At 63.3% G+C, this 55,834-nt stretch carries 55 protein-coding genes and 1 pseudogene (1 of these 56 cut by a window edge); 25 read left to right on the forward strand and 31 right to left on the reverse strand.

Annotation, left to right across the window (positions count from 1 at the left end):
• The first annotated feature begins 353 nt into the window (after nucleotides 1-353).
• Nucleotides 354-1,223: a glutathione-dependent disulfide-bond oxidoreductase gene (yghU, locus tag NKI46_RS02730; RefSeq protein WP_023740034.1), complete on the forward strand. Its 870-nt coding sequence runs from the start codon at nucleotides 354-356 to the stop codon at nucleotides 1,221-1,223.
• A gap of 152 nt (nucleotides 1,224-1,375) precedes the next feature.
• Here yghU and NKI46_RS02735 read toward each other — a convergent pair whose 3' ends face one another.
• The gene (locus NKI46_RS02735; protein WP_023740035.1) at nucleotides 1,376-2,572 is read right to left on the reverse strand and encodes an aminotransferase-like domain-containing protein; all 1,197 of its coding nucleotides are present in this window, start codon (nucleotides 2,570-2,572) and stop codon (nucleotides 1,376-1,378) included.
• A gap of 268 nt (nucleotides 2,573-2,840) precedes the next feature.
• On the opposite strand from NKI46_RS02735, the gene NKI46_RS02740 reads away from it, so the two are divergent.
• Nucleotides 2,841-3,581 carry a sulfotransferase family protein gene (locus NKI46_RS02740; RefSeq protein ID WP_023740036.1) on the forward strand — a complete coding sequence of 247 codons (741 nt, stop codon included), beginning with the start codon at nucleotides 2,841-2,843 and terminating at the stop codon, nucleotides 3,579-3,581.
• A gap of 22 nt (nucleotides 3,582-3,603) precedes the next feature.
• Here NKI46_RS02740 and NKI46_RS02745 read toward each other — a convergent pair whose 3' ends face one another.
• The 4 genes from NKI46_RS02745 to NKI46_RS02760 form a co-directional block, all read right to left on the reverse strand.
• On the reverse strand, nucleotides 3,604-3,792 hold the full coding sequence (locus NKI46_RS02745; protein ID WP_023671412.1) for a hypothetical protein: 189 nt from the start codon (nucleotides 3,790-3,792) through the stop codon (nucleotides 3,604-3,606).
• Nucleotides 3,793-4,078: 286 nt separating this feature from the next.
• Nucleotides 4,079-4,783: a Crp/Fnr family transcriptional regulator gene (locus NKI46_RS02750; protein ID WP_352744658.1), complete on the reverse strand. Its 705-nt coding sequence runs from the start codon at nucleotides 4,781-4,783 to the stop codon at nucleotides 4,079-4,081.
• Between the two features lie 173 nt (nucleotides 4,784-4,956).
• Nucleotides 4,957-5,130: a hypothetical protein gene (locus NKI46_RS02755; RefSeq protein ID WP_023671410.1), complete on the reverse strand. Its 174-nt coding sequence runs from the start codon at nucleotides 5,128-5,130 to the stop codon at nucleotides 4,957-4,959.
• A 140-nt stretch (nucleotides 5,131-5,270) separates the two neighbouring features.
• On the reverse strand, nucleotides 5,271-5,426 hold the full coding sequence (locus NKI46_RS02760; protein WP_023671409.1) for a DUF1127 domain-containing protein: 156 nt from the start codon (nucleotides 5,424-5,426) through the stop codon (nucleotides 5,271-5,273).
• A gap of 82 nt (nucleotides 5,427-5,508) precedes the next feature.
• Here NKI46_RS02760 and NKI46_RS02765 point away from each other — a divergent pair, with 82 nt between their 5' ends.
• The 5 genes from NKI46_RS02765 to NKI46_RS02785 all read left to right on the forward strand — a co-directional run bounded on the left by NKI46_RS02765 (nucleotide 5,509) and on the right by NKI46_RS02785 (nucleotide 9,886).
• Complete coding sequence (locus NKI46_RS02765) at nucleotides 5,509-5,808, forward strand: hypothetical protein (RefSeq protein WP_352744661.1); 300 nt, start codon at nucleotides 5,509-5,511, stop codon at nucleotides 5,806-5,808.
• Nucleotides 5,809-6,026: 218 nt separating this feature from the next.
• A complete protein-coding gene (locus NKI46_RS02770) occupies nucleotides 6,027-6,863 on the forward strand; it encodes an SLC5/6 family protein (protein ID WP_352744663.1) in 837 nt (278 codons plus the stop codon).
• A gap of 425 nt (nucleotides 6,864-7,288) precedes the next feature.
• The gene (locus NKI46_RS02775) at nucleotides 7,289-8,554 is read left to right on the forward strand and encodes a phosphoribosyltransferase-like protein (RefSeq protein WP_352744666.1); all 1,266 of its coding nucleotides are present in this window, start codon (nucleotides 7,289-7,291) and stop codon (nucleotides 8,552-8,554) included.
• 185 nt (nucleotides 8,555-8,739) lie between these two features.
• On the forward strand, nucleotides 8,740-9,246 hold the full coding sequence (locus tag NKI46_RS02780) for an RNA-dependent RNA polymerase family protein (protein ID WP_352744668.1): 507 nt from the start codon (nucleotides 8,740-8,742) through the stop codon (nucleotides 9,244-9,246).
• Nucleotides 9,227-9,886 (forward strand): reverse transcriptase domain-containing protein, encoded by a 660-nt coding sequence (locus NKI46_RS02785; protein WP_352745124.1) that lies wholly within the window; start codon nucleotides 9,227-9,229, stop codon nucleotides 9,884-9,886. Before NKI46_RS02780 ends, NKI46_RS02785 begins: the two co-directional genes overlap by 20 nt.
• A gap of 107 nt (nucleotides 9,887-9,993) precedes the next feature.
• On the opposite strand, the gene NKI46_RS02790 is transcribed toward NKI46_RS02785, so the two are convergent.
• The 19 genes and pseudogenes from NKI46_RS02790 to NKI46_RS02880 all read right to left on the reverse strand — a co-directional run bounded on the left by NKI46_RS02790 (nucleotide 9,994) and on the right by NKI46_RS02880 (nucleotide 31,514).
• Nucleotides 9,994-10,542 (reverse strand): RES family NAD+ phosphorylase, encoded by a 549-nt coding sequence (locus NKI46_RS02790; RefSeq protein ID WP_352744671.1) that lies wholly within the window; start codon nucleotides 10,540-10,542, stop codon nucleotides 9,994-9,996.
• 56 nt (nucleotides 10,543-10,598) lie between these two features.
• Entirely contained in the window at nucleotides 10,599-10,940 is a 342-nt protein-coding gene (locus NKI46_RS02795) for a hypothetical protein (protein ID WP_352745127.1), read from the reverse strand.
• A gap of 5 nt (nucleotides 10,941-10,945) precedes the next feature.
• Complete coding sequence (locus NKI46_RS02800) at nucleotides 10,946-12,295, reverse strand: hypothetical protein (RefSeq protein ID WP_352744674.1); 1,350 nt, start codon at nucleotides 12,293-12,295, stop codon at nucleotides 10,946-10,948.
• 286 nt (nucleotides 12,296-12,581) lie between these two features.
• Nucleotides 12,582-13,565 carry a substrate-binding domain-containing protein gene (locus tag NKI46_RS02805; protein ID WP_352744677.1) on the reverse strand — a complete coding sequence of 328 codons (984 nt, stop codon included), beginning with the start codon at nucleotides 13,563-13,565 and terminating at the stop codon, nucleotides 12,582-12,584.
• A 120-nt stretch (nucleotides 13,566-13,685) separates the two neighbouring features.
• Nucleotides 13,686-14,738 (reverse strand): ABC transporter permease, encoded by a 1,053-nt coding sequence (locus NKI46_RS02810; RefSeq protein WP_023705098.1) that lies wholly within the window; start codon nucleotides 14,736-14,738, stop codon nucleotides 13,686-13,688.
• A complete protein-coding gene (locus NKI46_RS02815; RefSeq protein ID WP_352744680.1) occupies nucleotides 14,738-16,255 on the reverse strand; it encodes a sugar ABC transporter ATP-binding protein in 1,518 nt (505 codons plus the stop codon). The genes NKI46_RS02810 and NKI46_RS02815 overlap by 1 nt, the downstream gene beginning before the upstream one ends.
• Nucleotides 16,252-17,265 carry a LacI family DNA-binding transcriptional regulator gene (locus NKI46_RS02820; RefSeq protein ID WP_352461102.1) on the reverse strand — a complete coding sequence of 338 codons (1,014 nt, stop codon included), beginning with the start codon at nucleotides 17,263-17,265 and terminating at the stop codon, nucleotides 16,252-16,254. The genes NKI46_RS02815 and NKI46_RS02820 overlap by 4 nt, the downstream gene beginning before the upstream one ends.
• Nucleotides 17,266-17,528: 263 nt before the next feature.
• On the reverse strand, nucleotides 17,529-17,993 hold the full coding sequence (locus tag NKI46_RS02825) for a GFA family protein (RefSeq protein WP_352461103.1): 465 nt from the start codon (nucleotides 17,991-17,993) through the stop codon (nucleotides 17,529-17,531).
• Between the two features lie 31 nt (nucleotides 17,994-18,024).
• Nucleotides 18,025-18,561: an isochorismatase family protein gene (locus NKI46_RS02830; RefSeq protein ID WP_352562285.1), complete on the reverse strand. Its 537-nt coding sequence runs from the start codon at nucleotides 18,559-18,561 to the stop codon at nucleotides 18,025-18,027.
• A gap of 79 nt (nucleotides 18,562-18,640) precedes the next feature.
• Nucleotides 18,641-20,647, reverse strand: a complete 2,007-nt coding sequence (locus NKI46_RS02835) for an amidase (protein WP_352461105.1) — start codon at nucleotides 20,645-20,647, stop codon at nucleotides 18,641-18,643.
• A gap of 99 nt (nucleotides 20,648-20,746) precedes the next feature.
• Nucleotides 20,747-21,703 carry an SEL1-like repeat protein gene (locus tag NKI46_RS02840; protein ID WP_352745130.1) on the reverse strand — a complete coding sequence of 319 codons (957 nt, stop codon included), beginning with the start codon at nucleotides 21,701-21,703 and terminating at the stop codon, nucleotides 20,747-20,749.
• Nucleotides 21,692-22,567, reverse strand: a pseudogene (locus tag NKI46_RS02845) (SEL1-like repeat protein); the annotation flags it as partial. The pseudogene NKI46_RS02845 and the gene NKI46_RS02840, both read right to left, overlap by 12 nt.
• A 290-nt stretch (nucleotides 22,568-22,857) precedes the next feature.
• The gene (locus NKI46_RS02850) at nucleotides 22,858-24,465 is read right to left on the reverse strand and encodes a WD40 repeat domain-containing protein (protein ID WP_352744685.1); all 1,608 of its coding nucleotides are present in this window, start codon (nucleotides 24,463-24,465) and stop codon (nucleotides 22,858-22,860) included.
• 106 nt (nucleotides 24,466-24,571) lie between these two features.
• On the reverse strand, nucleotides 24,572-25,342 hold the full coding sequence (locus NKI46_RS02855) for an exodeoxyribonuclease III (RefSeq protein ID WP_352744687.1): 771 nt from the start codon (nucleotides 25,340-25,342) through the stop codon (nucleotides 24,572-24,574).
• Between the two features lie 7 nt (nucleotides 25,343-25,349).
• On the reverse strand, nucleotides 25,350-25,994 hold the full coding sequence (locus tag NKI46_RS02860) for an alpha/beta hydrolase family protein (RefSeq protein ID WP_352744690.1): 645 nt from the start codon (nucleotides 25,992-25,994) through the stop codon (nucleotides 25,350-25,352).
• A gap of 207 nt (nucleotides 25,995-26,201) precedes the next feature.
• Entirely contained in the window at nucleotides 26,202-27,329 is a 1,128-nt protein-coding gene (locus NKI46_RS02865) for a tetratricopeptide repeat protein (RefSeq protein WP_352744693.1), read from the reverse strand.
• Nucleotides 27,326-28,231 (reverse strand): non-homologous end joining protein Ku, encoded by a 906-nt coding sequence (gene ku / locus NKI46_RS02870; RefSeq protein ID WP_023685883.1) that lies wholly within the window; start codon nucleotides 28,229-28,231, stop codon nucleotides 27,326-27,328. The genes NKI46_RS02865 and ku overlap by 4 nt, the downstream gene beginning before the upstream one ends.
• A 448-nt stretch (nucleotides 28,232-28,679) precedes the next feature.
• Nucleotides 28,680-31,172, reverse strand: a complete 2,493-nt coding sequence (gene ligD, locus NKI46_RS02875) for a DNA ligase D (protein ID WP_352744696.1) — start codon at nucleotides 31,170-31,172, stop codon at nucleotides 28,680-28,682.
• Nucleotides 31,173-31,289: 117 nt separating this feature from the next.
• Entirely contained in the window at nucleotides 31,290-31,514 is a 225-nt protein-coding gene (locus tag NKI46_RS02880) for a hypothetical protein (protein ID WP_023673483.1), read from the reverse strand.
• A gap of 45 nt (nucleotides 31,515-31,559) precedes the next feature.
• Here NKI46_RS02880 and NKI46_RS02885 point away from each other — a divergent pair, with 45 nt between their 5' ends.
• The 6 genes from NKI46_RS02885 to NKI46_RS02910 all read left to right on the forward strand — a co-directional run bounded on the left by NKI46_RS02885 (nucleotide 31,560) and on the right by NKI46_RS02910 (nucleotide 37,600).
• The gene (locus NKI46_RS02885) at nucleotides 31,560-31,916 is read left to right on the forward strand and encodes a hypothetical protein (RefSeq protein WP_156033644.1); all 357 of its coding nucleotides are present in this window, start codon (nucleotides 31,560-31,562) and stop codon (nucleotides 31,914-31,916) included.
• A complete protein-coding gene (locus NKI46_RS02890; protein WP_352744699.1) occupies nucleotides 31,913-32,920 on the forward strand; it encodes an aldo/keto reductase in 1,008 nt (335 codons plus the stop codon). Before NKI46_RS02885 ends, NKI46_RS02890 begins: the two co-directional genes overlap by 4 nt.
• Before the next feature lie 407 nt (nucleotides 32,921-33,327).
• The gene (locus NKI46_RS02895; RefSeq protein WP_023673481.1) at nucleotides 33,328-34,275 is read left to right on the forward strand and encodes a substrate-binding domain-containing protein; all 948 of its coding nucleotides are present in this window, start codon (nucleotides 33,328-33,330) and stop codon (nucleotides 34,273-34,275) included.
• A 171-nt stretch (nucleotides 34,276-34,446) separates the two neighbouring features.
• Nucleotides 34,447-36,078, forward strand: coding sequence for a sugar ABC transporter ATP-binding protein (locus tag NKI46_RS02900; protein ID WP_502896788.1), 1,632 nt, complete (start codon nucleotides 34,447-34,449; stop codon nucleotides 36,076-36,078).
• Complete coding sequence (locus NKI46_RS02905; RefSeq protein ID WP_023685887.1) at nucleotides 36,075-37,091, forward strand: ABC transporter permease; 1,017 nt, start codon at nucleotides 36,075-36,077, stop codon at nucleotides 37,089-37,091. Before NKI46_RS02900 ends, NKI46_RS02905 begins: the two co-directional genes overlap by 4 nt.
• A gap of 11 nt (nucleotides 37,092-37,102) precedes the next feature.
• Nucleotides 37,103-37,600 (forward strand): GNAT family N-acetyltransferase, encoded by a 498-nt coding sequence (locus tag NKI46_RS02910; protein WP_023685888.1) that lies wholly within the window; start codon nucleotides 37,103-37,105, stop codon nucleotides 37,598-37,600.
• Between the two features lie 67 nt (nucleotides 37,601-37,667).
• On the opposite strand, the gene NKI46_RS02915 is transcribed toward NKI46_RS02910, so the two are convergent.
• Nucleotides 37,668-37,901 carry a hypothetical protein gene (locus NKI46_RS02915; RefSeq protein ID WP_352744704.1) on the reverse strand — a complete coding sequence of 78 codons (234 nt, stop codon included), beginning with the start codon at nucleotides 37,899-37,901 and terminating at the stop codon, nucleotides 37,668-37,670.
• Nucleotides 37,902-38,050: 149 nt separating this feature from the next.
• Nucleotides 38,051-38,680, reverse strand: coding sequence for a glutathione S-transferase family protein (locus NKI46_RS02920; protein ID WP_023685890.1), 630 nt, complete (start codon nucleotides 38,678-38,680; stop codon nucleotides 38,051-38,053).
• Nucleotides 38,681-38,890: 210 nt separating this feature from the next.
• Between NKI46_RS02920 and NKI46_RS02925 the strand changes: the two genes are divergently transcribed.
• From NKI46_RS02925 to NKI46_RS02955, 7 genes are all read left to right on the forward strand, one after another.
• Complete coding sequence (locus NKI46_RS02925) at nucleotides 38,891-39,871, forward strand: tagatose kinase (RefSeq protein ID WP_023685891.1); 981 nt, start codon at nucleotides 38,891-38,893, stop codon at nucleotides 39,869-39,871.
• Entirely contained in the window at nucleotides 39,871-41,145 is a 1,275-nt protein-coding gene (locus NKI46_RS02930; RefSeq protein ID WP_352745133.1) for a D-tagatose-bisphosphate aldolase, class II, non-catalytic subunit, read from the forward strand. Before NKI46_RS02925 ends, NKI46_RS02930 begins: the two co-directional genes overlap by 1 nt.
• Nucleotides 41,146-41,196: 51 nt before the next feature.
• On the forward strand, nucleotides 41,197-41,787 hold the full coding sequence (locus NKI46_RS02935; RefSeq protein WP_023673473.1) for a DUF922 domain-containing Zn-dependent protease: 591 nt from the start codon (nucleotides 41,197-41,199) through the stop codon (nucleotides 41,785-41,787).
• A 194-nt stretch (nucleotides 41,788-41,981) separates the two neighbouring features.
• On the forward strand, nucleotides 41,982-43,067 hold the full coding sequence (locus NKI46_RS02940) for an ABC transporter ATP-binding protein (RefSeq protein ID WP_352744707.1): 1,086 nt from the start codon (nucleotides 41,982-41,984) through the stop codon (nucleotides 43,065-43,067).
• A gap of 39 nt (nucleotides 43,068-43,106) precedes the next feature.
• Nucleotides 43,107-44,432, forward strand: a complete 1,326-nt coding sequence (locus tag NKI46_RS02945; protein WP_023693796.1) for an ABC transporter substrate-binding protein — start codon at nucleotides 43,107-43,109, stop codon at nucleotides 44,430-44,432.
• A 141-nt stretch (nucleotides 44,433-44,573) separates the two neighbouring features.
• Entirely contained in the window at nucleotides 44,574-45,473 is a 900-nt protein-coding gene (locus NKI46_RS02950; protein WP_502896791.1) for a carbohydrate ABC transporter permease, read from the forward strand.
• Between the two features lies 1 nt (nucleotide 45,474).
• Nucleotides 45,475-46,377, forward strand: coding sequence for a carbohydrate ABC transporter permease (locus NKI46_RS02955; protein ID WP_023673469.1), 903 nt, complete (start codon nucleotides 45,475-45,477; stop codon nucleotides 46,375-46,377).
• A gap of 30 nt (nucleotides 46,378-46,407) precedes the next feature.
• On the opposite strand, the gene NKI46_RS02960 is transcribed toward NKI46_RS02955, so the two are convergent.
• Nucleotides 46,408-47,112, reverse strand: a complete 705-nt coding sequence (locus tag NKI46_RS02960; RefSeq protein ID WP_023705118.1) for an SDR family oxidoreductase — start codon at nucleotides 47,110-47,112, stop codon at nucleotides 46,408-46,410.
• A 131-nt stretch (nucleotides 47,113-47,243) separates the two neighbouring features.
• Here NKI46_RS02960 and gcvA point away from each other — a divergent pair, with 131 nt between their 5' ends.
• Nucleotides 47,244-48,143: a transcriptional regulator GcvA gene (gcvA, locus tag NKI46_RS02965; protein ID WP_023705119.1), complete on the forward strand. Its 900-nt coding sequence runs from the start codon at nucleotides 47,244-47,246 to the stop codon at nucleotides 48,141-48,143.
• 20 nt (nucleotides 48,144-48,163) lie between these two features.
• Here gcvA and NKI46_RS02970 read toward each other — a convergent pair whose 3' ends face one another.
• Entirely contained in the window at nucleotides 48,164-49,267 is a 1,104-nt protein-coding gene (locus tag NKI46_RS02970) for a flavin-containing monooxygenase (protein ID WP_023705120.1), read from the reverse strand.
• 122 nt (nucleotides 49,268-49,389) lie between these two features.
• Here NKI46_RS02970 and NKI46_RS02975 point away from each other — a divergent pair, with 122 nt between their 5' ends.
• Entirely contained in the window at nucleotides 49,390-49,662 is a 273-nt protein-coding gene (locus NKI46_RS02975; RefSeq protein ID WP_348528050.1) for an FAD-dependent oxidoreductase, read from the forward strand.
• Nucleotides 49,663-49,723: 61 nt separating this feature from the next.
• On the opposite strand, the gene NKI46_RS02980 is transcribed toward NKI46_RS02975, so the two are convergent.
• Nucleotides 49,724-50,140 (reverse strand): winged helix-turn-helix transcriptional regulator, encoded by a 417-nt coding sequence (locus NKI46_RS02980; RefSeq protein ID WP_023705122.1) that lies wholly within the window; start codon nucleotides 50,138-50,140, stop codon nucleotides 49,724-49,726.
• Nucleotides 50,141-50,276: 136 nt separating this feature from the next.
• Here NKI46_RS02980 and NKI46_RS02985 point away from each other — a divergent pair, with 136 nt between their 5' ends.
• Nucleotides 50,277-50,864: a dihydrofolate reductase family protein gene (locus NKI46_RS02985; protein WP_023724498.1), complete on the forward strand. Its 588-nt coding sequence runs from the start codon at nucleotides 50,277-50,279 to the stop codon at nucleotides 50,862-50,864.
• 95 nt (nucleotides 50,865-50,959) lie between these two features.
• On the opposite strand, the gene NKI46_RS02990 is transcribed toward NKI46_RS02985, so the two are convergent.
• Nucleotides 50,960-51,388, reverse strand: coding sequence for a VOC family protein (locus NKI46_RS02990; RefSeq protein ID WP_156931523.1), 429 nt, complete (start codon nucleotides 51,386-51,388; stop codon nucleotides 50,960-50,962).
• Between the two features lie 246 nt (nucleotides 51,389-51,634).
• Here NKI46_RS02990 and NKI46_RS02995 point away from each other — a divergent pair, with 246 nt between their 5' ends.
• A complete protein-coding gene (locus NKI46_RS02995) occupies nucleotides 51,635-52,843 on the forward strand; it encodes an MFS transporter (protein ID WP_023705125.1) in 1,209 nt (402 codons plus the stop codon).
• Nucleotides 52,844-52,873: 30 nt separating this feature from the next.
• Here the strand turns inward: NKI46_RS02995 and NKI46_RS03000 are convergent, their stop codons facing one another.
• Complete coding sequence (locus NKI46_RS03000; RefSeq protein ID WP_352744715.1) at nucleotides 52,874-55,168, reverse strand: cation:proton antiporter domain-containing protein; 2,295 nt, start codon at nucleotides 55,166-55,168, stop codon at nucleotides 52,874-52,876.
• Between the two features lie 238 nt (nucleotides 55,169-55,406).
• Here NKI46_RS03000 and NKI46_RS03005 point away from each other — a divergent pair, with 238 nt between their 5' ends.
• Nucleotides 55,407-55,834, forward strand: partial view of a DUF2270 domain-containing protein gene (locus tag NKI46_RS03005; RefSeq protein WP_023673885.1) — the 5' portion only. Its footprint extends 304 nt past the window's final position; 428 of the gene's 732 nt are visible here — the first part of the coding sequence; it begins with the start codon at nucleotides 55,407-55,409; its stop codon lies off the right edge, out of view.

The raw sequence follows: 55,834 nt of genomic DNA on the forward strand, positions 1-55,834 counted from the left end.
GCTTGGCGCTGCGGCGGACGCATAGGGGGAGAGAAGTGTCACCTATGTATCCGGTTCAAAGTGTTACCCATCTATCGGCTGGACAGATGGCCGCAACATCGGCGCTCTTGGCAACGCTGGCAATTGGGGAAATCAGTAGGCGACAGCGTCCTTCTCGCCGTCACTATATGGGGAGAAGTGCCCGGCAGGGCGATGAGGGGCGGCGCCGACATCGATAATAGTTCAACACAAGTTGAACCTTTCTGAATTGCACCTATGTGTTCCCGTATCTAGGTTCCGCCGACTTTTCCGCCATCAGTCTCGCGCCGTCGCGCAAGTCGTTTTCGCCCCGCCAAACCCAAGGAATTTCCCGCATGACCGAATACATCCCGCCGAAAGTCTGGAGCTGGAAGAAAGCCAATGGCGGCACGTTCGCCAGCATCAACCGGCCTATTGCCGGTCCGACGCATGACAAGGTGCTGCCGGTCGGCAAGCATCCGCTGCAGCTCTATTCGCTGGCGACGCCGAATGGGGTCAAAGTGACTGTCATGCTGGAGGAGCTTCTGGCGCTCGGCCACAAGGGCGCCGAATACGACGCCTGGCTGATCCGCATCAACGATGGCGACCAGTTCGGCTCGGGCTTTGTCGAGGTCAATCCCAACTCCAAGATCCCGGCGCTGCTCGACCGCAGCGGCAAGACGCCTGTCCGCGTCTTCGAGTCCGGCTCGATCCTGCTTTATCTCGCGGAAAAGTTCGGCGAATTCCTGCCGACCGAACAGCCGGCGCGCGCGGAAACCTTGTCCTGGCTGTTCTGGCAGATGGGCTCGGCGCCCTATCTCGGCGGCGGCTTCGGCCATTTCTACGCTTATGCGCCGGAAAAGTTCGAATACGCCATCGACCGCTTCGCCATGGAGACCAAGCGCCAGCTCGACGTGCTCGACCGGCGGCTGGCCGAGACCGAATATCTTGGCGGCGCCTTCTATTCGATCGCCGACATGGCGGTATGGCCCTGGTATGGCGGCCTTGCGCTCGGCCGCATGTACAATGATTCCGCCGAATTCCTGTCGGTGCAGGACTACGAGCACGTACAACGCTGGGCCAAGGCGATCGACGCCCGCCCGACCGTGCAACGCGGCCGCATGGTCAACCGCGCCTTCGGCGACCCCGCCATGCAACTGCACGAGCGCCACGACGCCAGCGATTTCGAGACGAAGACGCAGGATAAATTGGTGGTGGCGGAGTGAGCTAATCTCCCCCCTTGAGGGGGAGATGGCCGGCAGGCCAGAGGGGGTCGGCTCGACTGGGCGCGACCTCCTGCGACTGATGAAGGTTAGCGCTCCACGCGCGGCGACCCCCTCTGTCGCCTTCGGCGACATCTCCCCCTCGAGGGGGGAGATTAGCCCATCAATTTCGCCAGCCTCGGCACGCCTTCACCCACGGCGCGTTCATCTGCGAGCGTAAAGCTCATCCGCATCGTGTTGCGGCCCGAACCGTCGGCGTAGAATGCGTTGCCCGGCACGAACGCCACGCGGGCTTCCTTGACCGAGCGGGCGAGCAGCGCGGTGGCGTCCGAACCCTCAGGCAATGTCAGCCAGACGAACATGCCGCCTTCCGGTCGGCTCCAGCTGACGCCATCCGGCATTTCCGCTTCGAGTGCTGCAAGCAAGCCGTCGCGGCGCTGGCGATAGGCGCCGATCAGCTTTTCCACCTGGCCGTCGTACACGGCCTCGGAGACGCGGTGCATGACCAGCTGGTTGATCGACGGGCTGTGCAGGTCTGACGCCTGCTTCATCAGCACCAGTCGCTCGACGACGCGGCGCGGCGCGCAGACCCAGCCGACGCGCATGCCCGGCGACAGGATTTTGGAGAACGAGCCGCAATAGAGCGTGCGGGCGTTTTCGATGCCGCCTGAGCGTTCGCAGTCGAGCGCCAGGATCGGCGGCTGGCCCTCGCCGTCATAGCGCAGCGCGCGATAGGCGGCGTCCTCGATGACGGCAATGTCGAGCTCGCCGGCGAGGTCAAGCACCGCCTCGCGCTGCTGGCGATTCAGCGTCTCGCCGGTCGGGTTGGCGAAATCCGGCACGAGATAGGCGAATTTCACTTTGCCGCCTGCAGCGGCAGCCGCCGCCTGGTAGGCGGCGGGCGTCATGTTGCCGCCATCCGGCGTCAGCCGGTCGTAGCGCGGCTCATAGGCGTTGAAGGCCTGGAGCGCGCCGAGATAGGTCGGCCACGTCACGAGCGCTGTGTCGCCGGGCGACAGGAACAGCTTGCCCAGATAATCCAGCGCCTGCTGCGAGCCGGAGGTGATGAAGATGTTGTGCTCGTCGCAGGCGATGCCAAGCTTGCCCATCTGGCCGGCCAGCCATTTTCTGAGCGGCAGATAGCCTTCGGAGACCTGATACTGAAGTGCTGCGCTCGCCTCCGCGCCGCCCAGCACCGAGGCATAGGCATCGGCGATCGCCTGCGCCGGAAACAAGGCCGGATCGGGGATGCCGCCGGCAAAGGAGATGATGTCGGGCTGGTCGAGCAGTTTGAGCAGCTCGCGGATTTCCGACGCCTTCATGCGCGAGGCGCGCGACGCCAACAGGTCCATCAAACTCACGAGCCCACCTCCCGGGATACGGCATCTGGTCCAGCATGACCGTTCCGGCCATGCGAATTAGGTCAATCTGGCTGACCTATTATCAGGCTCCCCCACCCGCGGGAATAGCCAGACCGTGATTCCGCGTGGCCCAGACGAAAAAGCAAACACATTTCTGCCCTGGACAGGAAAAATTGTTGCGCGCCGAGGCGCGCGGATGCAACCTCATTCCGAGCGGACCGGCATAAAAAGAAAAGCGGTCTCAACAAGGGGGGTTAAAATGACGCTTGAGCTCATCGGGGCCGGATTCGGCCGCACCGGCACATGGTCGACCTTTGCCGCGCTGAACAGGCTGGGCCTTCCCAGCTATCACATGCAGGAAGTCATCCTCAACAAGGCCAACAAAGGCCATCTCGACTTCTGGCGCAAGGTGGCCAACAGCCCGCCCGGCAGCCAGCACGACTGGACCAGAGTGTTTGCCAACTACAAGGCGACGGTCGACAATCCGGGATGCTGCGTGTGGCGCGAATTGATGGCCGCCTATCCCGACGCCAAGGTGCTGCTCACCCTGCATCCGCGCGGCGCCGAGGCCTGGTACGACAGCACCATCGACACGATCCACTTCACCGAGACATTGTGGCAGTTCAAGGTGCTGGAATGGCTGACGCCGTTCGGCCGCAAATTCGGCGACATGTCGCACAGGCTGATCTGGGGCCGCACGCTTGCCGGCGTGATGGACGACCGCGCCAAGGCGGTGGCGCGCTACAACGCCTATACCGAGGAGGTGATAGCGGCCGTGCCGCCGGAGAAGCTTCTGGTGTTCAAGGTCAGCGATGGCTGGGCGCCGCTGTGCGGCTTCCTCGGCGTGGCGCTGCCCAACGAGCCTTTCCCCAACCTCAACGACCGCGAAAGCGTCAAGAAGATCATCCGTGACATCATCAAGGGCAGCTACATCATGCTGGGGCTGTCGGTGGCGGCGGTGCTTGCGGTGGTCGCTGTGCTGTGGTGGTGGCTGGGGTAGCCGCCGGACCGTCAGAATATTGCTACTTGCGCGTGATCCAGCCGAGCAGATCCGGCTCGACGTCTTCGTGGTCGGTCAGGTCGCGAACCAGGGAGGCGGCGAGCGCGCGCCAGCGCTTTTCCGGGACATTGTCTTCCATCACCGATTTGATGAAGGCGGCGCGCAGGATGGCGCAATCGAAGGCGGATACATCGAAAAGCAGTTCTGCCATTTCGGTTTTCCCAGTTAACATCGGGGTGCGCGAGCCTGTCGAAGCCTCAGGCGCCAGCGCCCCATATACATGGTCGACGACAGCAGATTCATACTCTTGCCGAACCAAGGTTCAACACAATTCGAATGTACGCTTTTTACCAAGCGATTGCGGTTCGTTGCCCGCTTTTGCGTCGATGCTAGATTTGCCCGGCGGCCTCTCCCCAGATGGCCGCAAATGGCCGGCGCGGCTCTGGCAACATGCTTTCACCGGCATTCGCGTCGGCCATTTCCAGCCCGTGCCAGGCTCAGCCCAGCAGGCGTTCGTATTCGGTCTCGGCCTGGCCGTAGAAACCATCGGCGACGGCGATCAGGCCATCCCGGTCGCGAATGACGATCTCGCCGCGCCGCGACCGGATCAGGCCGCGCCCTTCCAGGATCTGCAGGCCGATGGTGACGCCCGGACGCCTGACGCCGAGCATGACGGACAGGAACTCATGCGTGATCTGGATCTGATGGCCGACCACCCTGTCGTCACACATCAGGAGCCATCGGGCCAGCCGATCCTCGAGCTTGGCGCGGGCATTGCTCAGCGCCGTGGATTTGGTCTGGCCGTGCAGATAATGGGCATAGCGCAGCAGGAAGGCGCGAAGCGTCGGGCTTTTCTGCAACGCTGCCTTGAACGGCTCGGAACCGATGCACACCGCCTCGCCCGGCATCTGCATGTAGCAGTCATGGGGCGCCCAGTCGGCGCCCATCACCAAGGCGGAGCCCGACATGCCTTCGTGGCCGATGATGCCGACCTCGGTGTCCAGGCCCGGCCGGTTCCTCGCCACCACCGAGGCCAGGCCGCTTTCCAGGAAGCAGACCGAGGCGACCGGCTCGCCCGCCATTTCGAGCGGGGCTTTGAGATCGAGCACACGATGGTGCAAATGCGGCGCAAGCAGTGCGAAGTCGGCCGGGTTCATGCGGCGCAAAAGGCCGCTTTTCTCCTTGCTGACCGACTGGTCCATCGCTCTCTCCCGTCAAGGGCAAGAGCACATGTCATCTCCCAGCCGTCGGCGCCCTGCCCAAATGCAAACGGTCATTGGACGATAGCTGACTCGGATTCAGCCATTGTACTTCGTACAAAACCGACAAATCAGGGGCGACGCCCCATCAATCAATCCAGCAGCTTTTTCCTGGATCAGCGCTTCGGGCGGTCAGCCGCAACCATGCGCGCTTCGCGCACGATGGACGAGCGATCGTTGCCGATCAGCGATGCGATCTCTTGTATCTGCTGCTCGGAGGCCCCGGTTTCCCGCGCCAAGGCCGCGAGCGTCTCGGCGCTCAGACCGGACTGTCTCGGTTGCTCCGCCATGGCTCCAATGCCTCCTCTCGGGGCAGGAGTGCGATGGTCGCTCCCAAGCGTCAGCGCCCATTGATGTGGCTGACGATGCTATACTGTACGCTTCCGAACAATCGATGGCGAGCGATATATTAGCGACGCTGGATGCGGCCCTAGAACGGCAGCCTTATCTCATCGATCGACCTCGACTCCGTCCAGCCAATGTCCTTCTGGATCTCCGTCGGCAGCGCATTCAGTGCGCGCACGGTCTTCCTGTGCTTGCTGGCGCGCGCCAGGGCAGCACGAATTCTGCTGAGACTTTCAAACATCGGTTACCTCCATGCAGCAGCAAAGCGCTGCCTCAGGCCCGCTCTTGCACGGCCTCTGTAACCGATCGATTGCGCGGCAACGGTGAAGCGCTTCACAAACCGATGCCCGCCAGAAACATTTGTATACAAATCAATTCAGGGAACGGGAGAGTCGCTAAGGAGGCCGCGCCAGACTGCCCGCGTCCAAAAGGCCGATATCCGCGTCGAGCTTGCGGGACGCTGGACCAAGGGCATCTGCAATTTCGAGAAAATGGGCGGCATGCACCATTTCGGCGGCACGGCGAGCGAGCAGACCGACTTCCGTCACAGCGTGGCGGTGAAGCTCGACCATGCGAAGTTTTGCGATCTGATCGTGGCTGCGCTGGAGCGGCTCAAGGGGTGACTCCCTCTTCCCGGGCAATCGCGTAGGATGCGCCGCCTTATGCGATTGCCCTGCCCTCCGGCGTCCGCCCGCCTCGGCTATGGACGAATCCCATCATGCGCAATAAGGATGGGGTCTGCCGTGGCGCTTTCGCGCCGAGGCAGGCGACGTTCGATCAATGACGCTGCGCCGGGCGCCTTTGACGCCCCGCAAAAGTGTCGATACCGGGGGATCTGGTCATGACCGACAACAAGCCGACCGTAGACGTTACCAAGGACTGGCAGGCAACGCAGGGCCAGAAGTCCGGGGCCATGCGGCTGCGCCTGTTCGCCGTGCTGTCGTGGGTCATCGCCATTGGCGGCGAGATCGCCGGGATCGTACTGCTCTACAAGCACAAGTTCGACCAGGGAAACCTGCCGCTGCTGATCGGCATCCTGGTCGGGATCGCGATCTTCGCCATCGCCGGCAGCCTGCTCTGGAAGGCGGCCAACAGGAAGGACCCGGCCCGCGAATCCGACACGTTCCGGTTCTTCGTCCAGAACCAGCTCGGCGCGATCATCACGCTGATTGCCTTCCTGCCGCTGGTTATCCTGATCCTCAACGACAAGAACATGGACCCGAAGAGCAAGAAGGTCGCCGGCGGCATCGGCGCCGTGCTGGCCGTGCTGGCGACGCTGATCGGGGTCAGCTACCAGCCGCCATCGGTCGAGCAGTACACGCAGGACATGAACACCTGCGCGGAACAGATCAAGGCGGGGCAGCCGACCACGGCCTGTTCGCCCGAAGTCGCCGCCCAGGCGCAGGCGATCGCCACCGACTCCACCACGGTGGCCGCGGCGACGAAGGACGCGGCACACCCCAATGGCCAGGATATCGTCTACTGGATCGCGCCGGAAAACGGCGCCGCCAAGTCCGACACCGAGCATGTCTTCCACCTCTGCGCAGCCGTCAGCCCGCTGAAGGACAAGACCGTCAACAGCGGCTCGGTAACGGAAGCCTACGCCCAGAACGCCATCCGCATCACCAAGCAGATCGACATGGAACAGAAGCAGTGCGGGTTTGCGACGACGCCGTGAGGGGGGTTGCGGTGGGGGCGCGCAACCGGCGCAGTCGGTAACCTCGGTTCTTTTTGGCGGCCTCGACGAAGGTGCCAGTGCCATAGCCAATTTCCAGCACGGAGCGCAGTATCTCGCCGGCTGCTCCCAGCACCCCAGCCAAGCCGCTGATAGCCGAGCTTGATGGTCCGGTCGCTCAAGTCCTCGCAATAGGAAATGGTATTGCTTGTCGTAGGTGATCGGCGTGGCGTCAATCTGGTGGATCACGCCAAATCGGTCCACTGGTAGTTGTCTAGCATCAGCGTGCGCGCCCCAGGATTGCGGACCTTTACAGGGCGGAGCTAAACGCAAGGTAAGCGGCTGGCGGGTTCGGCATGTCACGTAGCGCGGCGCCCAGCCTTCGCGTATGCAGAATCCCATGCAGCCTGTTCACGATGGGAACTTAAATGGCTCTAACGGATATTCCCCTTTCGCAAAGTCTAACCGGAAAGGCGTGGCTTGCGCAATTTTCTGCACCCGCAGATGCAGCTGCGGCCGCAAAGCTGTTAGACGCGATGTTGTTGTTGAACGATGCCGAAATCGCTGATGCGATCAGGAATGGGATAGACAGCATCGCCAACAAGCGTTTCGGTCGGCGGCGCGCCGTTGCGCTCTATGCAGAGCGAGAGTTCGATGCAGCGACAGTATATGAAGTTGAGGAGGTTGCTGACATAGCCGGACGCATTCGCAAACGGGCGGTGAGGTACACAGGCCCAGTCAAGCCGACCAGAGGCAAGGTGCGTGTCGGAAGCGAAGGTGCCGTCGCCTATCTAATTTCTCAATTGGTGGAAAAATGGCCGGGAGTCCTCAAGAACCATCCAGGACCGAACGGTATCCGTGCGAAGACTTCTCCGGTCGGCTCGATTGTCGTTGTAACCGACCTAATAGGCACCGGGACCCGACTGGATCGGATGCTTGACAAGTTTTGGGAAGTTCCAAGTGTCAGATCTTGGGTGTCTCGGAAATGGATCAAATTCGAGGTTGTGGCTGCCGCTGGAACCGCAAGCGGAATCGCTAAAGTTGGCGCACATCGTCTGTGCCCGGATGTCATAGTTGAGCATATCGTGCCGACGATTGACACTTGGAAAGATCGATCATTGGGGGACCAATGGCGCCAACTAGTCTCCCAATATGGCCCAGAAAAAGGCCGTGGTGGAGTAGATCGAGGTGGCTTTGAGGACAATGCAGCACTCGTCGCACTGAGTTCTCGCATTCCCAACAATACACCTGCGATTATACATCAGTCTGATGGCGCCAAATGGCGAGCTCTTTATCATGGCTCCGCCCCTGCAGATCTTAGGCCCCAGTTCCGAATGCTCAGCGCAGAGGAAATGGTGCAGTCAGCGGCGGCGTCTATTGGCATAGAGCTAGCTGACGATCTTAGTTTAGACAACAAGAAAATGGTCATTTTTTTAAGTTCTACCTCTGCTCTTTTGCGCCGGAGAGATGTGTTTGCGATAGCTGAAAGCGTAGCAATGCCTGTTAACCAGGTAAGGCTTACTCTACAAAGAGCCATCCAGGACGGACTATTGACTAGCGCTGGCCGGTTGACCGATGCAGGACAAGAAGTTTTGAAGGCCAACGGTCGCAGAGATCGGACCAAAGCAACAATTGCTACCAATACCGACCCGTATTATCCTCAGAAATTGAGAATCCCCCGGGTGCGATTCTAGCACATGCCAATCCTCGTGGTTGGCCAGGATGACGGGACATAGCCCGCATCATGGGCGACTGGGTTTCCAGTTGCCGCTGAATGAGCTTCCGAATGCAGAACGGTGCGTCGCTCCTCGCCCAAGAGGGTACGTTCGAGGGGCTCACCGCGGACCGACGCAACGCCCTCTGGGCCGGACTAAAGTAGATGAAGCACCCGTGGGATTCTCAACAGTTCCTAGACGGAGCAAGAGCATTGCTTCGCTCAGAGGATACAATCAACGCGGCCGTAGCAACGGCTCGGAATATCAAGAGGATCAACTCGAATTTGCCGGTGGTGTTTACGCTCCATCATCTGAGCCACCTTTGCGATGTGTCATCCGAGTTCTTGCAAAATGTCGTCTTCAGGAAGGTCGATCCCTATCGCGTTTTTCGGGTGCGTAAGAGGGGCAAACCCAACGAAATCGCCAAGCCAGCGCGTCGCTATCGAACGATATGCGTTCCTCACCCCCTGCTGATGCGCACCCAACGATGGATCGCACAAAACATTCTGAATGCAATTTCACCGCACGAAGCCAGCTACGCCTTCACCCTGGATCGCGATTTGGTCAAGGCCGCTGAACGGCATGTTGGCGCCAAATGGCTGGTGAAAATGGACGTTCGGAACTTCTTTGAGTCTATCAGTGAAAAAGCAAGTGTACTTCGTTTTCCGTAGTCTAGGTTATCCATCTTTGCTATGCTTCCAGCTAGCAAGGATATGTAGTCGGTTACCTCAGGAGCCACGCCAACTTCCTCTGGAAGATGCGGGAACGCTGCCTTACAAACGATGGAAACAGGGACACCTACCACAGGGAGCACCGACTAGCCCTATGTTGGCCAACTTGGCGGTGCACACACTTGATACCCGGCTAACGAACATCGCTAAGCAACAAGGGTGGACGTACACGAGATACGCCGACGACATGGCTTTCTCTCGTGATGACAAGGCCCAGCGCTCCGCCGCCTTGCACCTACTCAAATTGGTAGATCAGTCTCTGGTTCGGTTTGGGTTGGCAGTACGCCACCCGAAGACCACAATCTCACCGCCTGGCGCGCGAAAGGTGCTGCTTGGAGTATTGGTAGATCGACAATGGCCTAGGCTGACTCAAGCGTTTCGAAACAACCTGGAAACTCATCTTTACGCGTTAACAGCTCCAAAGATTGGGCCGACGGCCCACATGCGAAAGCGAGGTTTTGTTTCAAAGATTGGCATGCAACGTCATGTTGCCGGCCTTCTAGCTTTCGCCCATCAAGTGGATAAAAAATACGCCGCCATTCAATATAACCGGTTTAATAGTATAGACTGGAACCTCTAGAATTACCAGGACCACAGGACATTAATTTTCATTACAGCTGCAGCGCAGTCACGTTGCCAGATCTATTATCCTGCCGCAGTATAGCTGCCGAGGCTGAAAGTCGACTGTCACGATGATACACCGTGCGACAAGTGAGTCATGTTCGTCTTCCGCCACTCGTGCCAAGCGATAATGCCGTGGTCGTGTACGACGTCGATAGTGTCTGGCTCGATCCGGTCTCCGAAGATCACGAGATTTGTGCATGGCCAGCGGGCATTCGGGACCATTAGCCCGTCGCAGTCCAAAAAGTGAGTGACTTCCGCAATCTCCTGGGTGCGCGGATATTCGGCAATCCGTTCTGCATACGAGAGTTGTCCGTACTTAACCACATCAAGACCAAGGCCCTTCAGCTCTGGCAGGGTTGGCAGGCGCATCGTCGCCTTCAGCGCTACACGCAGTTCGTACAGCTTAAACGGCGCCTTGGATGGAAAAACCGGTTGGCCGCGCAGCAAATGATAATACATCTCAGCGATTGCGCCATCGCGATCCAGCGAAGTGTACAGAACGTCGAAAGTTCCATCGTCCCAACGCCCCCCCGAGCTACTGCATTGCGTTACATCACGGCTTTCACGAACGACACGCCAGACGGTCGCTTCAAACGGCGCGTGGGGAAACACCTCGAGAGCATCGATTAACCGGCTGTCCCGAGGTGTCGCTCTTATCGCCATTGATTTTAGAGATATGCCCCTGCGTCCAGCCGCTCGAGAACGCGCAGCAGTTCAATCGTCCTCTGTTGATTGATCAGATCTATAGCCCGATTTCCATCCAGTTGCGGATGCCGGGCGTAGAGCCAGCTGCGAATCTCATCAGGTGAATAGTACTCCTGTAGCCTTGCGACGACGTAGTGCAAATCGGAAAGTATCAACTCATTTCGCGAATGGGGCTTGATTGTCCCCGCTTTCCACCGCGAAACCGTTGCTTTTGAGACATCCGCAATGTTGGCAATATCTACACCCTTGAGGCCTCCAATGTCCTCAAGTTCCCCTAAAAAACGAACCACTGCTCCTTGCTGCATCGTAGTCACTGTGAGCCTGCCTTGCCTTTACCCTGGTTTGCATGGCGCATCGCGATGGGACGGGCGCGGGGCGCTCCCCGTCCGCGACTCTCATGCAGGTCTTCGAGGCTTTGCAGCATCTTTCCCATCTGCTTACTATGATCCACAAGCCGCTTGGTGAACTGTGCCACGTCGATCTTGCGTGCAGCGGCGTCATCGATATCAAATCTCAGGTTCTTCACCTGCCACGCCTGCCGCGCGACCTCGCTCGTGCGGCCATTTAGAAAATGCTGTTCACGGTTCTGGTCCGGCACCGCGGCGAGTTCGGCGATCATCTTAAAGTTCTGGTAGGCGGCGTGCTGACGAGGATCGTTGATCGTGTCTTTTAGTCCGTGTGCGCAGCAAGCACGATCGCAGCAGGTGACCAGCCTACGTCCGCCCTTTGCGTTGGCCATGAGTTCCAGTTCGTTGATGGTCACAGAGCGATCTATGCCCGCGACAAAGATGCGGGTCGCGCGGCCAAACGAACCATTGTCGTTCTTCGCCGCCGGCTTGTGCCAACTATGGGCATCGAAACGTTCCTTCTCGCCGACACCGTGACTGATGCCCGACACCACGCCGAAAGCAAGGGAAGCCTGCCCTACGAGCCCACCGAGATAATCTGCAATAATCGGCTTGCCAAGATTGTGTAGTCCCGCCATCGCCACCAGAAAGCGCTTGGTGGTCAAGGGACCTGCATCATTACCGAAGCCAGACGCACGCACCCATAGATTGTCGTAGGGCAGGTCCCCAAGTCCGGCAAGGAATTCGCTGCGCAGCGCATCATCGTTAAGGGAAGTATGCGGCGCGATCAATGGGTAGTCGATGGCGATGTGCGCCCCGCCCTCGCGATCGAGCGCGCCACGCAGCGCCCGGCATGATGCCTGGTCGACCTTGAACCAGCCAGTGTAAGTGGGATCGCCGACAAAGTGTGTGGGTGCCAGGACTGCATCGACACCATGCTCACCGGCGAAGCGTGCGATCATTCCAAAAATGTCGTGGGCGGCGACCGGGTCGAAATGGTTCGGGGTCAGCGGCTTCCCGCCGCCAAGTTCCGCCCATGGCGCATGCCGGGCATAGCCTTCGAATCGCTCCACACCGGACAACTCGGCGACCTTCGTATCCAGAACTACCTCCGCCCCCTTTGCTTTCAGAGAGGCTACCAACTCCTTCTGATGCTTTAGGCGCGATGCGTCGACCACGACGCGCGTGGCGGGCAGCCTTCCAGCCGCGTGCAGGTTCGCCAGCTTCTGATAGCCGGATTCGCCGAGCCGAATGTAGTGCGCTACCGGCTGCGTAGGCGAAGCAACATAGGGGAACTGGATAACGTTCTGCACGGCAGGCCATCCTTTGCATTTTCGTTCCACAATATGTATGATATGAAACGACAACGCAACTATCAAGGGGATTCACCTCCTGTGAGGGTGATTTTCTGGAATTCAGGTGACAAATAGTACCCTATATGTTCGCAGCCGCGCTAAAGAGCGCAACAGGTGCTTCGGGCGCGCAAGCTCGGCCCTGGCCAATGCCGGCTCTGGCCACCGCGCGAGGCATGCGCCGGAAACAAACAAGGCCCCTCCCGGGGCCTTGCGCATCACCTCAGTGCCGGGCTCTAATTGCCCCTCACTTCCCCATCAGCTGCTTGGCATTGTCGGCCGTGATCGCGGTGGTCTCCACCGTCACCGTCTTGTCCACCTCGGTCGCGCAGTCGAGCAGGATCTTCTTCGACATCTCGATCGCTTCCTTGGCGCCCGTCGGGTAGGTGAAGGTTGCGACCCAGTCGCCCTTGGCGACGGCCTCGATGCCGCCGGCCGGGCCCGGCAGGCCATCGGTGCCGATGATCTTGACGTCCTTGCCCGCACCCTTGGCGGCGAGCAGCGCGCCGGCGGCCATCATGTCGTTGGAGGCGTAGAGCACCTTGATGTCGGGGTGCGCCTGCAGCATGGCGGCGAAGGCGACCTGCGCTTTGTCCGGCACCCAGTCGGCGGCCTGCTCGGCGACGATCTGGACCTTCGGGTTGCCCTTCACGCCTTCCTTGAAGCCGTTGAGGCGCTCCACGGCCGGCGTCGAGCTCGGCAGGCCTTGCAGCACCGCCGCCTCGCCGCCATCGGGCAGCAGCGTCTTGGCGGTGTACTTTCCGGCTTCCTCGGCGATCTTGAAATTGTCGCCGCCGATGAAGGCGGTGTAGTCCTTGCCGGGGTCGCCGACCGTCTTGCGGTCAAGCTCGATGACCGGGATGCCGGCATCCATGGCGCGCTTCACCGCCGGCGTCAGCGGTGCGGCCTCGAAGGGCGAGATCAAAAGGATATCGACCTTCTGGGTGATGAAATTGTCGACCTGCGAGGTCTGCGTGTTGACGTTGCCGGCGCCGTCGGCGATCTGCAGCGTGAAGCCGGGCACTTCCTTGGCCGCCGCCTCAAGCTCGTCATTGACGTGCTGGCGGTAGGGCTCGGCATTGTTGGCCTGCGAAAAGCCGATGACGAACTGGCCGTCCTTGGCGCAGGCTTTCACCAGCGGCTCGGCGGCGTAAGCGGAGCCTGCAATGCACAGGCCAGCGCCTGCCAGCAGGACGGCCTTGAGGGTCGATCCTCTTAGTGTCGTTTTCATAACTCACTCTCCTCCTCGTCTGGCCGGGGGGCCAGACCTTGGTTTGACGTTCACGTGTTGCCGTCTCCTCCTTGTTTGTTTGTGCATGTCGTCATCGCAAAACCTTTTGCGCGACATGCACTAACGACCCAACCCCTCGCGGCGGCGAACGAGGGATTGAAGCACTGCCGCCAAAACGATGATCGCGGCGGTCGCGAGCAGCTGCATGGCGGGCGTGATGTTGTTGAGCTGCAGGATGTTGGCGAGCGCGCCCAGCATGATGGTGCCGGCAACGGTGCCGACCATCGAGCCGGCGCCGCCGAACAGGCTGGTGCCGCCGATGACCACGGCGGCGATGGCCGTCAGCTCATAGCCCATGCCGTCATTGGCGCTGCCGAAATTGAACTGGCCGGCATGCACAATGCCGGCAAGGGCGGCGGCAAAGCCGGTGATGGCATAGACCGAGATTTTCACCATCGACACCGGCACGCCGGATATGCGCGCGGCGCGCTCATTGCCGCCGACGGCAAAGACATAGCGGCCGAAGCGCGTGGTGTTGAGGACGATGGTGGCGATCGCGGCAAAGACGACGAACACAAGCGTCGCCACGGGCACGGTGTTGTTGAACAGCCGCTCGCCCAGCACGGCGAACACCGGCGGCGCCAGGCCCGGCCCTTCGCCATAGGAAATGTTGATGTACTGGTTGCCGGAGACGACCAGCGCCAGCCCGCGCGCGGCCTGCAGGCCGGCCAGCGTGACGATGAAGGGTTCCAGCCTGAAACGCGTCGAGATGGTGCCCTGTATGGCGCCGAAGACGATGCCCAAAGCGAGCACGGCGAGGATGGTGGGGATCAGGCCGAAGCCGCCGGAGATCATCATCGATGCGGTGACGACGCTGGACAGGCCAAGCACCGCGCCGACGGAGAGGTCGATGCCGGCGGTGATGATGACGAAGGTCATGCCGATGGCGATGATGCCGGTCTCCGACACCGCGCGCACGATGTTGGCGATGTTGTCCGGGTTGAGGAACAGGATCTCGCCGTGGCGGCGCGGCGAGAAGATGATGCCGCCGATCGCCACCAGCACCAGGCCGATCAGGCTCTGAAAGCGCACGATGAGCGCCAGCGGGTCGCGATGCTTTTGAGGCGCCGCCATCACCGGGCTAGCTGCCACTGGATTGTTGTCCTGAGACATCAGGCCTCCCTGCCGTTAGCCGCGGCCAGCACCGTGTGCTCGTCGACGCCGCCCAAAAATTCCGCCACATTGCGCCCCTGGCGCAGCACCACGATGCGGTCGCACAGACCGATCAGCTCCGGCATCTCGCTGGACGCCACCAGAATGCCCAGCCCCTGCGCGGCGAGTGCCCTGAGCCGCTGGTAGATCTCGCCCTTGGCGCCGACATCGACGCCGCGTGTCGGCTCGTCAAGCAGCAACAGGCGCGGGTTGCCGAGGATCTCCTTGGCCAGCACCACCTTCTGCTGGTTGCCGCCCGACAGCGCGCCGACGGCGATATCGGGGTTCTTCGGGCGGATATCGAACTGACCGAACGATTCCTTCACCGCCTCGGCCTGGCGGCGCGGCGAGACCAGCCAGTTCGGCGAGATCCTGGATATGACCGACATCACCAGGTTGAGGCCGACGGCCATGCGCAGCATCAGGCCCGACCCCCTGCGGTCGTCGGTGACGAAGGCGATGCCGGCGTGGCGGGCAGCGCTGATCGAATCCAGTTTTACCGGCTTGCCCGATATGGCGACCTCGCCCTCCCAGCGGCCCGACAGGCCGGTGCCGTAGAGCGCGGACAAGAGTTCGGTGCGCCCTGCCCCCATGATGCCGGCAAGACCGACGATCTCGCCTTCATGGACATCGAGCGAAACGCCTTGCGGCGCCTGCCAGCCGGCGCTGTCGCGGGCGAGTTTGAAGCTGGCGTTCCTCAGGCTGAGCAGCGGCTTGCCCGCGGCCTTGGCGCGTTGCGGATAGAGCTCGTCCAGGGGACGTCCGACCAGCAGCCTGACCAGCTCCGCCTGCGGCGCGTGCGGCTCGGTGATGCCGGCGACGCGGCCGTCGCGCATCACCGTCACCCGGTCGGCAATCCCTGGCACTTCCTCCAGCCGATGCGAGATATAGACGATGCCGACGCCGGTGGCTGCGAGTTTTCTCATGATGTCGAACAGCCGCTCGACTTCGCCGACGGTGAGTGCGGCCGTCGGCTCGTCCATGATCAGCACGCGGGAGGCGTAAGACAGCGCCTTGACGATCGCCACCACCTGGCGCTGGCCGATCGACAGATCCGCCACCATGGCGGCCGGATCGATGGCGATCTCGATGGCTTCCAGCCGCTTCTTGGCCTCGCGGCGCATTGCCGGCACGTCGAGGAAGCCGCCCGGACGCATCAATTCGCGGCCGAGGAACAGATTGGCGGCGACATCGAGCGACGGCACCAGGTCGAGCTCCTGGAAGATGGTGGCGATGCCGGCCGCTTGCGCCTCACGCGGGTTGTTGAAACGCACGGGTTTGCCGTCGATCTCGATGATGCCTTCGTCCGGCGTGTAGACGCCCGACAACAGGTTCATCAGCGTCGACTTGCCGGCGCCGTTCTCGCCGAGCAGCGCGTGGATCTCGCCCGCCTTCAGGTCGAAGTCGACGCCGCGCAGCGCCTGCACGCCGCCGAAGCGTTTGACGGCGCCCGTCATCACCAGCAGCGGCGCGGTCATGTTAGCCTCGTGTGGGTCGGCCTCCCGCAGGAGGCGCGCGCCCGCAGCGTCGCCTGCAGCCGCACCGAACGTGGCTCTGAACCGGTCGCCGCGATGCGGGCGCTGAGCAGGGCTGCCGCCTGCCTGCCTATCTCGGTGCAGGGCTGCGCGACCAGCGTCAGGCGCGGCTCGAAGCAATCGGCCCATTCGAAATCGTCGAAGCCGGCCAGCGACAGATCGCCCGGAATGGTGAGGCCTTTTTCGCGGATGGCGCGGACGGCTCCGATCGTCGTCATGTTGTTGCCGGTGACCAATGCGGTTGGTGGAGACGGCAGGGACAGGATGGCGTGGGTGGATGCGGTCGCCGCCGCCGTGTCGACATTCTCGGCCGAGAGATAGCGCGGCACGCTTTCAAGTCCATTGGCGGCGAGCGAAGCCTGGAACGCCTCGATGCGCTCGCGCGTCGTCGTCAGGCCCGGCTGTCCGGCGATATAGCCGATGCGCTTGTGGCCGAAGGAGGCGACATGGTCGATCAGCGCGCGCATCGACCTTTCGTTCTCGACGCCAATCTGGTCGAAGCGCTGGTCGGCGAAACGGTCGATCAGAACGCATGGCATCTTCTTGTCGGCGAGATAGTCGATGGCCCGCTGCGGCGAGCCCGAGGGCGCCAGGATGACGCCGTCGACGCGGCGCTGATGAAAAGCGCGCACCACCTGCAGTTCGCGGTCGGGATCTTCCTGGGTGTCCGACAGGAAGACCATCAGCCCGAGCCGCGCGCATTCGGCCTCGACCGCGCAGATGATGTCGGTGAAATAAGGGTTGGAGATCGCCGAGATCGCCAGGCCGACGCTGTTGGTGGTCGAGGCCTTCAGCGAGCGCGCCAGCTCGTTGGGCTGGTAGCCCATGGCGGCAATGGCGTCGTTGATCAGCCTCGCCTTTTCCAGCGAAACGAAGCGCGTGTTGTTGACGACATGCGAGACGGTCGACACCGACACGCCGGCGCGCCGCGCCACTTCAGCCATTGTCGGCAAGGCATATCAGCGCCTGCAAGCGCTCCTCCCTTATGCGTTTCCCGTCCGCTCTGATGGCGGATTTTGAGGGAGCTTAGGGCCATCGAAACGTTTGCGCAATCGATTCGATCCAAATTTTTAGCGGGGCTTATCTCCCCCGAGGGGGAGATGTCGCCGAAGGCGACAGAGGGGGTCGCCGCGCGTGAAGCCCCAACCTTCCATCTGCAGCAAGGACGTCGAGCCCAGTCGCACCGACCTCCTCTGGCCTGCCGGCCATCTCCCCCTCAAGGGGGGAGATTCGCAGTTTCCGCAAACTCGGCCACCAGCCCCTCATACGCCTCGAAGGCCGGCAGCGCCTCGTAACTATGCACCGCCGGTGTCGTCGCCCAATGCAGTTTCTCACTGGTCCATGTCTCGATGAACGGCGTGAACCAGCCGGGTTCATCAAGCATGGTCGGACGCAGATTGACGAACCAGTCGAGCCCTTCGGGGCGCGTGAACATCCAGCTCATGCAATGTGGGCAGAAGTAATGACGCGAGGCGCCGTGCAGCCCGCCGATCACCGGCACGCCTTGCATGATTTCGAAGCCGTCGGAGGGGATGGCGGCGCTCAGCGAATAGGCGCTGGCCGACATGCGCTGGCAGCCGGTGCAATGACAAGCCATGGTCAAAAGCGGTTTTGCGAAAATCTTGAGCCGCACACGTCCGCAGCGGCATCCGCCTTCGGCCGGCAATTTCAGGGTTGGCACGGCAGTCTCCCACTCTTCGAAGCGCGGTGCTTCAGTCGCCGGTCAGCGCCTTCGTGGTCACCAGCGTGACGCCGGCATCGGTGAAGTCCGCATTGTACCGGGCGATGATCTCGGTCGCGGTTTCGCCTTCAGTGTCCAGCGTGGAATGGGCATCGGAAACGACGGTAACGCCGAGGCCCTCGGCCAGGGCGCCCTTGACGGTGCCGGCGATGCAGAAATCGGTCTGCGCTCCGGCGAGCACGACTTCGCCGGCCCCCTGCCCGGCCACCCAGGCGCCAAGCTCGGCATTCGAGAAGGCGTTGCGGACGGTCTTGGAGAATGTCGGCTCGTCCTTGGCCTGGCCGAGTTCCGGCCATACCGGCCAACCCGGCTCGCCGGGCGCCAGCGGATCGCCGGCCGGCCCGTCATGCCTGACGAAAGCAACCTTGCGCCCCTCGCGCCGCGCCCAGTCGATCAGCGAGCAGGTACGCTCGGCTATGCCAGGCGCATCGTGGATCGGCGGCTCGACGCGGCCGTCGAACATGTTGGTCTGGAGGTCGATGACGATGAGGGGAGCGAGGTTTGGCATGGCGAGAAGATAACGCGGGCGATGGGAGGGTCAAGACGGCGAAGCTGCTGATCTCCCCCTTGGGGAGATTACATGTACCTCACCCGATTCCACCCGCGACCACGTAAGCACCAGCCGTGCGTCCATCCTCCAGCCGGATGACGGCCGTAACGATCGAGCCGTAAGCGCCTCGCCACACACTGTGCATTCTTTCATGCTCGCCGGCCGGCACCAGGATGCGACCGTGAAAGCTTGTGCCGCTTCGCTCCATGACAACGGCTTCGCCATTGACGTGAACCTTGAGATCAGCGGTCTCCGCATCGAGTTCAACCGTCACGGCGATCTCGGCCTGGTCTCCTTGCCCCATCGTCTCCGCAACAAGCCTGAGTGCCGGCGGCGGCGCATCGCTGGACTTCGATCCACCATGTTGCGCAAACACATCGCCCGGCAATTCCGGCGTGCGCGGCGGGGCCGTGCGGCGTTGGGTGGCGCGCTCGTAATCGCCGGCGAGCCGCAGCAACTCCGCATCATCATAGGCCTTGCCCGCAAAGGTCAGCCCGACCGGCATGCCGATATCGGCCATCGTTCCCATAGGCACGGTGACGGTCGGGATGCCAAGATGACGCCACACCAGATTGCCATTGGCAACCCAGGTGCCGTTGCGCCAGGCGATTGCTGCAGAGGTCTCGTTGACGTCGGCATCGGCCGGGCCGACATCGGCGACCGCCGGCAGCACGACAGCGTCGAGCCTGTGCTCGTCCAGCCAGTCCTCGAAGTCGATGCGCCGCGTCGCCTCCAATCCCTTCAGACCTTCCGCCAGCCTTGGAATATCCAGCAATGGCGTCACGCCCTGTTTGGCGCGTGTGACATAGTCCGCCAGATCGAAACCGTCGTCGCCATAGCGGTCCGGCAGCGCGCCCGGCGGCCGCGGGAAGATTTTTGGCCCGTCGACCGTGGCCAGGTCGGGGATGGCCGGGTCGGCATTTGCGCGCAGGAAATCGTCCCAGCCCCAGATGCAGAGATCCCAGATTTCGCGCTCGGCGAATGCTTCCGGCACCAGCCCGCGTTCGACCATGGTTTTTGTGCCCGGACGGTCGCGCTCATAGTTCGAGACGACGGGGAAATCGACCTCGACCACCTCCGCGCCAAGCTTTTCCAAGTCACGCGCTGCCTGCCGCCAGAGGTCGAGCACCGAGGCGCGGGTCTCGATGGGTTTGAGCGCGCCGCCGTCGCGGCCGATATACATTTTCGGCACGCCGAGGCGTTTGCCTTTCAACGAGCACTCCAAGGCGAGTGTAGTGTAGCTTGGCGGCCTGAGATCAGCGCTTTTCGCGATCGACACCCAGGGCTGCGCGCGCCAGAAATCGCCGCGCGTCTCGGTATCGTCGGCGACGATCACGTCGAGCAGCTCCAGCATGTCGGCGATGCCGCGCGTGTGCGGCACCACCACATCCATGGTCGGCACCAGCGGCCAGTTGCCCCTGACCGAAATGACGCCGCGCGACGGCGTGTAGGCGACAAGTGCATTGTTGGACGCCGGCGCGCGGCCGGAAGACCATGTCTCCTCGCCCAGCCCGAAAGCGGCAAAGCTCGCAGCGGTCGCGGTGCCGGAACCGTTGGACGAGCCGGAAGCGAAGGCGGCGGTCAGGTAATCTGCATTGTAGGGGCTCTCGGCGCGGCCATAGACGCCACGCTGCATGCCGCCATTGGCCATAGGCGGCATATTGGTCAGCCCGATCAGCACAGCACCACCGGCCCTCAGCCTGGCAATGGTGAAAGCGTCCTCGTTGGCGACGAGATGCTCGAAGGCGGGCGAGCCGGCGGCCACCGTCAGGCCCTTCACCTTATAGCTGTCCTTGGCGGTGTAGGGGATGCCGTCGAGCGGCCCGAGGGTGGCGCCATTGCGCCGCCGCAGGTCGGACGCCGCCGCCTCCTCGAACATTGCCGGGTTAAGCACCGGCACGGCATTGAGCGCAATGCCATGGCGGTCGTAGTGCGCGATGCGCCTGAAATACGCGCCGACCAGCTCGACGCTGGTGACGGTGCCGGCCTCCAGCGCGCGGCGCAGGTCGGCGATCGAGGCTTCGACGGGCTGGAGGTTGGGCATGGGGTTCTCGAGATGCAGCGGCAAATGAGTCTTCGCATCGTGCGATGCGAGTGTCACGCCGCAAACGAAAGGCGTGACGGCGACGCTTATGCACTCGGCTCACAGCATTTTGCTGTCGAGCTGGCCGTTTTCCTTCATCAGGTCGAGATAGGTCTTGGCTCCGGAACTGCCGTGGCCTGCCGCCTTGAAGAACCATTTGGCGGCTTCCTTGTAGTTTGGTTTCCCATCGACGCCGCGGTAGTAGAGCGAGCCCAGACTGAACTCGGCATCGACGCTGCCGGCCTTTGCGGCTTCCAGCCACCAGGACTCGGCAGCCTTGTCGTCTCTGGCAATGCCCACGCCGTTGGCCGAGGCATACGCTAAGGCGAGCTGGGCATCGACATTTCCCTGCCGCGCCGCCTTGAGCCACCAGCCCGCCGCATCCGCACTGTTTTGCGCAACGCCAGCACCCTCGGAATAGGCTGTGCCGAGCGCTTTCTGCGCGAATGCATTGCGCTGGTCGGCGGCTTTGCGCCAGAGCCTTGCCGCCTGAACGGGGTCCTTCGTTACTCCTAGACCATCCCAATACAGTCCACCGAGAGCGAACTGCGCAAGGTCATTGTCCTTGTCGGCAGCCTTGCTCAGCCACTCGAATGCCTGCCTTTCATCCTTCCCGACGCCCTGCCCGTCCCGATACACGACCCCGACATTATACTGCGCTACCACATGGCCTTGGACAGCAGCCTTCATCCACCATCGGAAGGCCAGATCATTGTCTTGCGCAACGCCGCGGCCCTGGCTGTAGAGGATACCAAGCATATATTGAGCGTCGGCGTTTCGCCCGTCGGACGCCTTTTGCGCCCAAGTCGCGGCCAACGCATCGTCCCGTCCCACGCCTTCGCCGAGCGAATACGCCCGGGCCAGATTGGCACCGGCTTCGGCATTCCCCGCTTCCGCGGCCTTGCGCCACCAATAGACCGCCTGCTCGGCGCTCTTCTCGACGCCTTGGCCCATCGAATAATATCCGCCCAGATTCGACTGGGCGAACACAAAGCCCTGATTGGCGGCTTTGCTCATCCACGCAAACGCCTGGCCGTCGTCCCTAGGGGTACCTTTTCCCTGGCCATAAGCGGCCGCCACCGCGTATTGCGCTTCTGTCAGACCGGTGGTTGCGGCCTTCATCCATCACCCGAACGCAAGGCGGTCATCCTGCTCAACGCCGTGGCCCCGCGAGTACAAAGTGCCCAGCAAAGCCTGGGCATTCGGCTCACCCAGATCGGCTGCCTTTTTCACCCACACTATGGCGGCCTGATCATCCTTCTTGACGCCTTGGTTAAGATAGTAGGCGCGTCCGAGACAGAAAGCGGCCTCCAGGCTTCCTTGGTCAGCCGCCTTGCGCCACCATGAGGCAGCCTGCTCGAAGCTTTGCGCAACACCCCGACCCTGCGCATACAGGACGCCGAGGGCGTACTGAGCGTTCGCATTGCCCTTGTCGGCTGATTGCCTGGAAAACTTCGACGCCAGTTGATCGTTTCTTTCGACCCCTTGGCCATTTAAATAGACTTGGCCGAGAGAATATTCAGCCTCCCCGCTCCCCTGATCGGCCGCCTTGCGCCACCAATAGAGCGCCTGCTCATAACTTTGCGCGACCCCTTGGCCCTGCCAGTACAACACGCCGAGCTGGTACTGCCCATTCATGTTGTCTTTATCGGCGGCCTTTCGTGAGAAACTCTCGGCAAGCCGACTGTCCTTTTCAACGCCCCTGCCCATAAGGTAGGCCTGACCCAGTGCTGCTATGGCTTCCGCATTGCCGCCATCGGCGGATTTCTTCCACCAATACACCGCCTGGCTGTCGTTCTGAGCCACGCCCTCACCGCGCCAGTACAGCGCACCAAGCTGGCCTTTTGCGTCAACATTGCCAGCGTCCGCCATGATCTTCATTTGACGGAATACCTCGGCATAATCCTTTGCCTGGAGAGCCGCTGCACCCTTTTGTGCCGCTGACCACTGCACATAGTAATTTCGGCCAGGACCGAGCAGCACAAAAGCCGCCAGCAACACCAGAACGACGGTAAGGACCCCTCGGCGACGCGACTTGGGCGGGCTGTAGACAGGTGTATCCACTTTGGGCGCCCAGTCGTTGTTGCTCACCGTCCCCAATCCATTTGCAGCCACCAGTAATCCATAGCGCAAGCCAGGCCGTTCTGGAATATCCAAAGCATTTGATGTCGCTACTGCGGTGCGCCGGCGAACAGGATTTCGCCATCGCCGCCAGCCGCCGGCCAATCCCTGATGGTGCGATCGTCGCCGCCGGTGAGCAGCGTGCCGTCGGTGGCGAAGACAACGGCGTAGATAGGGCCGGTGCGGCTGTCGAACATGGCGATCTGGCCGCCGGTGCCGACATCCCACAGCCGCGCCGTGCCGTCGAGCGAGCCGGAGGCCAGGCGCTTGCCGTCGGCCGACAGCGCCAGCGTATAGACGGTGCCTTCGTGACCCTCGAAGCGGCGCAATTCCCTAAACGTGTCGAGGTCCCAGAGCTTGATCGTGTAGTCGCCGCTGCCGGTGACGACATGATGGCCGTCGGCGGTGAAGACGGCCCCGTAAGTGCCCTGCTCGTGGCCGTGCCAGCTGCGCAATTGCTTGCCGCTTTCGACGTCCCAGAATTTCAGCGTGCCGTCGATGGAGCCGCTCAGCGCGCGCGTGCCGTCGGGCGAAATTGCGACCGTGCTGATCGGCCAGTCATGTCCGGTCATCACATGCAGCACCGATTTGTTGACGAGATCCCAGACGATGACGTTGCCGGTGTCGTGGCCACTGACGGCGCGCTTGCCGTCCGGGCTGATCGCCAGCTTACGCACGCCGCCATTCGCGCCCGGCGAGAAGACATGCAGCACCGCGCCGTCGGCAAGCTTTCGCAGCACGATCTCGCCATCGTCGCCGGCGGTCAGCGCGGTTGCGCCGTCGGGCATGAACAGCGCCGTGCGCGCCATGTCCTTGTGTTCACCAAGGTTGCGGATCAGCCGCTTGCCGGCGATGTCCCAGAGCTTGATCATGTGGTCGGTGCTGGCGCTCATGACGTCGCGGCCATCGGCCGAGACGGCGAGCCAGACGACGGCGTCGCGGTGGCCGTCGGGCTCGGTCGGCAGCGCCGGCGGAGGCGGCGGCAACGGCGCGACGGTCTGAGGTGGCGTGGCCGGAGCCGGCGGTGGAGCAGTCTCCGGTGGCGGTGTCGCCGGAGCGAGTGCGACTTGTGGCGGCTGAGGGGGAGCAGCCGGAGGCGTAGGCTGCGCCGGCTCGGGCGGTTTGGCTGCCTGCACCGGCGGAGTTGGCTCGGGCGGCATGGTGACCTGCGGCGAACTCGGCGGGGCCGGTGGCGTCGCCAGGGCCGGCGGGACACCGTCGATGCCCTGGTTCTTCGGCTCGGCTTTGGGTTCGTTCGGGGCGGCCACCTCAGCGCCCGGGCCGGCGTCACGCGCCCAAGGGAAGTGGTCGGCCAGCAGCGCCAACACGGCGAGCACCGGCAACATGAGGAAGGCGCGCCGCAGACCGGGGCGGCCCTTTGGGTCGATCTCGGCGTCGCGGCCAAAAAGCGGCGTTCCAGCAGGCTGGCTTCGCCGACCCGGCAGCAGTCCGGCCCAGAACAACAGGGCGCCAAGCAGGCAAAGCCCGCCGACGGTCAGGAACACCACGGGCTGCAGCGTGGCTGGGCCGTGCAGCATGTGGTCGATCCCGCTCCAGCTGAAATCTCTGTCGCCGAGCAGCAGATACGCCCGCACCAGACAAGCCAAAGCGGCCGCCAGCAGCGGAAGCGCAAACAGCCTTTCGGCCAACCTGTCCATCGGACTCCCCCTCCGGTGCCGCACCTTGCTCATCATGCGGCCGCCGCAGCGAAACAAATAGCGCAAAACTGCGCCCACGAAAGTGGGCGCGATCACGCAGCCAAATTCACTTCAATTCGACCCATACCGGCGCGTGGTCGCTGGCGCCGTCCTCACCTCTGACATCGCGGTCGATGCCGGCAGCGGTGAGGCGGCGCGCCAGTTTCTTCGACAGCAAGATGTGGTCGAGCCGCAGCCCGGCATCGCGCAGCCAGCGGTTGCGGCGATAATCCCAGAATGTGTAGAGCGTTTCCTTCGGATGCTTCTTGCGGAGCGCATCGGTCCAGCCCTGCTCGAGCAGACGCTGGAACGACGCCCGGCTTTCCGGCTGCACCAGCGCGTTGTCGTCATAGGAGCGGGTGGCGTAGATGTCGCGCGGCTCGGGCACGATGTTGTAGTCTCCGACCAGCGCCACCGGCAGGCCGGTGTCGAAGAGTTCTGCGGCATGCGCCTCCAGCCTTTCATGCCAGGCCAGCTTGTACTGGAATTTCGGCCCCGGCTGCGGGTTGCCGTTGGGCGCGTAGACACAGGCGATGACGACGCCCGACACCGCCGCCTCGATGTAGCGGCTCTGCTTGTCGGCGGTATCGCCGGGCAGGACGTCACGGGTCAGCACCGGCTTGGCTCCTCGCGCCAGTATGGCTACGCCGTTCCAGGTCGGCTCGCCCTTCCACACCGCGCCATAGCCGGCGTCGGCCAGTGCCGTGCGCGGAAACTGCAGGTCGCGCGCCTTCAGCTCCTGCAGGCAGACGACATCGGGCTTGGCTGCCGCCAGCCACGCCAGCAAGTTTTGCAGCCGGCTGTTGACGTTGTTGATATTGAAGGTGGCGATTTTCATTTGGCGATCAGGAAACGATCCGCCCTGTCCACGCCTTCACCGTCCCGGCCAGCGTCTTCAAATGATCGGCGGTCGAAAACCCCGACACGCTCTTGCGCGGCTTCAGGTCGTGGTCACCATCCTCCAGCCAGATCACTTCGATGGCGTCGGAAAGGCCGTAGGTCGCGACCTCTTCCCTGGTGCCGAATTCGTCGCGCGTGCCCTGGAAGATCAGTGTCGGTGTCTTGAGGTCGGCGAGGTGTTTTGTCCTGAGCTGCTCTGGCTTGGCCGGCGGATGAAAGGGATAGCCGAGGCAGACGAGGCCGGAAATCTCTCCCTTGGCGAGCATTTCGTCCGCAATCATCGAGGCGACGCGCCCGCCCATCGACTTGCCGCCGATGATGAGCGGCCCGGTGACGCCCATGGCTCTCAGATCGGCGATGGCCTTGATGTATTCCGGGTTGACCGTCTCGGCGCGCGGCGGCGGCTTGCGCTGGCCGTAGCGGCGCGCCGCCATATAGTGGAATTCGAAGCGCGCGACCTGGAAACCGGCGGTGGCGAGCGCCTTGGCGGTGGCGGTCATCGAAGGCGAATCCATCGATGCGCCGGCGCCGTGGGCCAGCAGGATCGTGAGGGGGGCGGTGTCGTTGCCGTCGAAGAGGAAGGTGGTCATGGGGTGCGCTGCCGGTAAAGGCCGAGTTCCTTCGCGCCCCCCTCTGTCCTGCCGGACATCTCCCCCTCAAGGGGGGAGATTGGCAGTTTCAGCGCCTCACGGACCTCGCGACGATAGTGATTGGCGAAAGCGATGGCGACACCCAATCTCCCCCCTTGAGGGGGAGATGGCCGGCAGGCCAGAGGGGGGTGCTCGCGCGCCAACATCTCACCCCGCCGTCCGCGCCGTCTGCAGATCCACGAACTGTATCCCCTTTTGCGCCATCCGCGCCCACTTGGACTCAGCATCAAGTTCGAGATAGCGCATCCAGTTCCGCCGGGCCTCAAGTAGATTCCCGGCGTCGAATTCCAGTCGGGCGAGGTTGAACACCGGATCGGCATAAGTCCTGTCGAGCGTGATCGCTTTTTGCAGATGGCGGCGCGCCGAAGGCACCTTGCCCTGCTCACTCATCAGGCCGGCGAGATTGAACCAGGCCTCGACGAAACCGGGATCGAGCTTGATTGCGCGGGCATAGTCATGCGCCGCGTCAGCTATACGGCCGGCGCCACGCAAGCAGTTGGCGCGGTTGAACGCGGCGATGGCGTCGCTCGGATCGATGCTGAGGCAGCGTTGGTAGAGCGCTGCGGCATCGTCGTGCCGGCCCTCCTCTTCCGCGCTTTCAGCCTCGGCGAACAATTCTTCCAGCGTGTCGTCGCCGGCTGCGCTTGCGCTGCCGAGATCGAACAGCAGCTGGCCGTCGAGTTCGCTCTGGCCATCCTCGAGATAGATCTGATCGGGCCGGCCATGCTGCGAGCCGACATTGAGCGATTTGGCGGTGAGCGAAGCGACCGGACCGGAGCGATGCACGGAGCGCGCGATCGCGCCCCAGGATGCACCGCCGGCGACCAGCCCGGCATATTTGCGGGCAAGGATCAGATCGCGGAACGAGTAGGGTTCACAATCGTGCTCGAAGGCGTCAAACAGGCTGAGCAGGTCGAGGTCGGCACCGGACAGTCTGGACTGGTCGACGAGAGACTGCCTGGACAGCGAAGACGCCTCCGGCGCCTTCATCAGACCAAGCAGGCGCAGGAAGCCATTTTCGCTAAGGAGTGTTCGGCCAGCGGAGCCCTCGGCTGCAACCCGGCGCTCGATCTCGGCATCGCCGCCCTTCGCCGTGCCGGCCTTGGCGATCAGCGTTCGGCCGAACACAACATGGCTGGTGCGCCTGGTGACGCCGCGCCGCAACTGGCCGTGCTGACGCTCCACCTCACGGGCCGCGAGCCGCAGCGGAAATGCCGCCAGCGCGCCGATGGCGCCGAAGACGGCGCCCGGGATTATACCGGTCGGCGCCGTCACCCCTTGCTCTTGCCGACGGCCTTGAGCAGATTGGCCTTCAACGGGTTTTCCTTGGCCGCACCCGCCTTACCCTTGGCGGCAGGTTTTTCAGCGTCGTCGGCCTTGCTCTTCGACTTGGCCGGCGGCTTGGCTGATTGCGACAGGCTCGCCTTCAACGCGTCCATGAGGTTGATGACATTGCCACGCTCGGGCGCCGCCGCAATGATCGGCTTATGGCCCTTCAGTTTCTCGCGGATCATCGTCATCAGCGCGATCTCGTAGCGGTCCTCATAATTCTTCGGATCGAAGGTGGTTTCCTTCTGCTTGATCAGCGCTTCGGCCAATTGCAGCATTTCGGGATCCGGCTTGCCAGCCGGGATGTTGCCGAAATATTCAGCCGTGCCGCGCACTTCGTTCGGGTTCCTCAACGTACACACGAACATGCCGTTCTCGCGCGCGCCGATCGTCACCACGCGCTCGCGGCTGGACAGGACAAGGCGGGCAATGGCCAGCTTGCCGGATTTGCGCATTGCCTCGCGCAGCACGGCGAAGGTTTCTTCCGCCATGGCGCCATCCGGCGCCATATAGTACGGCGCATCTTGATAGATGACGTCAACCTCGTCTTCGTCGACGAAGGCCTCGATGTTCATCGTGTGATTGGATTCGATGCGCACTGCTTCGAGGTCGGCCTCATCGATGATGATGTACTGCTTGTCCTCGTATTCGTAACCCTTGACCAAGTCCGCGCGCTCGACGAGGCCGAGTTCAGGGTCGACCGGCTTCATGTTGATGCGGTTGTGGGTCTTCTTGTGCAATTGGTTGAACGATATGCGCTCGCTGGTCGTCGTTGCCGGATAGAGCCGGACCGGACAGCTGACGAGGCTGAGCTTGAGGTAACCTTTCCAACTTGCCCTGGGCGCCATGATACTCTCCTACGCGGCCATGCACTGACATTTCAGACTGAGCATGATCTTAACCGAAAACCGGTTCCCACGTTTCGGGATCATGCTTACTGCAGCGCTTCGTCCAAAGGACGAATGGTGCTGCGGAAATCCTACACCGGCCCCAAACATACCGGCAAATTCCTGACGAAACCTTCCAGGTGAGCTGGAGGGCACCGACGGAGGATAATTCAAATTGTCCGCATGGTCGATGGACTTGGGGAAGTAAGTCATGCCGGAGGGACAGCACCCCCCTCTGTCCTGCCGGACATCTCCCCGGCAAGTGGGGAGATTGGCAGCTTCAACCTTATCGCTCCTCTTGCAAGGTTTGCGATTGGCGAAAGCAGAGGCGACATCCGATCTCCCCCCTTGCGGGGGAGATGTCCGGCAGGACAGAGGGGGGTGTGCCGGATCGCCAACACCTCCCGATCTACTTCCCCGAAAACAACGGCAAATCTCTTGCGAAATCCTCCATGTCCGCCCACGGATCGCCCGACGTCGCCAACAGCCCCGGCAAGGACGAATAGTTCAGATCCTGCGGCGCATCGATCGTCTCAAGGTCTGCCCAACTCACCGGCGTCGACGCCGGCAGGTTGGTGCGGGCGCGCAGCGAATAAGGCGCCGCGGAGGTGTGGCCGCGCGCGTTGCGGTGATAGTCGATGAAGATGCGGCGCTTGCGGTTTTCCTTGCCCATTGTGGTGGTGAAAGTGTCGGGCGCGGTGGCCGCCAGGTGCGTGGAGATGGCGCTGGTCGCCTGGTGCAGCTTCTTCCAGTTCTGCTTTTGCGTCACCGGCACGGTTATGTGGATGCCGCTGCCGCCGGATGTCTTGGCGAACGGCACCAGGCCGAACCGCTCCAATTCGCCCTTGATGTGGACGGCGGCCTCGACCACCTCGCGCCAGGCGATGCCCTCACCCGGATCGAGATCGAAAACGATCTGGTCGGGCTTGTCGAGGCTCAAGCGATGCGTGCCCCAGGTGTGGAACTCAACGACGCCGAACTGCGCGAGTGCCAGATAGCCTTTTGCTCCCTCGACCGACAGATAGGATTTGGTTTCACCTTCGGAGTTGGTGGCGTCAAAAGTGACCACCGACGGCGGCATGCCGGTGTAGGCGTGGCGCTGGAAGAAACAGTCCTTCGGCAGGCCCGTCGGGCAGCGCACCAGCGACACCGGGCGGCCCATAATGTGCGGCAGCATGAAATCGCCGACCAGCGCGTAATAGACGGCGATGTCGAGTTTGGTCGGTCCGGTCTTGCCGAACAGCCGCCGCTCCGGATTGGTCACCCAGATGGTTGCGAGATCGGCTTCGGCGATCAGCCGCTTGCGCTTCGGCGACACCGGCGTCGACAGGCCGACATCGCGCAAGCCCCGAAACACACCGTGGCGCAGCGAATTGTCCGCCGTTCGGTTGGCGTAGTGGATGCGGGCCGACAGCATCGGCCGCACCCATTTCATCTCGCGCATGATCTCGCGCGGCACACCCTCGGGTGCTGTCGCGCCGTCGCGCAGCGGCTGCAGCCGGGCCAGCAAGTCGCCCGCCGTAGCGGCATCGAAGCCGGTGCCAACCTTGCCGCGATAGTGCAGTTCGCCATCCGCGAATTCAGCCATGCCGAGTGCCGCCAGTCCTTCGGCCGCGTCGGAAACGGTGTAGCCGGCGATGATGAAATCGCCGGTCTCCAGCGCCTTGACCTTGGTCCAGCTCTTCGTGCGGCCGCTCTGGTAGATGGCGTTGGCGCGCTTGGAGACGACGCCTTCCAGCCCAAGGATCGAGGCCTGATCGTACAGCCCCTGTCCGTCGCCTTCGACATGGTCGCTCAGCTGGATGGCGGAGTTGGCGCCCTGTCCGGCTAGCAGTTCGGCGAGCAGGGCCTTGCGCTTTGCGAGCGGCGCCTTGCGGAGGTCCCAGCCGTCGAGATGCAGCAGGTCGAAGGCATAGAAATGGAGCTTGCTGCCCGCACCCGCCGACAGCGCATCCTGGAGCAGCGCGAAACGCGAGATGCCCTTCTCGTCCAGCACCATGATCTCGCCGTCGATGATCGCCTGGCTGAGGGGCAGCCGGGCGAATGCCTGCGGCAGGTCGCCGTAACGCTTCGTCCAGTCGATGCCGCCGCGGGTGATCAGCCTGACCTCGCCATCGGCGATATGCGCCATGGTGCGGTAGCCGTCGAATTTTATTTCGTGCAGCCAGAGTTCACCTGTGTCTTCCACTGGCCCACCCGGTGGCTTCGGCACCTGCGTGGCGAGCTGCGGCTCGATGCGCGACGGCGGATCGCCCCTGGCCGCACCGGGCAGCGCGCCGGGTTTCAGCGCGCCGGGCTTGGGCGGCAGGCGGGCCGGCTTCTTCGGCGGCGCCACCAGCTCCTCGATCCGCTTGCCGGACTTCACGCTTTCCGGCCGCGCTTCCAGGATGTCGAGGCCGGTATCGGCGGCGAGATCGCGCTCCTTGAACAGCAGCCAGTTTTTCTTCTCGCTGTCTTCGCTGGGCTTGGGCTTCAGACGGGTCAGCATCCAGCCGCCATTCAACTTGTCGCCGGCCAGCCGGAACTTGAAGGCGCCGGTGCGCAGGCTCTTGTCGACATCGTCCATCGGTGCCCAGGTGCCGGTGTCCCAGACGATCATCGGCCCACCGCCATATTCGCCTTCGGGAATGACGCCCTCGAAGTCGATATATTCGAGCGGATGGTCCTCGGTCTCGACTGCAAGCCGCTTGTCGGCCGGGTTGAGCGAGGGCCCGCGCGGCACCGCCCAGCTTTTCAGCACGCCGCCGACCTGCAGGCGCAAATCGTAATGGTCGGCGGTGGCGTGATGCTTGTGGACGACGAAGCGGTTGCCGTCGCCTGAAATGAGCCCGCCAGCCGGTTCCGGCGTCTTCGTAAATTCGCGCTTGGCGCGATAGGCCTTGAGTTTTGGCGGGGTTGGCATGGGTCAGGCGGGAGCGGCGGCGGCGGACGAACCTTCCCTGCGCCGCGTTCCTGCACAGTGCTGTCCCGCCAACATTTCAGATTTCCCAGCGTGGTGCGAAGAATGTGGAGATCACGCTCAATCGTCTGAGGCGGGCGTCAGGTCTAGCTCGGCCGGGGACAGCCCTTGTTGGAGCTGGCTCAGCCGGAACTCGTCGACCCAGTAGGCCTCGCCGTCGACCAGCACGCGGGCCGAGTAGACGCCGCCGGAAAAGCTTTGCGCGGTGACGTAGACCTTGTGGCGGTCGAGCGCCTTGCGCACCGCGGCGCGCTTGGAATTCTGGCTGGTGACGGAACTGGCCATGGCTCACTCATACACAAGACCGCAAGACATGGCGGCGGCATAAGGATGCTGGAGATCGGCCGCTCTGTCAATTTTGACCGCCTGCTTCTGGCAGCGCTACGATCCGGCGGCAGCAAAAAACCGCTGCGCCTCGGCAGCGGACTTTGCAATGGCGACGACAATATTCGGTTAGTGGTCCGAAGGAATTATGAGCGCGGTGACGCGCGAGAGCTGCTGACGCCGGTTCAGCGTCGGCTTCTCGTAGATCTTCTTCATTGGTATCCCATGGCCCCCAATGGCCGCCGGCAAAGGCGCTTGCGGCTGGGTTTTGTCAAGGGAAGCGCTGTTCTTCCGCCGAACAGCTATGGAAACTGGAGGAGCGGCCGCTATAGTTTTCCTCAGCCCCAAGGAGAACGGCAATGACCCTCAGCACCCGCAAACTCGGCAGCCAGGGGCTGCAGGTCTCGGTGATCGGCCTCGGCTGCATGGGCATGAGCCAGTCCTATGGCCCTGCCGACGAGGCGGAATCGATCGCTACCCTGCACCGAGCCATCGAACTCGGCTGTACCTTCCTCGACACGGCGGAAGTCTACGGCGCCTATGCCAATGAAGAACTGCTCGGGCGGGCGCTGAAGGGCCGACGCGATGAGGTGACCCTTGCCACCAAATTCGGCTTCCGCATCGAAAACGGCAGACAGGTCGGCACGGAGCGTGACAGCCGGCCCGACCATATCTGCGAGGCGCTGGAGGGCTCGCTGAAGCGGCTCGGCACCGACCATATCGACCTTTACTACCAGCATCGCGTCGATCCGGCGGTGCCGATGGAAGATGTCGCCGGCACGGTCGGCCGGCTGGTTGCCGAGGGCAAGGTGCGCTTCTTCGGCCTGTCGGAAGCGGGCGCGGCGAATATCGGCCGTGCGCATGCCGTGCACCCTGTCTCGGCGCTGCAGAGCGAGTATTCGCTTTGGGAGCGCAATCTGGAGCCGGAGATCATCCCGCTGCTCAAAAAGCTCGGCATCGGCCTGGTGCCGTTCGCGCCGCTCGGCCGCGGTTTCCTCGCCGGCGACGTCAAGCGCGCCGAGGATTATCCGGAAGGCGATTTCCGCCGCGGCGACCCCCGCTACCAGGGCGCCAACTACGACGCTAATGTCGCGGCTGCGGCTGCGGTGCAGGAGGTGGCCGCGGCCAAAGGGGCAAAGCCCGCGCAGATCGCGCTGGCCTGGGTGCTCGGCAAGGGCGACGGTTTCGGCATCGACATCGTGCCGATCCCGGGGACAAAGCGGCGCAAGTATCTCGAAGAAAATGTTGCTGCGGCCGCGATCACGCTCGACGCGGCCGAGATAGCTGCGCTCGACGCAGCCCTTGCGCCGGGCAAGGTCTCAGGGCCGCGCTACAATGAGCGGGTGATGACGACGATCGATCGGTAGAGGCGTCTAAGCTGCCAATCTCCCCCCTCGTGGGGGAGATGCCTGGCAAGGCAGAGGGGGGCGCGAAGGATCGCCCGCATCAAGTATTCTGCGTAGAGGTTAGCTCAAAGATCTAAGTGAAATTGGCCAATGTCGGCGGGACAGCGCCCCCCTCTGTCCTGCCGGACATCTCCCCCACAAGGGGGGAGATTAGCAGTTTCAGCCCCTCGCCTCACCTTGCGTAATCGATTTTCCTTGGCTAGCATCCCTGGGTCGGCGCCGTGCGGAGGAGAACGTTGCGGCGGACCGGCTGGAGCGCCTCGCGTCCCTTCGGGGCGTTCACAGGACACTCCATTTTTGAATTGACGCAAGGACCGTCCCGAGCCGCTCCCGGTTTCGGGCTCCTGCGTTCATGTGGAGGATATCTGATGAACAGACGCGAATTCCTGTTGTCGACGGTGGCGACCGGCGCCATGGCGCTGGCCGCGCCCATGGCCTTTGCCGCCGACAAACTGACCATATTGGGCTCGGTGCCCAATCTCGGCTTTCCGTTCTTTGTGCACATGCTGAACGAGATAAAGGCGGAGGCGCAGGCGCAAGGCGTCAACCTGACCGAGAGCGACGGCCAGAACTCGGCGCCGAAGCAAACCGCCGACATCGAGGCCGCACTTGTGCAGAAGGTCAACGCCATCGTGATTTCGCCGCTTGACGTCAACGCGCTGGCGCCGGCGATCGAGGAAGCGGTCAAGGCCGGGGTTCCCGTGGTCACCATCGACCGCCGCGTCGACGGCGTCGAGGGCATTCTGGCCCATGTCGGCGCCGACAATGTCAAGGGCGGCGAGGCCGAGGCGCAGGCCATGGTGGCGGCGTTCCCCAACGGCGCCAAGCTGTTCCATTTGCAGGGCCAACCGGGTGCCGGACCCGCGATCGACCGCAACAAAGGCGTCCACAATGTGCTCGATCCGCTCAAGGACAAGTACCAGATCATCTTCGAGCAGACCGCTAATTTCGCCCGCGCCGAAGCGCTGTCGGTGACCGAGGCCGGGCTTGCCGCCAACGGCAAGCCGGACGCCATCATCTGCGCCAATGACGACATGGCGCTCGGCGCGCTCGAAGCCTGTGCCGCCCGCAACTTCACCGACGTCAAGATCTACGGCTTCGACGCACTGCCGGAAGCGCTGGTCGCTGTGCGCGACGGCAAGCTCGCCGGCACGGTCGAGCAGTTCCCCGGCGAACAGTCGCGCAAGGCGGTGCAGATCGCGGTCGCCTTCGCCAGGGACAAGACCGAGCCGAAGGAGAAGCTGGTGCTGTTGACGCCGATCGTCATCGGCAAGGACAATCTCGACAAGGCGGAGAGGTTGAACGAGACGAAGTGAGAGTAGGGCCCATGACGGGTGGAGGTCGCGCTCTGTCGCGCCCCCCTCTGTCCTGCCGGACATCTCCCCCACTTGGGGGGAGATTGGCCGTCACGTCTGCTTTCGCCAATCGCCAACGTTATAGAAATAGTGCTGCCGGCAAAACTGCTGATCTCCCCCCGTGTGGGGGAGATGTCCGGCAGGACAGAGGGGGGCGCTGTCCCGCTGCCTATCGCAATCCGGGAGCAATGCTTGTCCGCCGTTGAACCCGCCGCATCATCGCCCCCGCTCCTTTCCGTCGAAGGCGTGACCAAGCATTTTTCCGGCGTCACCGCGCTCAGCGACGTTTCGCTCGAGGTGCGGCCCAGTGAGATCCTTGGCCTGCTCGGCGAGAACGGCGCCGGCAAGTCGACGCTGTTGAAAATCCTGTCCGGCGTGATGCCGCCGTCGAGCGGCCGCATCGTCTTCGACGGCGCCGACTACGCGCCGTCCAGTCCGCAGGATGCGAAGCGGCATGGCATCGTCACCATCTATCAGGAACTGAGCCTGATCCCGACGCTGACGGTTGCGGAAAACATTTTCATCGGCCGCGCGCCGCTCGGTCCGCTCGGGCTGGTCAGCTGGCGCAGGATGGAGGACGCGTCGCGCGCGATCATCGCCCGCGTCGGCCTCGACATCGATCCGGCGACGCCGGTGTCGTCGCTCTCGGTCGCCGAACAGCAGCTGGTCGAAATCGCCCGCGCTCTGTCGCTGGAAAGCCGCCTGATCATCATGGACGAGCCGACCTCGGCGCTGACCGAGACTGAGGTGCAGAAGCTTATGTCGATCATGGACAGGCTGCGCAAGGACGGCGTGGCGATCATGTTCGTCACCCATCGGCTGGAAGAAGCGTCGGCGATCTGCGACCGGATGACGGTGTTGCGCGACGGCAGGCTGGCCGGCCATCTCGACCGTGACGGCCAGCCGATCCAGATTCCAAAAATCATCGAGAAGATGGTCGGCCGCGCCGCCTCCGAGCTCTACGCGCGGCCGACGCAGCGCGATGTCGCCGGCGAGGTCAGGCTCTCGGTGCGCGGGCTGCGGACGGTACGCGACCCATTGGCGCCGCACGCCGTCGTGCTCGAAGGCGTCAACCTCGATCTGAAGGCCGGCGAAATCCTCGGCGTTGCCGGGCTCGTCGGTTCCGGCCGCACCGAGCTTGCCCGCGCCATTTTCGGCGCCGACCGCATCGCGGCCGGCACGATTGCGCTCGACGGCAAGCCGATCGCCCCGGCTTCGCCCGCCGACGCCATCAAACTCGGCATCGGCCTGGTGCCGGAAGACCGCAAGCACCAGGCGATTTTTGCAGCACTTGGCATTCTCAACAATTTCTCCATCGCCTCGCTCGGCCGCTACAGCAATGGGGCCGGCTTCATGGCCGAACGGCGCGAGCGCGAGGCGCTGGCCGGCTATCGCAAGGCACTGTCGATCCGCATGGCCTCGCCCGAGCAGGCGATCGAGGGCCTGTCCGGCGGCAATCAGCAAAAGGTGATCCTGGCCCGCTGGCTGGCGCGCGACCCGAAAGTACTGATCGTCGACGAGCCGACGCGCGGCGTCGATGTCGGCGCCAAGGCCGAAGTGCACCAGATCCTGGTCCAGTTGGCTGCGCGCGGCATCGCCATCATGATGATCTCGTCGGAACTGCCGGAGGTGCTGGCAGTGTCGGATCGCATCGTTACGATGCGGCGCGGCCGTATCACCGGCGAAATGCCGGGCATCGAAGCGACCGAGGAAAAACTGATGGAACTGATGGCGCTCGACCGCAAGCAGGACGCAACGCAATGACCAGCACCACCGAACAGACCCAGCGCAGCGGCATTAACATCGCGCGGCTTCTGATGAGTTTTGGGCCGCTGATGTTCCTGGCGGTGTTGATCGTCATCTTCACCGTGCTGAAGCCGAGCTTCATCGATCCAATCAACCTGTTCAACATTTTGAGGCAGATCTCGATCACCGGGCTGATCGCGCTCGGCATGACCTTCGTCATCCTCACTGCCGGCATCGACCTGTCGGTCGGCTCACTGCTCGCCTTCTGCGGCATGGTGGCCGCGGTGGTGGCCAAGGGCGGCACCGCCAACACGCTGTCGCTGTCGACCACGGGCACGCAAGGATATGGCTGGTTCGCCGCCTTGCTTGCCGCCGTCATCGTCGGGGCGCTGGCCGGCGGCGTCCAGGGCTTTGCCATCACCAGGCTGAAAGTGCCGCCCTTCGTCGTCACGCTGGGTGGGCTCACCGTGTTTCGCGGCCTGACGCTGACCATCTCCAATGGCGGACCGATCTCCGGTTTCGACGCCTCGATGCGCTGGTTCGGCACCGGGCTCATCGGACCGGTGCCGGTGCCGGCGATCATCTTCGCGGCGGCGGCCATCCTGTGCCACATCGTGCTGCGCTATACGCGCTACGGCCGCGCCGTCTATGCCGTCGGCGGCAATGCCGAGGCCGCACGCCTGTCGGGCCTGCGCGTCGACCGCATTCTGATCTCGGTCTATGTCATCGTCGGCTTCTTCGCCGGGCTGGCCGCCTTCGTTTTGTCAGCACGGCTCAACTCCTCCGAAGCCGTGGCCGGCATCGGCTACGAGCTTACGGTGATTTCGGCCGTGGTCATCGGCGGCACCTCGCTATTCGGCGGCATCGGCTCAGTCGGCGGCACGGTGGTGGGCGCAGCACTGATCGGCGTGCTGCAGAACGGGCTGCAGTTCAACAATGTCTCGTCCTACACACAAAGCATCGTCATCGGCCTGATCCTGATCCTCGCCGTGGCCTTCGATCGTTGGCTGAAGTCGCGGGTGAGGCGGTGAGGATTCAGGCCATGGTTCAGATCAGGGCGATGACCGAGAAAGATATAGCGGCGGTGTCGCGGCTGTTGGGGGAATCCTGGCGGCGCACCTATTCGGCAATTATGGGGCCAGAGACCACTGCGCGGCTCTCGGACGACAAGCATGCGCCCGAGCGGCTGGCCGAGGAACTTGCGGACGACAACAAGATGTCGTTCGTGGCCGAACGGCCGGACGGTTCGATCGCCGGCTACGCGATGGCGGCGATGGACGATCGTGGCGATGTCCTGCTCGACCGGCTGCACATCGACAAGACAGAGTTCGGCAGCGGGCTCGCCACCGACCTGCTGCACGCGGTGCTTGTCGCGCATGCCGGCATCCCCAGCATTGCGCTGGAAGTGATCGAGGGCAACGACCGGGCGATCGCCTTCTATCGCAAGCACGGTTTCGAAGTGGTCGAGCGCCACACGGCCGCGCACGGCGTTGGCGGCCACGCCTCGCTGATCATGCGCCGGCTGCTGTCGAGGGCGTAAGGGAATGGAATAGGCCGTAGGGAATAGGGGAATAAGGTGGCGCAGACCGATACCCTACGCCTACGGCCTACTGCGCCACCGCCTGGTGGCCGTCCTCGTCGTCCGGCATATCGAGGATTTCGATCAGCCGCGCCACCTTCGTTCCCGGCAAGGGGCGACCCTCGTTGACCAGGGCCTCGTCGGCACTGAGCCAGGCGAACGCCTCGCGCAGTTCTTGAAGGGTGGCGCCGGTCAGCGCGATGTCGGCTATGACCGCCTCGTCTACCGGCCCCAACACCGAAATGATGTCGTTGCGTGTCATGGTCACCTCCATGCTAAGTGCCGGCCGGTCGTCGAGATGACGCCGAGACCCGGCCATCCAGCCAACGGATTGCGAGTAAAAACCGCCGACAAAGCAGAATCTGGGTCTTCTTTTCGACTAAGCAAGGTGAACGCGCGCGCCTTTTGCCGTCAAGCAGCCGAGTGCGGATCGATGCTGTAGAGATGCACGGGATAGCCGGGACCGATGGCGTCGCGCACCCGGTCCGTCCAGGCGAGGACCGCCGGATAAGCCGCCAGCGCAAAGCCGCAATCTTCGGCACGGTGGCCGTAGGCATAGACAGCAATGTCGGCGATCGTGAGCATGTCGCCGACAAGGAACGGCGTGTCGTTCAGGCTGCGCTCCAGCGCTGCCAGCGTGCGGGCGCCGGCTTCGCGCTTGGCCGGAAGCATCGCCTGGTTGCGCTCCAGCCTTCCGGCCAGCGTCCAGAAGCGCAGGGAGCCGATGACCGGCTCGACATGGTACTGTTCGAAGAACAGCCATTGCATAACTTTCGCGCTGACATAGCGATCCGCCGGCAGCAAGGGCGTGCCTTCGGCAAGATAAATGAGGATCGCATTCGATTCGGCGATTGCACGGCCATCCTCGAGTTCGAGCACAGGAACGGCGCCGGCCGGGTTGAGCTTCAGGAAGGCGTCGGTGTGGCTCTCGCCCTCGAAAATCGACACCAGGCGGCTTTCATAGGGGATGTTGAGCAGGCCGAGCACGACCCTCGCCTTCCAACCGTTTTGCGACGGCAAATAATCATGAAGCGTGAGCATGGCTGTCCTTTCGCTGGGGTCGACGCCTGATTTGCACGGTGCCACGATACCAGCCACCCGAATCCTGCAATGTGTACGCGCGAAAACAGATAAACTATACGCATGTAAAGTTTTATTGACTTCGCTGTATGTGCGATTTACCCGATAAACACTTGCGTCGGATAACTGCGCGGGCAAGCAATCAGTCTGCGTGTGAGAGGAATCGCAAGCATGAGCCTTTCGCGCCGCAGCGAGATCGCCGCCGAGGCCGTGGGGCCAACGATCGTCGCCGGCGAAATCCTGGTCGAGATCATGGCGACGGAACGGGGTTTCGGCTTCCTCGAGCCGCAAACGCTCGTCGGGCCATTCCCCAGCGGTGCGCCGGCGATCTTCATCGATCAGGTTGCGCGGCTGGGGGGCGGCGCCGGCATTATCGGCTGCGTCGGCCGCGACGATTTCGGCACGCTCAACCTGGACAGGCTGGAGCTCGACGGCGTCGACGTCTCAGCCGTCGATATCAGCGACCGCTTCCCGACGGGATGCGCCTTCGTGCGCTACCGGCCCGATGGTATCAGGGACTTCGTCTACAACATCGCCGAATCCGCCGCCGGGCAGATCCACCTGACCACTGCTGCGCGCCTGCTGGCGGACAGGGCCGGCCATCTGCATATCATGGGATCGACGCTGTCGGTGGCAGGGCTGAAGGAGATCGTCAGCTACGCAGTGCAGGCGGTTCGTGCCCGCGGCGGCTCGACCTCATTCGACCCGAATGTGCGCAAGGAGCTGATCGACGGCTCCGACGGCGCACTGTTTTCCGCACTCATCGACGATGCCGACCTGCTGCTGCCGTCCGGCGACGAATTGCTCGCTACGGCGGGCGTCGATGACGAGCATCAGGCGGTGGCGGCGCTGTTTGCCAGGGGCGTCGGCGAGATCGTGCTGAAGCGCGGTGCTGACGGCTCTTCCTGGTTCGGCGCCGACGGCGCCAGGATCGACTGCGCCGGTTTTCAGGTCGACGAAGTCGACCCCACGGGCGCCGGCGATTGTTTCGGCGCCACCTACCTGACCTGCCGCCGCCAGGGGATGGAGCCCGGCAAGGCGCTGCTTTATGCCAATGCCTCCGGCGCCCGCAACGTCACCCGGCGCGGCCCGATGGAGGGCGTCACCAGCTTCGACGGACTCGATCAATTCATCAAGGGAACAGCGAGATGATGGCCAATCCCCTTGCCGGTCTCGCGGCGGCCCGCCGGAACGGAGCACCCTACGGCATCACCTCGATCTGCTCGGCTCATCCCCTGGTGATCCAGACAGCGATACGGCGCGCCGTTGCCGACAGGGAGAAAAACCTGCTGATCGAGGCAACCTGCAATCAGGTCAACCAGTTCGGCGGCTATACCGGAATGACCCCGGCGCTGTTCGTCGCCTTCGTGCTGGAGATCGCCTGCCGCGAGGGGCTGGAAGCCTCGCGCATCATCTTCGGCGGCGACCATCTGGGACCGAACCCGTGGCGCGCAGAGCCGGCGGCGCAGGCGATGGACAAGGCCGAGGCCATGGTCGGCGCCTATATCGCGGCCGGCTTCACCAAGATCCATCTCGACGCATCGATGGGCTGCGCCGGCGAGCCGGCGGCGCTTGACGACGAGACCATCGCCACCCGGGCGGCGAGGCTGGCAAAGGCGGCCGAAACGGGCGCGCACGCCGCAGGCAGCACCTTGCCGGTCTACATCATCGGCACCGAAGTCCCCGCCCCCGGCGGAGTCGACCATCCGATCAGCGAGTTGAAGCCGACCGAGGCGGCGGCGGCGCGGCGCACGATCGAGGTTCACCGAGAGATCTTTGCCCGCGAAGGCCTGTCCGAGGCCTTCGGCCGCGTCATCGCCGTGGTCGTGCAGCCGGGCGTGGAATTCGGCAGCCAGAACGTCGTCGCCTACGCGCCCGAGAAATCCAAGGGCCTGACCGGCTTGCTCGATGAGCAGCCGTCGCTCGTCTACGAGGCGCATTCGACCGACTACCAGAGCCGTGCGGCTTTGACCGCGCTGGTCGCAAACGGCTTTCCCATCCTCAAGGTCGGCCCCGGCCTGACCTTCGCCTTGCGCGAGGCGCTTTACGGGCTCGACCTGATAGCATCCGAAATGATCACGGATTATGGCGACCGGTCGCTCGCCCGGACCATGGAAGGCGCGATGCTGGCAGCACCCGGCCATTGGCACAGCCACTATCACGGCAATGAAGCAGAGCTCTATGTGCAGCGGCATTACAGCTACAGCGACCGCATCCGCTATTATTGGAGCAACTCCACCGCTGTCGCGGCCGTCGAGCACCTGCGCAAGGCGCTGGACGGGGTCGCCATTCCCGAAACGCTGATGCGGCAATTCCTGCCGGCGCTGCCGGCCGAACTCGGGCCGGCGGGCAATCCCGAGGCTATCCTTCTCGAAGCTGTCGATCAGGTGCTGGCCGACTATGACGCGGCCTGCCGTGGGACCTGAGGCATTGCGCCGGGTTGATCTTTGCCTCAGCCCAGTGTCTCTGACGTTTCCATGAAACCAGCCATGTTCTTTCTCCTGTTCGCGGCCTCCCTGCTGGCGTCGCCGGCACGTGCCGACTGGAAGCCGGTCGAAAAGGTCGAGACCTACGCCATCGCAGGGCGGACCGGCCCGGAACTCTATGCCGCGATCGGCGAAGCCGGCCCCTTGCTCGGCAAGGGTCGGGTCATTGCGCACACCAATTTCAAGCTGACCTGGACCAGGGACTACAGGCCGCAAGGCGACGCCTGCGTGCTCAAATCGGCGCGCCCGAAACTGATCATCACCTACACCTTGCCGAAGCCGGCCGAACCGTTGCCGGCTTCCGTCCAGAAGAACTGGACGGTGTTCATCGCCGGGCTCGCCGCCCACGAGAGAGTGCATGGCGCAGCCATCGCCGAGATGGTGCGCAAGATCGAGGCGGTGAGCGTCGGCCTGACCGTTACTGATGACCCCGCCTGCAGCAAGATCAGAACCGAGCTGACGAGGCAACTCGCCCAGATCTCGCTGGCTCAGCGGCAGGCGAGCCGCGACTTCGACCGGGTCGAATTCGGCCCCGGCGGAAACCTGCAGAAGCTGGTGCTGGCTTTTGTGAATGGGGGGTAGTTTGCCGGCGAACCGGTCATTGCGCCGGTGTTCCGAACGACAAGAGCACCGGCCGCATGGCCGCTTTACAGGCAGGCTTGGTAGCGCTACCGTCTGATCGTCACGCGACCTGTTGGGGGAATGGGAGACGGCCGCGAGGCGGGAGAGGAGCGGTTTCCTTCGGGGCGTCGCAAGAAGCATTCGGGAGGAGATCGATGGCGTCTGTCGCGATCGGCGATGTTTACAAATCGTTCGGGACCGTCGAGGTCCTGCATGGCGTCAGTGTGGATATCGACGACGGCGAATTCGTCACGCTGGTCGGCCCGTCGGGTTGCGGAAAATCGACCCTTCTCAGGATGATCGCCGGCCTGGAAAAGATTTCTCGGGGCGAGATCGCGATCGGGGATCGGGTCGTCAACAACGTTGCGCCGAAAGAGCGCGACGTTGCCATGGTGTTCCAGAACTACGCGCTCTACCCGCACATGACGGTCGCCGAGAACATGGCGTTCTCGCTCATGCTCAAAGGTGTTTCGAAGGCCGATTGCGCTACCAGCATTCAGCGCGCCGCCGAAATCCTCGGGCTGGTGCCATTGCTGACGCGATATCCGCGCCAGCTTTCCGGCGGCCAGCGCCAGCGCGTCGCCATGGGCCGGGCGATCGTGCGCGATCCACAGGTTTTCCTGTTCGACGAACCGCTCTCCAATCTCGACGCCAAGCTCAGGGTGCAGATGCGCGCCGAGATCAAGGAACTGCACCAGCGGCTCAAGACGACCACAGTCTATGTCACCCACGACCAGATCGAGGCCATGACCATGGCCGACAAGATCGTCGTCATGCATGACGGCATCGTCGAACAGATCGGACCGCCGCTGGAGCTCTACGACAGGCCAAACAATCTCTTCGTCGCCAGTTTCATCGGCTCGCCCGCCATGAACCTGATCAAGGGCGAGATCGTCACCGACGGGTCTCCGTCCTTTCGCGGCGCCGGGGGAATTTCCGTGCCGCTGGCCGGCGCGCCGGCCGTTGGCAACGGTCATCCGGTGGTGCTGGGAATACGGCCCGAGCATTTGCTGCTATCGTCAGTCCTTGGCATTCTTGTTATCGTCGCGGTGGTCGAGCCGACCGGGTCGGAAGTGCAGATCATCGGCCGCACCGCCGGCGGCGACGAGATCGTCGCCAATTTCCGCGAACGCCATGCCTTCACACCGGGCGAATCCATACGGCTCTCTGCCGCGCCTGGCCTGATTCATCTCTTTGACGGCAAGACCGGAACACGATTTGAAGCGCGTAACGGATGGTAAGGACCGCATAGCGAGGAAGATAAACCGGAGGAGACGACCATGAAATTCACGAGACGCGATGTAATCCGCACGACCGCAGGTGCTGCGGCGGGAGCCCTGGGAAGCCGCTTCGTCGGCTCGCCGGCTTTTGCCCAGGAGGGCTTGAAATACAAGCCCGAGGAAGGCGCAAAGCTGCGGCTGCTGCGCTGGTCGCCCTTCGTCAAGGGCGATGAGGATCAATGGCTGGCCAACACCAAGCGCTTCACCGAGGCGACAGGTGTCGAGGTTCGTGTCGACAAGGAAAGCTGGGAGGACATTCGCCCCAAGGCAGCGGTCGCCGCCAATGTCGGTTCCGGCCCGGACCTCATGTTCGTCTGGTTCGACGACCCGCATCAATATCCCGACAAGCTGCACGACGTGACCGAGCTCGGCGAGTATCTGGGCTCGAAATATGGCGGCTGGCACGACGGACCAAAGCAATATGCGACGCGGGACGGCAAGTTCGTCGGCCTGCCGCTGGCCACGATCGGCAATGCCATCGTCTATCGCGAAAGCTGGGTGAAGGAGGCCGGCTTCTCCGAATTTCCGAAGGACACGGCAGGCTTCCTCGAGCTTTGCAAGGCGTTGCAGGCGAAGGGACATCCGGCCGGCTTCACGCACGGCCACGGCGTCGGCGACGGCAACAATTACGCGCACTGGCTGCTGTGGAGCCATGGCGGCCAGATGGTCGACGAGAGCGGCAAGGTGGCGATCAACAGCCCCGAGACGCTAAAGGCGATCGGATACGCGCAGGAACTCTACAAGACCTTCATTCCCGGGACCGAAAGCTGGCTCGACGTCAATAACAACCGCGCCTTCCTGGCCGGCGAACTCGGCGTCATCGCCAACGGCATTTCCGCCTACAATACGGCCAAGATCAACAAGGACAACGATCCGAAGCTGGCTGAGATCGCCAAGGACATCCGCACCACCAACCTGCCGATCGGTCCCGTCGGGAAATCGGTCGAACTGTTCCAGGTGACCACCGCCGTCATCTTCAACTACACGCCCTACCCCAATGCGGCCAAGGCCTATCTGCAGTTCATGTTCGAGGATCCGCAGATGACCGACTGGATCACCTCCTCGGCGGGCTATTGCTGCCAGACGCTGAAGGCCTTCGACAACAATCCAGTGTGGACGGCCGACCCGAACAATGCCGCCTATGCCAAGGCCTCGGCGACGCTGCGCCCCAACGGCTATGCCGGGCCGCTCGGCTATGCCTCGGCGGCGACCATGGCCGACTATGTCCTGGTCGACATGTTTGCCAAGGCGGTGACCGGCCAGGCGACGCCGCAGGAGGCGATGGAGGAGGCGGAGAAGCGCGCCAACCGCTACTACCGCGTTTGATCACGGCACCGCCGGGCAGCGTCTAGTGCGCTGCCCGGCCCGTCGCACAATCCCATGGCGGCCGTTGACGCCGTGACCTGATTCCCCGATGAGGAGCCCTCCATGGCCGTGCCGTCCGTTGCCGCCCAGCCGCGTCCGTCGATGCTTTCGCGGATCTCCGAAAGCCGCAACGCGCTGGGCTTCGGCTTCATGCTGCCGGCGGCGGCGCTGCTGCTGGTCTTCCTGACCTATCCGCTCGGGCTGGGCGTCTGGCTCGGTTTCACCGATGCCCGGATCGGCCGCCCCGGCATCTTCATCGGCGTCGAGAATTATCAGTACCTTTGGAATGACAACGTCTTCTGGCTCTCCGTCTTCAACACGCTGCTCTACACGGTCAGCGCCTCGATCCTGAAGTTCGTGCTCGGCCTGTGGCTGGCGCTCATCCTCAATGAAAACCTGCCGTTCAAATCGTTCTTCCGCGCGATAGTCCTGCTGCCCTGGGTGGTGCCCACTGTACTGTCAGCCATCGCCTTCTGGTGGATCTACGATTCGCAGTTCTCCATCCTGTCCTGGGCGCTGCAGCAAATGGGCCTGACCGACCACCGCATCAATTTCCTCGGCGATCCGGAGAATGCGCGCGCTTCGGTTATCGCCGCCAATGTCTGGCGCGGCATTCCTTTCGTCGCCATCACGCTGCTCGCCGGCCTGCAGACCATTCCGCAGTCGCTCTACGAGGCGGCCACGCTCGACGGCGCCAGTCGCTGGCAGTTGTTTCGTTATGTGACTCTGCCGCTGCTGACGCCGATCATCGCCATCACCATGACCTTCTCGGTGCTGTTCACTTTCACCGATTTCCAGCTGATCTACGTGCTGACCCGGGGCGGACCGGTGAATGCCACGCATCTGATGGCGACATTGTCTTTCCAGCGCGGCATTTCCGGCGGCCAGCTTGGCGAGGGCGCGGCCATCGCGGTGGCCATGATCCCGTTCCTGCTGGCGGCGATCCTGTTCAGCTATTTCGGCCTGCAACGCCGCAAATGGCAACAAGGCGGCGGAGACTGACATGGTCAAGACGGCCGCGACAAGGAAGGCGAAACGTGGGGATATCGACGAAGGCGGCATGGGCTACCTGCAGAGCCTGCCGCGCCGCGTGGTGACGGTCTATCTGCCGCTGCTGGTGTTCGTCTTCGTGCTGTTGTTTCCGTTTTACTGGATGACGATCACGGCGGTTAAGCCCAATCTCGAGATGACCGACTATGCGCAGTTCAATCCGTTCTGGGTGGTGCATCCGACATTGGAGCATATCCGCTATCTCCTGTTCGAGACCTCCTATCCGGGCTGGCTGCTCAACACGATCATCATCTCGACCGCCGCTACTTTCCTGTCGCTGCTGGCGTCGGTGTTCGCCGCCTATGCGATCGAGCGGCTGCGGTTTTCCGGGGCGCGGCAGGTCGGCCTCGGCATCTTCCTCGCCTATCTGGTGCCGCCCTCGATCCTGTTCATTCCGCTGTCGGTAATGGTTTTCAACCTCGGGCTCTACGACACGCCCTTCGCGCTCATCCTTACCTATCCAACCTTCCTGGTGCCGTTCTGCACGTGGCTGTTGATGGGTTACTTCCGCTCCATCCCGTTCGAACTGGAAGAATGCGCGCTGATAGACGGAGCGAGCCGGTGGCAGATCCTCACCAAAATCGTGCTGCCGCTCTCGGTGCCGGGCCTGATCTCCGCCGGCATATTCGCCTTCACCCTGTCATGGAACGAGTTCATCTACGCGCTGACATTCATCCAGTCCTCGGAAAACAAGACCGTGCCGGTGGGTGTGCTGACCGAGTTGGTGCGCTCCGACGTCTACGAATGGGGGGCGCTGATGGCGGGAGCGCTGATCGGCTCGCTGCCGGTGGTGGTGCTCTATTCGTTCTTCGTCGAGCACTATGTCTCGTCGATGACCGGCGCGGTGAAGGAGTGACGCGCCGGCTCACGCGAGGCGACCGCGCGGTCAGATCGCGCCGATGATGCCGCCGTCGACGCGGATGTTCTGGCCGGTGATGTAGCCCGCACCTTCGGAAGCGAGGAAGGCGATGGTCGCGGCGATCTCCTCCGACGTGCCGTAGCGCTGCATCGGCACGCTGTCGCGGCGCTCCTCGGTGGCCGGCAGGCTGTCGATCCAGCCGGGCAGCACATTGTTCATGCGCACATTGTCGGCGGCGTAGGTGTTGGCGAAGATCTTGGTGTAGGCGGCAAGACCGGCGCGGAACACGGCGGATGTCGGGAACATCGGGCTCGGCTCCACCACCCAGGCGGTCGAGATGTTGATGATGGCGCCGGCCCTCTGCTTGACCATCTGCGGCGCCACGATGCGCACCGGCCGGATGACGTTCATCAGATAGACGTCGAGACCGGTGTGCCACTGCTCGTCGGTGATTTCGAGGATCGGCGCGCGTGGCCCGTGGCCGCCGCTGTTGACCAGCACGTCGATGCGGCCGTAGCGCTCGAGCGTCAGGTCGGCGAGCCGCTGCAGATCGTCATTCGACTGGTTGGAGCCGGTGACGCCGAGGCCACCAAGCTCTTTCGCCAAGGCCTCGCCCTTACCTGAGGACGACAGGATCGCGACCTTGAACCCGTCCGCCGCCAGCCGCTTGGCCGCCGCCGCACCCATGCCGCTGCCACCGGCGACGACCACTGCCACTTTTTCTACATTCATCTCGATTTTCCTTCGCACGGGTTGGCGGGACTCTGAAGCCCATGTTTCCGACCTTCGAGCAATGCTATAAACGGTTTTGCCATCTGGTTCGAACCAGAAAGCCTGAAATCAAGCTGTAGAAAAACTCCTGCATGCCCGAAGCCTTCCTGAGCCTGCCGCCGTTGAATGCGCTGCGTGCCTTCGAAGCCGCCGCGCGTCATCTCAACTTCCGCATCGCCGCGCAGGAGCTGAACGTGACGCAAGGGGCGGTGGCGCAGCATATACGCGGGTTGGAGGCCGATCTCGGCGCAAAGCTGTTCGACCGGCTGCCGCGCGGCCTGGCGCTGACCGACGAAGGCCGCGCCTATGCGCCGAACATCCGCCGCGCCTTCGACCTGATCTCCGAGGCAACGCTGCTGTTGCGGCCCGAACCGGCGCGACTGACGATCAGCGTCACGCCGAGCTTTGCCACCAAATGGCTGATCCCGAAACTGCCGGAGTTCGTCGCGCACAACCCGCTGGTCGATTTGCGAATCCTGGCCAGCGAAAGCCTGTCGAGTTTTCAGGCCGATGGCGTCGACATTGCGGTCAGGCAAGGCCGCCTGCCCTTCGGCGCCGGCCTGATGGTGGATCTTTTGTTTCCACAGCAGATCATCGCCATCTGCAGCCCTGCCCTGCTGCCGACCGGCGCGAACGAGATCGCGCCGACCGACATCCAGCACCACGTCCTGCTGCACGACGCGCACAATCTATGGCCGGAATTCATGGAAAAGGCGCTCGGCCTGAGGATGGCCACCGAGGCCAAACGCATGCGCTTCAACCAGACGGGCCTCGCGATCGACGCCGCCATTGCCGGCCAGGGCATCGCGCTGGCCAGCCGGTTTCTCGTATCCGCCGACATTGCCGCCGGCCGGCTGGTGCAGCCGATCAACGCAGAGATGCGTGGGACGCACGATTTCTATGTCGTGATGCCGCGCAAGCAACGGCACCCAGAACCGACGCAAGCCGTGCGGCAATGGCTGCTGGATGAGGGCGATGCGGCGCGGCTGTGATGGATAGCCGATCTCCCCTTTTACCGCCGCCGAGCAATGTCGGCCGCCACTGCCTTCGCCTCGCGTCCAATTTCCCTGAGCAGACCGGTGACCGGATTGTAGAAGCCGACGAGGTAGAGGCCGAGTTGCGAGGCGCGGGCGTTGACGCCACTGCGCTCCGGCTGCAATTCCACGGGCAGAAACTTCTCGTAGCCCGGGCGATAGCCGGTGGCGAGGATGACGGCGTCGAAATTTTCCTGCCTGCCGTCGGTGTACGCAGCGCCGCGCTCGGTGAAGCCCGCTATGTCGGGCGCGATCTTGATGGCGCCTTTGGTGATGGCGTCGACCGTGCCGACGTCGATGACCGGGATGCGGCCGACTTCGTCGATCTGTTGCAGGATGCCCTGCTTCGGCCTGACGATGCCGTATTTCTCGAGCTTGCCCAGCGCGAAATCGAGGATGATCGGAAACATCCAGTCGTTCAGCGCCTGCGGCATCGGCCGGCTGGCGATGCCGACCATCTGGATCGGCACGCCAAACAGCTGGCGCGGCACGATGTGGACGCCCTTGCGCACCGAAATGGTCGGACGCGCGCCATTTTCCGCCAAGTCGAGCGCGATCTCGGCGCCGGTGTTGCCCATGCCGACGATCAGCACCGAGCGGCCGGCAAAGGGCGCCGCTTGCGTATAGTCGGCGCTGTGCAGCACCTCGCCCTTGAAAGCCTCGATGGCAGGGAGCCGGGGGACGATCGGCTCGGCATTGTTACCGCTGGCGATAACGACATGGCGCGCCTTGAGGTTGTCCGATCCTGTCTCGACCAGAAAACCGCCGTCCCCGAGGCGAATGGCTTTCACCGTCACGCCGAAGCGCGGGCGCAGATCGAATTTTTCCGCATAGTCGTCGAGGTAACGGACCACCAGTTCGCGCGGCACGTAGCGCGGATAGTTTTTGGGAAAGGGCAGGAACGGCAGCGACGAGAACGACTTGACCGTATGCAGATGCAGTCGCCGATAGTGCCGCCGCCAGGCGGGCGCGATCTCCTGCGATTTTTCGAGCAGGATGAAATCCACTCCTGCCCGCTTCAGGCAGGCACCGACCGCAAGGCCGGCAGGCCCGGCGCCGACAATAACGACAGTGGTGTCCAAGCGATTCTCCTCCCGCTAGCTCCTTAGGCTACGCGTAGAAGCGCAGGCGGGACAAGGCGCGCCTCACCTTCTCCCCTTGTTGGAGAAGGTGGATCGGCGCGCTAGCGCCGAGACGCCTTCGCATCGCGGCGCGCACGCTGCGCATCCTGTCCGGTCTCGGCTCACCCCCGGTGACGAATGTCTATCCCGGCAATCGCCCCATGCTGTCGGACGGGCTGCCTGTCGCCGGCCGCACCGCGGTCGAAGAGCTCTACGTGCATGGCGGCATGGGCCCAATCGGCATGCATGCCGCCCCCGCCACCGCGCGCTGGCTGGAAGAGGCCGTGGTTTCGGGCGATGGCAATCCGAAGCAGACATGGCTCCGGCCACAGCGATTTGCGGGATGGGAAGGGTGAGGCTGCGCGACGTCGTGTCGATCTAGCCCCCATCGGCCCGAAGGGAGGGCTGGCGTTGCTCCTAGCCGATATGCTCGGCGCGCAGCTTCTTCTTTATCTGCTCCAGGCCCGCCTCGCCGCCCGCCGCCAGTTCGTCGGCGATCCTTGCCAGCTCGTCATCGGCGTTGCGGTATTTGCTGCCCCAGGCGCCGAGCGTCGCCAGCACCGGCAACAGGTCGATGCCCGCCTCGGTCAGCTTATAGATCGCCTTGAGCTTGTGCGTGGGGTCGTCGCTTCTGGTGACGATGCCCTCATCCTGCAAGGTCTGCAGCCGCTCGGCCAGGGTGCGCGACGAGATGCCTTCGCCTGATAGCAGAAACTCCCGGAAGTGCCTTTTTCCGGCGAAAATCATGTCGCGGATGATCAGCAGCGTCCAGCGGTCACCGAGCAATTCGAGCGATAGGCTGATGGGACAGCCGGATCTTTCCCTGGTCGACATTTAAATGCTTCCATTTTTAAATCACTTTACTATTGACATCATTTTTCACTCGTGTCAATGGTTCCGAAAGTAAAGCAATCACCAACGCCGCCTGACCTGGCGCTGGTGACACCAGAGCTCAATCAGGAGAACAACGATGAGAAAACTGATCCTGCAGATGCAGATGTCGGTCGACGGTTTTGTCGGCGCGGCCGGCGATGAGCACTGGCAGCTCTGGGAATGGGGCGCCAACTGCCCGTGGGACGACGACTTGAAGCAGGATTTCAACGCGGTGTTCGCCGGCATCGATACCATTCTGCTCAGCCGCAAGATGGCCGAAGAAGGCTATCTAACCCATTGGGGCAATGCGGCAAAAAACTATCCGCACGATCCCTTCTACGCCTTTGCGCAGCGCATCGTCGAGGCGCGCAAGGTGGTGCTGAGCGACAAGCTCGCGGCATCGCGGTGGGAGCGCACGACGCTTGCCAGCGGCGACCTGCCGCGCGAGGTCAAGGCGCTGAAAGCTGAAGGTGAAGGCGACATGGCGGTGTTCGGCGGCGCCGGCTTTGCCTCGGCGCTGATTGCAGCGGGGTTGGTCGATGAGTTCCAGCTGTTCATCAATCCGGCCGCGCTGGGCGACGGCGAGCGGATTTTCGACCGTGGCGGCTTCCGGAAATTGCGCCTGCTCGGCTCTAAAGCCTATGCCTGCGGAATGGTGGTGAACCGCTACGCGCCGGCAATGTGAAGCAGTTCAGCGATTGAATCCGTGGACCGCTTCAACTCTTTGTTTTTGCGAGAACTCCGGACGGATCACCGCAACCCGCTCCTCGTGAACCTGCGCTAGAAATTGATCTCGACCGAAGCGGCACTTCGCTTTGCCGGCCCGTGAAACACCGCCTCGATGTTGTTGCCGTCGGGGTCGAGCAGGAAGGCGGCGTAGTAGCCGGGGTGGTAGGGCCGCTCACCCGGCGCGCCATTGTCGGCCCCGCCGGCATCGAGGCCGGCCCTGTAGAAGGCATCGACCATGGCGTTATCCCTGGCCTGGAAGGCCAGATGATGGCGCCCGGTCAGTTGTCCCCTCGCCGCCCGGCTGTCGAGGCTTGAGATGAACAGTTCGTCGGCCCAGAAATAGTCCTCGGCCTCGCCGCCGATCGGAATGCCGAGCACCTTGAAGACGGCTTCATAGAAGCGCCGGCTCGCCTTGAGGTCCCTGACCACCAGCTGGACGTGGTCGATGAGGCGGCCGCGATGCAGTTCCATGAGCGATATCTCCCGTCGCGAGACCACAAAGCTAGTGCCGCGGAGCGGCTCGTCAATTCGGCAGTCTATCTTGTCGGCGCGCTTGGCAGCCTTACACCCTGCTTTTGTCATATCCGGATGGACTTCCACGCAGACCGGATAAAAAATGCAACCGGATTGTCGGATTCGAAATCCCGCCAACGTCCTTCGGACGCAAGCGGCGCAACGGAGCTGGAGCGAGTGGCGCCGCATCGAAACCGATCTCGGGAGAAGAGCATGAACAATTCCTACCGTTGGGTGATCGTCGCGTGCGGCGCGCTGATGACCTGTGTGGCGCTCGGCGCGATGTTTTCGCTGGCGATCTTCCTCGAGCCGATGGCGCTCGACACCAACTGGTCGCGAACCGGCATTTCCAGCGCCATGACGCTGAATTTCTTGGTGATGGGTGCAGGCGGTTTCGCCTGGGGCGCCATCTATGACCGTGTCGGCGCCCGCCCGGTGGTTTTTGCCGGCGCGGTGCTGCTCGGCCTGTCGCTGGTGGTGGCGAGCCGAGCCCAATCGCTGCTGGTCTTCCAGCTGAGCTATGGCGTCATCGTCGGGCTGGCGGCCAGCGCCTTCTTCGCGCCGATGATCGCGCTGACCACCGCCTGGTTCGAGACCCATCGCAGCCTGGCCGTGTCGCTGGTCTCGGCCGGCATGGGCGTGGCGCCGATGACCATCTCGCCCTTCGCGCGCTGGCTGATCACGGCCTATGACTGGCGGACCGCCATGTTCGACATCGGCATCATGGCCTGGGTGCTGTTGCTGCCGGCCGTCTTCCTGGTGCGCCAGCCGTCGACGGCGGTCGCGGCAGCGGATGGCAGCGCGCCCGCGCCTGCCGCGGCCCCCGGCATGTCAGTCGGCCAGGCGCTGCGCTCGCCGCAATTCCTGGTGCTGGGTATGACCTTCTTCGCCTGCTGCGCGGCGCATTCGGGGCCGATCTTCCACATGGTGAGCTATGCCATGTCGTGCGGCGTGGCGCCGATGGCAGCCGTGTCGATCTACAGCGTCGAGGGCCTTGCCGGCCTTGGCGGGCGCGTGCTCTACGGCGTGCTCGGCGACAGGCTGGGCGCCAAGCCGGTGCTGATCGTGGGCCTCGCCATCCAGGCGGTGGTGATCGCCGCCTATCTCGCCGTCGGCAATCTCGAGCAGTTCTATCTCCTGGCGATCATCTTCGGCGCCACCTATGGCGGCGTCATGCCGCTCTATGCGGTTCTGGCGCGCGACTATTTCGGGCCGCGCATCATCGGCACGATACTTGGCGCCGCGACCCTGTTGTCCAGCCTCGGCATGTCGTTCGGCCCGCTCGCCGGCGGCATGATCTTCGACGCCTATGCCAGCTATTCCTGGCTGTTCATCGGCTCGGCGCTGATCGGACTCGGTGCTGCCGGCATCGCCATCGGCTTCCCGCCGCAGCCCGGCCGAGAGAGGCTGCAGGCGGCATGAGCGAAATTTCCCCTCGAGGGGAAATACTCATCACCCTGTCCCCGTTCCCGAGCGCAGCTCTTCCCTGCCCTCGTCGTCGCGGCTGAGCCTGGCGTCCGAGATCAGCACCACCGGGCATTGGCAGCGCTGCAGCACGCCGGTGGTCGTCTCGCCAAAGAAGAGTTCCTCGCCAGGGCGCCGCGCCACGCCCATGACGATCAGCGCCGCCGCCCTGCCGGCCTGGCGGGCAATGGCATCGGCGGCGGCGGCCCGGCTGCGGATGGCCGTCTCGATCTCGACGCCATAGCGGTCGGCTAGCGCGACGGTATCCTTCAGCACCGCCTCCCTGTGGCGATGCGAGACAGTGTCGCGCGGTTCGTCGCGGCCGACGCGCGCGACATAAAGTATCTTGACCCGAGCACCCGTGACCGCTGCAATCGCCAGTGCCATTTCGGCACCCCGGCGGGCGATCGCGGTGCCGTTGACCGGAACCAGAATCTTCCCGCCTTCAGGTCCTAGCCTTGGCATTTGGCGGCCGGCGCCGGTCGCCTTCAGCACCAGGCATAGCGGACCCTCGAAGGCGCCGGCGATCTCGTTGATGCGGCGGGTAAACCCACCTTTCGAGGTGACCGCGCGGCCGAGCCCGATCAGCAGCAGCCCATAGCCTTTGCGCGCCTCCTTGGCAACCGTTTCGGCCGAAAGCTCGGCCTCGTGGCGCCGCGTGACAGGCGCCGCGCGGGCCAGCTCCTCGTCCGAACTCCTGGCGGCCTCGCGGCTGTCCTCGGCACCCTTTTCGATCGGCTCGAGCTTCGCATCCGTGCCGGGCTCGGCCTCCTCCCCCTCGCCTCGGGCATGCAGCACCGTCGTCGGCCTGCCGGCGCCCACGACTCCTGCGAGGTAAGCGGCAAAGCGGCCGACAACGCCCTCATCGGTCACCACCAGCAGTCGTTCCAGATTGGCGATGAAGCCGCGTTGGTCGATCTCCTCGCGCTCCAGACGCTTCTTCTCGTTCTCGCCCATCGGCAAGCGGCCGAGTGCCCAACGCAAGGTCGGCGGCATGGCGAGCGTGGTGATGACGGCCATGGTCACGATCATGGTGAAAAGATTGTGCGACAGAACGCCGATCGACAGGCCAATAGAGGCGACGATGACTTCGGTCGAGCCGCGCGCGTTCATGCCGCAACCGACGGCGATGCCTTCCCTGCGGCTCATGCCGGCAAGCTCGGCGCCGATGAAGGCGCCGGCGAATTTGCCGAAGCTGGCGATCAGCACCAAAGCGGCCGTGAGTAGCGCAAGCTCGTGGTCGACAAGCACGGTGAGATCCGCCGAAAGGCCGGCGACGCCGAAGAAAACCGGCATGAACAGCGCCATGATGACGCCGCGCAATTGCCCTTCGATATGACGCGACAGGATCGGCGATTCCCCAACCAGTATGCCGGCGACGAAGGCGCCGAGCACGGTGTGGACGCCGATCAGATCGGTGATCAGCGCCATTGCGCCCATGATGGCGAGAATGACGGTGACGACGGCGTATTCGCTGCGGAACGTATCGTTGGTCCAGCGGATGGCGTCGAAGACGATGCGGCGGCCAATCGTGAAGGAAAACCCCATGAAGGCGGCAACGCCGACAATGGTGAAGGCAAGGCTGCCGAGCTCGAAGCGCCCCTTGGTGGCGATGCCGATGGTGATGGCGATGATCACCCAGCCGATCGTGTCCTCGATGATGGCCGACGAGACGATGGTCTGACCGAGATCGCGGCGCATGAAGTTCATCTCGCGCACCACCATGGCGACGATCTTGACCGAGGAGATCGACAGCGCCGTGCCGAGGAAGAGACCGGCGACAATGCGCTCGGTTCCGTCGGCCAGCAGCGAGGCCGGCATGAGCTGTGCGGCGGTGAAGCCGAGCGCGAAAGGCACGGCGACGCCCGCGGCGGAGATGGAAAAGCACGCACGGCCGACCCTGCGCACCAGCCGCAGATCCGTCTCCATCCCGGTGAGCAACAGAAGCATCAACACGCCGAGCTGTGCGATGGCGCTGATCATGCTCTTTTGGGTGGCGTCGCCTGAAAAGATCACGCGTTCTGCTTCCGGCAATAGCCAGCCGAGCAGCGATGGCCCGAGCAGGATGCCGCCGATGAGCTGACCCATCACCGCCGGCTGGCCGAGACGCTCCAGCAATTCGCCGATGCCGCGGCCGACGAGAAGCAGAAGGAGGATTTCGAGAACGAAAATGCCCTCGCTGGACATGCCGGTCTTTTCGGCTGCCAACGATGCGGCCGGCATGAATGCGAAGGCTGCCGCGGCAAGCGCGACCGACCGGCGCCGGTTGACCACGAAGGACATGCACCCCCTCATCGTGCCCGGTATAACGTTTGCGGGCGAGATCGGTTGCACGCCACGCTCCCTTGGCGCGCCGCAGGTTCCTCCTTACCTGAATCGCATAACGGGCCTATCTGACTGCGGATAAACCGCCGAGACCCGGGCCGGCGACGGAACATTTTCAACCGATTGCGCGTTGCGCGGATGGGGATGACCGGCGTCGTTTCGGCCGGCCATGGCGTTGGGAGGCGCGTGGCAAGGGATGTCCCAGGTCAAGACCGTGAAAACCGACGAAGCGGCTGCAGCGCCGCGGGCCTCTGATGCGTTCGCGCTGAAGCTCACCTCATCGGAATTCGTGGCCACCATGTCGCATTTCCACCGCGCCGAAATCGCCCGCATGGCCGGCTGGCGCGACCGGCTGGACCGTACCAGCAACTGGGCGATTACTGTCGTCGCCGCCATGCTCTCAGTCTCACTCTCGACGCCCAGCGCCCATCATGGGGTGCTGCTCTTTGCCATGCTGCTGACCACGCTGCTGCTATGGATCGAGGCGCGGCGCTATCGTTTCTTCGACGTCTACCGGGCCAGGGTGCGCCAGTTCGAGCGCTATTATTTCGCGCAGATTTTCTCGCCGCAGCCCGACTACGCCTCCAACTGGCTGGCCATCGTCGGCGAAGGCCTGCGTTCGCC

The sequence above is a fragment of the Mesorhizobium sp. M0615 genome (assembly GCF_040320805.1).
GTDB lineage: Bacteria > Pseudomonadota > Alphaproteobacteria > Rhizobiales > Rhizobiaceae > Mesorhizobium.

Excerpts from the sequence above, each read along its gene's own strand:
- NKI46_RS02835 (WP_352461105.1), bottom strand. The coding sequence starts at position 20,647 with ATGCCCAACCTCCAGCCCGTCGAAGCCTCGATCGCCGACCTGCGCCGC.
- NKI46_RS02905 (WP_023685887.1), top strand. The coding sequence starts at position 36,075 with ATGACCAGCACCACCGAACAGACCCAGCGCAGCGGCATTAACATCGCG.
- NKI46_RS02930 (WP_352745133.1), top strand. The coding sequence starts at position 39,871 with ATGGCCAATCCCCTTGCCGGTCTCGCGGCGGCCCGCCGGAACGGAGCA.
- NKI46_RS02925 (WP_023685891.1), top strand. The coding sequence starts at position 38,891 with ATGAGCCTTTCGCGCCGCAGCGAGATCGCCGCCGAGGCCGTGGGGCCA.
- NKI46_RS02745 (WP_023671412.1), bottom strand. The coding sequence starts at position 3,792 with ATGGCAGAACTGCTTTTCGATGTATCCGCCTTCGATTGCGCCATCCTG.
- NKI46_RS03000 (WP_352744715.1), bottom strand. The coding sequence starts at position 55,168 with ATGTCCTTCGTGGTCAACCGGCGCCGGTCGGTCGCGCTTGCCGCGGCA.
- NKI46_RS02985 (WP_023724498.1), top strand. The coding sequence starts at position 50,277 with ATGAGAAAACTGATCCTGCAGATGCAGATGTCGGTCGACGGTTTTGTC.
- NKI46_RS02915 (WP_352744704.1), bottom strand. The coding sequence starts at position 37,901 with ATGACACGCAACGACATCATTTCGGTGTTGGGGCCGGTAGACGAGGCG.
- NKI46_RS02840 (WP_352745130.1), bottom strand. The coding sequence starts at position 21,703 with ATGAGCAAAGCCGCCAATCAGGGCTTTGTGTTCGCCCAGTCGAATCTG.
- NKI46_RS02755 (WP_023671410.1), bottom strand. The coding sequence starts at position 5,130 with ATGGCGGAGCAACCGAGACAGTCCGGTCTGAGCGCCGAGACGCTCGCG.
- NKI46_RS02760 (WP_023671409.1), bottom strand. The coding sequence starts at position 5,426 with ATGTTTGAAAGTCTCAGCAGAATTCGTGCTGCCCTGGCGCGCGCCAGC.
- NKI46_RS02860 (WP_352744690.1), bottom strand. The coding sequence starts at position 25,994 with ATGACCACCTTCCTCTTCGACGGCAACGACACCGCCCCCCTCACGATC.
- yghU (WP_023740034.1), top strand. The coding sequence starts at position 354 with ATGACCGAATACATCCCGCCGAAAGTCTGGAGCTGGAAGAAAGCCAAT.
- NKI46_RS02750 (WP_352744658.1), bottom strand. The coding sequence starts at position 4,783 with ATGGACCAGTCGGTCAGCAAGGAGAAAAGCGGCCTTTTGCGCCGCATG.
- NKI46_RS02935 (WP_023673473.1), top strand. The coding sequence starts at position 41,197 with ATGAAACCAGCCATGTTCTTTCTCCTGTTCGCGGCCTCCCTGCTGGCG.
- gcvA (WP_023705119.1), top strand. The coding sequence starts at position 47,244 with ATGCCCGAAGCCTTCCTGAGCCTGCCGCCGTTGAATGCGCTGCGTGCC.
- NKI46_RS02885 (WP_156033644.1), top strand. The coding sequence starts at position 31,560 with ATGCTGGAGATCGGCCGCTCTGTCAATTTTGACCGCCTGCTTCTGGCA.
- NKI46_RS02795 (WP_352745127.1), bottom strand. The coding sequence starts at position 10,940 with ATGCAGCAAGGAGCAGTGGTTCGTTTTTTAGGGGAACTTGAGGACATT.
- NKI46_RS02805 (WP_352744677.1), bottom strand. The coding sequence starts at position 13,565 with ATGAAAACGACACTAAGAGGATCGACCCTCAAGGCCGTCCTGCTGGCA.
- NKI46_RS02950 (WP_502896791.1), top strand. The coding sequence starts at position 44,574 with ATGCTTTCGCGGATCTCCGAAAGCCGCAACGCGCTGGGCTTCGGCTTC.
- NKI46_RS02980 (WP_023705122.1), bottom strand. The coding sequence starts at position 50,140 with ATGTCGACCAGGGAAAGATCCGGCTGTCCCATCAGCCTATCGCTCGAA.
- NKI46_RS02880 (WP_023673483.1), bottom strand. The coding sequence starts at position 31,514 with ATGGCCAGTTCCGTCACCAGCCAGAATTCCAAGCGCGCCGCGGTGCGC.
- NKI46_RS02890 (WP_352744699.1), top strand. The coding sequence starts at position 31,913 with ATGACCCTCAGCACCCGCAAACTCGGCAGCCAGGGGCTGCAGGTCTCG.
- NKI46_RS02775 (WP_352744666.1), top strand. The coding sequence starts at position 7,289 with ATGGCTCTAACGGATATTCCCCTTTCGCAAAGTCTAACCGGAAAGGCG.
- NKI46_RS02810 (WP_023705098.1), bottom strand. The coding sequence starts at position 14,738 with ATGTCTCAGGACAACAATCCAGTGGCAGCTAGCCCGGTGATGGCGGCG.
- NKI46_RS02960 (WP_023705118.1), bottom strand. The coding sequence starts at position 47,112 with ATGAATGTAGAAAAAGTGGCAGTGGTCGTCGCCGGTGGCAGCGGCATG.
- NKI46_RS02995 (WP_023705125.1), top strand. The coding sequence starts at position 51,635 with ATGAACAATTCCTACCGTTGGGTGATCGTCGCGTGCGGCGCGCTGATG.
- NKI46_RS02910 (WP_023685888.1), top strand. The coding sequence starts at position 37,103 with ATGGTTCAGATCAGGGCGATGACCGAGAAAGATATAGCGGCGGTGTCG.
- NKI46_RS02940 (WP_352744707.1), top strand. The coding sequence starts at position 41,982 with ATGGCGTCTGTCGCGATCGGCGATGTTTACAAATCGTTCGGGACCGTC.
- NKI46_RS02770 (WP_352744663.1), top strand. The coding sequence starts at position 6,027 with ATGACCGACAACAAGCCGACCGTAGACGTTACCAAGGACTGGCAGGCA.
- NKI46_RS02780 (WP_352744668.1), top strand. The coding sequence starts at position 8,740 with ATGAAGCACCCGTGGGATTCTCAACAGTTCCTAGACGGAGCAAGAGCA.
- NKI46_RS02945 (WP_023693796.1), top strand. The coding sequence starts at position 43,107 with ATGAAATTCACGAGACGCGATGTAATCCGCACGACCGCAGGTGCTGCG.
- NKI46_RS02855 (WP_352744687.1), bottom strand. The coding sequence starts at position 25,342 with ATGAAAATCGCCACCTTCAATATCAACAACGTCAACAGCCGGCTGCAA.
- NKI46_RS02735 (WP_023740035.1), bottom strand. The coding sequence starts at position 2,572 with ATGGACCTGTTGGCGTCGCGCGCCTCGCGCATGAAGGCGTCGGAAATC.
- NKI46_RS02895 (WP_023673481.1), top strand. The coding sequence starts at position 33,328 with ATGAACAGACGCGAATTCCTGTTGTCGACGGTGGCGACCGGCGCCATG.
- NKI46_RS02830 (WP_352562285.1), bottom strand. The coding sequence starts at position 18,561 with ATGCCAAACCTCGCTCCCCTCATCGTCATCGACCTCCAGACCAACATG.
- NKI46_RS02850 (WP_352744685.1), bottom strand. The coding sequence starts at position 24,465 with ATGGACAGGTTGGCCGAAAGGCTGTTTGCGCTTCCGCTGCTGGCGGCC.
- ligD (WP_352744696.1), bottom strand. The coding sequence starts at position 31,172 with ATGCCAACCCCGCCAAAACTCAAGGCCTATCGCGCCAAGCGCGAATTT.
- NKI46_RS02920 (WP_023685890.1), bottom strand. The coding sequence starts at position 38,680 with ATGCTCACGCTTCATGATTATTTGCCGTCGCAAAACGGTTGGAAGGCG.
- NKI46_RS02955 (WP_023673469.1), top strand. The coding sequence starts at position 45,475 with ATGGTCAAGACGGCCGCGACAAGGAAGGCGAAACGTGGGGATATCGAC.
- NKI46_RS02900 (WP_502896788.1), top strand. The coding sequence starts at position 34,447 with ATGTCCGGCAGGACAGAGGGGGGCGCTGTCCCGCTGCCTATCGCAATC.
- NKI46_RS02740 (WP_023740036.1), top strand. The coding sequence starts at position 2,841 with ATGACGCTTGAGCTCATCGGGGCCGGATTCGGCCGCACCGGCACATGG.
- NKI46_RS02815 (WP_352744680.1), bottom strand. The coding sequence starts at position 16,255 with ATGACCGCGCCGCTGCTGGTGATGACGGGCGCCGTCAAACGCTTCGGC.
- ku (WP_023685883.1), bottom strand. The coding sequence starts at position 28,231 with ATGGCGCCCAGGGCAAGTTGGAAAGGTTACCTCAAGCTCAGCCTCGTC.